This window comes from Streptomyces sp. WI03-4A (assembly GCF_033792105.1).
In the GTDB taxonomy this organism is placed as follows: Bacteria; Actinomycetota; Actinomycetes; order Streptomycetales; family Streptomycetaceae; genus Streptomyces; species Streptomyces collinus_A.
In genome coordinates this window covers 1-56,866 of the sequence record NZ_JARAUO010000021.1, presented here as the reverse complement: position 1 = coordinate 56,866, position 56,866 = coordinate 1, and the positions used below count along the sequence as shown (strand labels likewise).

Here is a 56,866-nt window from a genome sequence, read left to right as displayed (position 1 = left end):
GGGCCCAGCCCCCCGTACTCCTCCGGCACCGCCAGCGCGAACACCCCCGTGTCCGCGATTCGCCGCCACAGCGCGCGCCCGCGCGCGTGCTCACCGCGACTCCACTGCCGTACCACCGCCGGGGTGTCCGCCGCCGCCAGCATCGCGCGCAGCGAGTCGGCGAACGCGCGCTGCTCGGTGTCCAGGAGGAAACGCATCAGCGGCGTCCCTTCGGCAGGCCGAGCAGCCGCTCGGCGACGATGTCCCGCTGGATCTCGTTGGTGCCCGCGTAGATGGGCCCGGCCAGGGCGAAGACGTAGCCCTCCGCCCAGGCGGTGTCCGCCGACTCACCCCCGGCGCCGAGGAGATCGAGCGCCGTCTCGTGCAGCGCCAGGTCGTACTCGGACCAGAAGACCTTGTTCAGGCTGGACTCCGGGCCGAGCGAGGCGCCCTCCAGGAAGCGGCAGGCGGCCGCGTAGGTGAACAACTGGTAGGCGCGGGCGCCCACCAGGGCGTCCGCCACCCGGGCGCGTGCCTCCCGCGGGCGGCCGCCCGCCTGCCACAGCTCCCGCAGCCGGGCGGCCGAGGCCAGGAAGCGGCCGGGGGAGCGCAGGGTGAGGCCCCGCTCGTTGCCGGCCGTGGACATCGCGATCCGCCAGCCCTGGCCGGGCTCGCCGATCACGTCCTCGTCCGGCACGAAGACCTCGTCCAGGAACAGCTCCGCGAAGGCCGGCCTGCCGTCCAGGCGACCGATCGGGCGGACCGTGACGCCGGGGGCCCGCAGGTCGAACATCAGGTACGTCAGGCCCTGGTGCGGTCGCGCGGCGCCCGGGTCGCTGCGGAACAGGCCGAAGGCCCGGTCGGCGAAGGCGGCCCGCGACGACCACGTCTTCTGGCCGCTCAGCAGCCAGCCGCCGGCCGTGCGCACCGCCCTGGAGGTGAGTGAGGCCAGGTCGGAGCCGGCCTCCGGCTCGGACCAGGCCTGCGCCCAGACCACCTCGCCCGCGGCCATCGGCGCCAGTACCCGCGCCCGCTGCTCCGCCGTGCCGTGGTCGAACAGCGTCGGCGCGAGCAGGCTGATCCCGTTCTGGCCGACCCGGCCCGGCGCGCCCGCCGCCCAGTACTCCTCCTCGAACACCAGCCAGCGCAGCAGCCCGGCGCCCCGCCCGCCGTACTCCTCGGGCCAGGAGACCACCGACCAGCGGTCCGCGGCCAGTTCCGCCTCCCAGGCGCGGTGCGCCGCGAAACCCTCGGCCGTCTCCAGGGAGGGCAGTGGGGTGCGTGGCACGTGCGCCGCGAGCCAGGCACGGGCCTCGGCGCGGAACTCGTCGTCCGCCGGAGCGTGGGTCAGGTCCACGGCCGCCGTCACCGTCCTTCCCTAACAAGTGTTTGGTAGGTTAGCGTGGGCCCATGACAGGCGTCGAGAGTCCGGCGTACGAGCCCGGCCACGGACTGCTGAAGGGCCGCACCGCCGTCATCACGGCGGCGGCCGGCGCGGGGATCGGCGGGGCGACCGCGCGCCGCTTCCTGGAGGAGGGCGCCCGGGTGCTGATCAGCGACGCGCACCCGCGCCGGCTGAAGGAGCACGAGGCCCGTTTGGTCCGGGAGTTCCCCGGCGCGGTGACCGCGACACCCTGCGACGTCACCGACGAGGCCCAGGTCCGGGCACTGTTCGAGACGGCCGCACGCGACCACGGCACCCTCGACATCGTCGTCAACAACGCGGGCCTCGGCGGCACTTCGGACCTCGTCGACATGACCGACGAGCAGTGGTGCCGCGTCCTCGACGTCACCCTGGGCGGCACCTTCCGCTGCACCCGGGCGGCCCTGCGCGCCATGCGGGACACCGGCGGCGGGGTCATCGTCAACAACGCCTCCGTCGTCGGCTGGCGCGCCCAGGCCGGACAGGCCCACTACGCCGCCGCCAAGGCCGGGGTGATGGCCCTGACCCGGTGCGCGGCACTCGAGGCGGCCGCCTACGGGGTGCGCGTCAACGCGGTCGCACCCAGCCTCGCGATGCACCCGCACCTGGTGAAGGTCACGTCCGCCGAACTCCTCGAAGAGCTGACCGCCCGTGAGGCGTTCGGGCGGTACGCCGAACCCTGGGAGGTGGCCAACGTCATCGTGTTCCTCGCGTCCGGCTACTCCTCCTACCTCACCGGCGAGGTCGTCGCCGTCAGCAGCCAGCATCCCTGACGGCGGGCAGACCACAATGGGTCCGTGCCGACCAAGAAGAAGCCCCAGGTGACCGCCCCGAAGAAGCCCACGGCGGCCGCCGCCCAGGCGCGCCGCAGCGAACTGCTCGGCACCGCCGCCGAGGTCTTCGCCGAACAGGGCTACAACGCCACGACCGTCCGCGCCATCGCCGACCACGCCGGCATGCTCGCGGGCAGCCTCTACTACCACTTCGACTCCAAGGAGTCGATGCTGGAGGAGATCCTGCGCACCTTCCTCGACGAGCTGTGGGACGGCTACGACACCGTCCTGGCCTCCGGACTCGGCCCCCGCGAGACCCTGGAGGCCCTCGTCACCGAGTCCTTCCGGGAGATCGACCGGCACCGCGCCGCCGTCGCGATCTACCAGAAGGAGAGCCGGCAGCTCGCCGCCCAGGACCGCTTCGCCTTCCTCGCCGATTCCCAGCGCCGGTTCGAGAAGGCCTGGCTGTCCACCCTGGAACAGGGCGTGGCCCGGCGCGTCTTCCGCGCCGACCTGGACGTCCGGCTCACCTACCGGTTCGTCCGCGACACCGTGTGGGTCGCCGCCTCCTGGTACCGGCCCGGCGGACAGCACAGCCCGGAGGAGATCGCCCGGCAGTACCTGTCGATGGTGCTGGACGGGATCGCCGTACGCACCTGACACCGGGGTCCACCACCCCTTTCCTGTGAGGGAGTCGCCATGGCCGAGGCCTACATCGTCGAAGCGGTCCGCACACCCGTCGGACGGCGCGGGGGAGGGCTCGCCCGGGTCCACCCCGCCGACCTCGGCGCGCAGGTGCTGACGGCGCTCGTCCGGCGGACCGGCATCGACCCGGCCGCCGTGGACGACGTCGTCTTCGGCTGCCTGGACGCCGTCGGACCGCAGGCCGGGGACATCGCCCGCACCAGCTGGCTGGCCGCCGGCCTGCCCGAGGAGGTGCCGGGCGTGACCGTCGACCGGCAGTGCGGCTCCTCCCAGCAGGCCGTGCACTTCGCCGCGCAGGCCGTGCTCTCCGGCACCCAGGACCTGGTGGTCGCGGGCGGGGTGCAGAACATGTCCCAGATCCCCATCGCCTTCGCCTCCCGGCAGGCCGCCGAACCCCTCGGCCTGACCGACGGACCCTTCCTCGGCAGCACCGGCTGGCGCGCCCGCTACGGCGACCGGCCCGTCAACCAGTTCGCCGGCGCCGAGATGATCGCCGCCAAGTGGGGCATCAGCCGCGAGGACCAGGAGGAGTTCGCGCTGCGCTCGCACCGGCGGGCGGTGTGGGCCATCGACACGGGCCGCTTCGAGCGGGAGACCGTGCCCTGCGGCGAGGTCACCCTCGACGAGGGCCCGCGCCGCGACACCTCCCCGGAGAAGATGGCCGCCCTGAAACCCGTCCTCGACGGCGGCACCATCACCGCCGCCTGCTCCTCCCAGGTCTCCGACGGCGCGGCGGCCATGCTGCTCGCCTCCGAACGGGCGGTACGGGAACACGGGCTGCGCCCCCGCGCCCGCGTCCACCACCTCTCCGTACGCGGCGAGGACCCCATCCGCATGCTCTCCGCGCCCATACCGGCCACCGCGCACGCCCTGAAGAAGACCGGCCTGACCATCGACGCCCTCGACCTCGTGGAGATCAACGAGGCTTTCGCCCCCGTCGTCCTGGCCTGGCTGAAGGAGACCGGCGCCGACCCGGACAAGGTCAACGTCAACGGCGGCGCGATCGCTCTCGGCCACCCGCTCGGCGCCACCGGCGTCCGGCTGATGACCACCCTGCTCCACGAACTGGAGCGCACCGGCGGCCGCTTCGGGCTCCAGACCATGTGCGAGGGTGGCGGCCAGGCGAACGTGACGATCATCGAACGGCTGTGAGACCCCCCAGTCCCGTCAGCACCTCCCCGGCCTCCCGCATGATCCGCTCCACCAGCTCGGCGCACGACGGCAGGTCGTCGATCAGCCCGGCGACCTGCCCGGACGCCATCACCCCGAGATCCGTACGGCCCTCCACCATCGCCGACCTCAGCAGCATCGGCGTGTTCGCCGCGAGCAGCACCTGACTCCACGACAGCTCCTTGCCGTGCCGCAGGGCCAGCCCGTCCCGGACCATCTGCCGCCAGGTGAGCCCCGACAGCCGCCGGAACCCCGCCGCCCGCCGCACCGCGTGGCCCAGCGCCCGTATCCGGCCCGACCGCTCCAGCGCGTCCACCAGGTCCGTGCGCAGCATCCGGTGCGGCAGCCCGTCCACCGCCCTGGTGACCATGACGTCCCGGACGGCCGCCGCCAGGTACCGGGCCTTCACCGGGTCCGGCACCGTCGAGTCCGAGGTGAGCAGGAACCGGGTGCCCATGGCCACCCCCGCCGCCCCGTAGGCCAGCGCCGCGACCAGCCCCCGCCCGTCGAAGAAGCCGCCCGCCGCCACGACCGGTATCCGCACCGCGTCGACCACCTGCGGCAGCAGCACCGTCGTCGCCACCTCACCGGTGTGCCCGCCGCCCTCACCGCCCTGCACGATCACCGCGTCCGCGCCCCACGCCGCCACCTTCTCGGCGTGCCGCCGCGCCCCGACGGACGGGACGACCACCACCCCGGCCTCCTTGAGCCGGCTTATCAGCCCGGGGGAGGGGGCGAGGGCGAAGGAGGCCACCCGGACCCCCTCCTCCAGCATGATCCCCACCCGGTCCGCCGCGTCCGCCGCGTCCGCCCGCAGGTTCACCCCGAACGGGGCCCGCGTCCGCGACCGCACCTCCCGCACGGCGTCGCGGAGCTGGTCCAGCGTCATGGTCGCGGAGGCGAGGATGCCGAGAGCCCCCGCGTCCGCCGCCGCCGAGACCAGCCGCGGGCCGGCCACCCAGCCCATCCCGGTCTGCACGATCGGATGCCGGACCCCCACCAGCCGGGTCAGCGCGGTCTCCATCAGCCCCTCACCCCCGTACCGCGCCGGGCACCTCGCGCGCCCGCGCTCCGTCCGGATCCAGCACCCCACGGATCAGCCGCAGCTCCTCGGCCGTCGGCTCCCTGGTCCACGGCACCTCGTCCGGAACGGCGAGCGCGAATCCGGTCGCCTCCCGCACCTGCTCCACGTCCACCCCGGGGTGCAGCGAGGCCAGCCGCATCGACCGGTCCGGCGTGGCGAAATCGAAGACGCCGAGATCGGAGACGACCCGGGGGATCCGGTGGAAGCGGGCCGTGTCGCCCAGCGCGGCCGCCCGGTCGTACCCCACCCCGCACACCATGTCCGCCCGCTCCACGAACACCCGCCGGGACTGTCGGGGGATCCAGTAACTGGTCGGGTTGTTGAGTGTGTTGAGCGGCGCCCCGCGCACCCCGAGCAGCTGCCGCCGGGGCCGGGACCAGTCGCCGATGCAGGAGATGTTCTGGTTGCCGTACCGGTCGATCTGGCTCGCCCCCATCATCACGTGCCGGCGGCCGCCCGCCACCAGGGCCAGGTGCTGCCGGTAGGGCAGCCAGCCCTCCGGTGTGCCGTCCGGGCGGACCAGCAGCGCCTCCCCGTCGGTGAGCAGCAGGTCCGGAGCGAAGGTGAGCCTGGCCAGCCGCGCGCCCAGCGACGGGATCAGCCCCATCCCACTGGCCAGGACCTCCCCGTCGCCCCGCCACGCCTCGGCGCAGGCGATCACGCAGTACTCGGCTCGCGTGGCCCTCATCCGCGCCGCTCCTTCCGCCACCGCCGCACGGCTTCCCGGTACTCCTCCTCGTCCCCGCCCAGGAACCGCTCGGCGAACTCCGGCCAGGGTGTGGCCGCGTACGCCCGCTGGAACTCCTCGTCCCGGCCGTAGTCCGGCGCGCAGGAGGTGAAGTGCGCCCCGTTCGGCGCCTCGACCACACCGGTCACCGACAGCCGTCTCAGCAGCAGCGACTGCGGGGCCGCCGCCTCGGTCAGCTCGGCGGTGTCGACGATCCGCTCGCAGGACACGTACGCCTCGTCCGCCGCCTCGCAGAACAGGTCGTCGAAGTACGGGTCGGGGCCCAGGTACTGCCCGTTGCCCAGCCGGTCGGCGCGGTTGACGTGGACCAGGGCCGCGTCCATCCGCAGGGCGGGCATCGCCACCAGCGTCTCCCCGTCCTCGTACGGCGAAGTGACCGTGCGCAGAGCCGGGTTGACCCGCATGACGTCCGAGCCGAGGCCCGCCCGGACCGGCAGGAACGGCAGCCGGTGCGCGGCCGCGCGCAGCCCCGACAGCAGCATGCCCTCGTCCACCTCCGTCAGCTCGAAGGCCCCGCTCTCCCGCGCCGCCCGGTAGTGCGGTTCGAGCGGGACGGAGTCGAGGGTCACGAAGGCGGTGACCAGTCTGCGGATCCGGCCGGCCGCGGCCAGCAGGCCGACGTCCGGGCCGCCGCAGGACACCACCGTCAGATCCCCGATCCCGGCTCTCAGCAGGGCCCGGACCAGGGCCATGGGCTTGCGCCGCGAACCCCAGCCGCCTATGCCCAGGGTCATCCCGCTGGACAGCCGGGAGACCACCTCGTCGGCGGTCATCGTCTTGTCGCCCACCTACGCCCCCTCCTTCCCGAACGTGTCGCGCACCCGGTCGGCCAGCCCGCCCAGGTTCGCCTCGAACGTGAACCCCTGCTCGTAGCGGTAGCTGCGGCGCACGTCGACCGGGTCGATCCCGTTGATGGCGGCCTTCGCCATCCGCAGCAGCTCCCCGTCCTTCGCCGCGATCTCCCCGGCCAGCTCCAGCGCCGCCGCGCGCAGGCCGGGGCGCGGCACCACACGCCAGACGGAGCCGTGCGCGTGGAGCTCGGCGGCGCTCGCCGTGCGCGCCGTGTAGTACAGCGCCCGCATCAGGTGCTGCGGGACCAGCCGGGCCAGATGGGTCGCGGCCCCCAGCGCGCCCCGGTCCAGCTCCGGCAGCCCGAACGCGGCGTCGTCACTCGCCACGATCGCGTCCGCGTTGCCCACCAGGCCTATCCCGCCGCCCAGGCAGAACCCCTGCACCGCCGCCACCACCGGCGTCTCGCACTCGTACACCGCCGCGAAGGCCGCCGCACAGCCCCGGTTGGCGCCGATCAGCGCCTCGTGCCCGCGCGTCTGTATCTCCTTGATGTCCACGCCCGCGTTGAAACCGCGCCCCTCGGCGGCCAGTACCACGCACCGCGCCCCGGGGTCGCGGCCTGCCGCGCGCACGGCCTCGGCCAGGGCGAACCAGCCGCTCACCGGCAGCGCGTTCACCGGTGGGAAGTCGACGGTGACTACGGAAATCCCCTTTTCCGGGGCCGACAGGGAGACACCCATGGACGCATCAGCTACCTTCGCACTCAACGCCTTTCCACCAAACATTTGTTAGGTGTGAGGCTTCGAAGCTAGCAGTCGCCGCAGACGAGCGGGAGGGCCTGTGGAAAACTCCGGACACCCCCCGCCGGAGCCTAGGGACGACAAGCGGGACGGACGCGTCGTCGTGGTCACCGGCGGCACCCGGGGGGTGGGCGCGGGCATCGCCCGGGCCTTCGCCGCGACCGGCGCCCGGGTGCTGGCCTGCGCCCGGCGCCCACCCGAACAGGCGCTGGACGGGGTCGAGTTCGCTGCCCTCGACCTGCGCGACCCGCCCGCCGTCCGCGCGTTCTTCGCCGCCCTGCCCCGGCTCGACGTGCTGGTCAACAACGCGGGCGGCACCCCGTACCGACTGCTGACGGACGCCGACGCCGAACGGCACGCCCGGGTCATCGAGCTGAACCTCCTCACCCCGCTCACCGCCTCCCTCGCCGCCCACGAACAGCTCCGGCGCACCCGGGGCTGCGTCGTGATGGTCGGCAGCGTCAGCGGCGGCCGCCCCTCGCCCGGCTCGGCGGCCTACGGCGCGGCCAAGGCGGGACTGGAGAACCTGGCCGCCTCCATGGCCGTGGAGTGGGCGCCCGAGGTCCGGGTCAACACGCTGGTCGTCGGGATGGTCCGCACCGAGGCGGCCGCCCCGCACTACGGCGGCCCGGACGGCGTCGCCGCCGTCTCCCGCACCGTCCCGCTCGGCCGGCTCGCCACCCCCGCCGACGTGGCCGAGGCCGCCGTCTTCCTGGCCTCCGGCGCCGCCGCCTACATCAGCGGGGCGAGCCTGCTGGTGCACGGGGGCGGCGAGCGGCCCGCCTTCCTCGACGCAGCCGGGGCCGGCACCGGACACCACAGCGAAGGAGACACCCGATGAGCGGAACCTGCGCGGGACGCGTCGTCGTCGTCACCGGCGCCGGACGGGGGCTGGGCCGGGCACACGCCCTCGCCTTCGCCGCCGAGGGCGCCCGGGTCGTCGTCAACGACCTCGGCGTCGGACCGGACGGGACACCCGGCCCCGACAGCCCGGCGGCGGCCGTGGCCGCGGAGATCCGGAAGGCGGGCGGCGAGGCGGTCGCGCACGGCGGGGACGTCGCGACGGCCGAGGGGGCCGCCTCCCTGATCAGGACCGCCGTCGAGACGTACGGCCGGCTCGACACCCTCGTCAACAACGCGGGCTTCCTGCGCGACCGCATGCTCGTCAACCTCGACGAGGACGACTGGGACGCCGTGCTCCGCGTGCACCTCAAGGGGCACTTCCTGCCCCTCAGGCACGCCGCCGCGCACTGGCGGGCCGAGGCCCGGGCCGGCCGCCCGCCGGTGGCCCGGATCGTCAACACCAGCAGCGGAGCGGGCCTGCTGGGCTCGGTCGGGCAGGGCAACTACAGCGCCGCCAAGGCAGGGATCGTCGGCCTGACCCTCGTCGCGGCGGCCGAACTCGCCCGCTACGGCGTCCAGGTCAACGCCGTCGCCCCGGCCGCCCGCACCCGTATGACGGAACGCGTCTTCGCCGCGGCCATGGCCACACCAGCCACCGGCTTCGACGCCATGGCCCCCGAGAACGTCTCCCCGCTGGTCGTCTGGCTCGGCTCCGCCGCGAGCGCCGGGGTGACCGGCCGTGTCTTCGAGGCGGAGGGCGGCCGGATCACCGTGATGGAGGGCTGGCGCCCGGGCCCCTCGGCCGACACGGGAGCGCGCCGGACCCCGGCCGAGGCGGGCGACACCGCGCGGAAGCTGCTGGCGCGGGCCGAACCGCCGGGCGCGGTGTACGGCGCCCGGGACTGAGGCCCGCGAGACGCACGCCCCGGCTCGCGGCGCGACGCGGCCCGGGGTCCTTCGTCCGGACCAGGCGGGACCAGGCGGGACCAGGCGGGACCAGGCGGGATCAGGGCGGGCCGGGGCGGCAGGGGGGCCCGGGCGGGTCGGGGCGGGGCAGGCCGGATCAGGGCGCGGCCAGGGCGGCCCGCGAGTACGGCCCCATCCGGACGGCAGGCCCTAGGTGTCGCACTCCAGCACCGTCCGGCACAGCGCGCACCTCGCCCGGACCCGGCCCCGGACCGGCACCCTGATGCGCTGGTGGCAGGTCGGGCAGGGGAAGGAGACGCGAAGCCGGCCGGCCGGGTCGGGCGTGAAGGCGTAGGGCGCCGTCGGCGGCACCCCGGAGACATGGCGGCGGTCGTGGGCGTAGCGCCTGCGGCCCGCCCAGCCGGCGGCGGTCAGCGGCGGCTGCCGCCCGTCCTGCCGGGCCCGGTCCAGACCCCGGGCGTAGGCCGTGTAGGCCTGCGCACTGGTGAACCACACGGACGGGTCCTCGCCGAAGAACAGGGACCGCTTCGCCAGCACGTAGCCGAACTCCTCCGGCGTGAGGTAGCCGAGCTTCTGGGACGACACCCCGTCCTCGCGGTAGGCGTCCAGCAGCAGCCAGCCCGCACCCAGATAGGTCGCCACCGTGTCCGTCAGGATCTCGTTCTCCGCCGTGGTGGGGAACGCGAGGTCGAGGCGGTGCAGATAGACGTGCGTGACCTCGTGGGCCAGCGCGGCGCCGATGTCCCTGCGGTGGGTCCGGAAGCGGTCGTTCAGCTCGACGAAGTACTCCGGCCCCGCCGCCAGTTCGACATCGGCCGCGTGCGTCATCTCCCGGAAGCCGACGATCAGGCGGGCTTCCGGCAGCCGGAAGTGCCGGACGATCTCGCGGGCCACGCGCTGCGCCCCCAGGTGCAGGTCGTCCGTGTCGCAGAACGCCACGTCGGCGGGGGACACGCTGGCCGAGAACGCCTGGACGGTGTCGTACGACAACCGCCTGTACAGCGCGGTGATGGCGGCCCGCACCGTCTCCAGGTGCGGGTAGCCGTGCTCGACCGGTCCACCGTTCGCCACGTCCGACCCCCAGAGACGCCCGGAACTCCCTTCCACTCTAAGCGGGCGGCGGCGGATTCCCGCCGGGCGCGACGCGTCCGCTGACCACGTGCTGACCGCATGCTGACCGCCGGTGATCGTGAGCCGTCCGGCCCCTTAGGGTGGGCGCCCATGACCATCAGCAACACCGGAACCGGTGACGTCGACCCCGCGGTCCGCCAGGAACTCGAACGACTGCGCGACAGCATCGACAACATCGACGCGGCCGTCGTCCACATGCTCGCCGAGCGCTTCAAGTGCACCCAGCAGGTCGGCCGGCTCAAGGCGGTGCACCAGCTGCCCCCCGCCGACCCGGCCCGCGAGTCGCGCCAGATCGAGCGGCTGCGCCGCCTCGCCGAGAGCGCCAAGCTCGACCCGGCGTTCGCCGAGAAGTTCCTCAACTTCATCATCGCCGAGGTGATCCGGCACCACGAGTCCATCGCCGAGGACACCGCCAACGGGCAGCCCGGCGTCACCGGCTGATCCGGCAGGGCGGACCGCGGGGCGGACCGAGGGGCGGGCCGTGGGGCGGGCCGTGGGGCGGGATCAGGACAAAAGGCGTGTACCGATCCAGCCCTGTGCGCTGTCAGTTCCATCAGGCAGCATGGCTGCATGTCCGTCATCACGCGCGACGAAGCGCAGCTCCGAGCACAGTTCCTCGACGTCCACCGCTACACGGTCGAGCTCGACCTGACCACCGGGGACGAGACCTTCGACTCCCGCACCGTGATCAGGTTCACCGCGCGGACCGCCGGGGACACGTTCGTCGAGCTGAAGCCGACCGAGCTGCGCGGCGTCACGCTCGACGGACAGCCCCTCGACCCCGAGTCGCTGCACGAGGACCGGCTGCCCCTGCGCGGCCTCGCCGCCGGTGAGCACGAACTGCGTATCGACACGGCCATGCCCTACTCCCACACCGGTGAGGGCATGCACCGCTTCACCGACCCCACCGACGGCGAGACGTACGTCTACACCCAGATGTTCCTGGACGACGTCCAGCGCGTCTTCCCGGCCTTCGACCAGCCCGACCTGAAGGCCGTCTTCGAACTCACCGTCACCGCGCCCGAGGGATGGACCGTCCTCGCCAACGGCATCACCGAGCACCTCGGCGAGGGCCGCTGGCGGGCCGCCCCGACCCCGCTGATCTCCACCTACCTCGTCGCCGTCGCCGCCGGCCCCTGGCACTCCGTGCGCACCGAGCACCGCGGCCTGCCCTTCGGCCTGCACTGCCGCCGCTCCCTCGCGGCCCACCTCGACGCCGACACCGACGAACTCTTCGAGGTCACGCGCGCGTGCTTCGACCGCTACCACGAGAAGTTCGAGGAGCCCTACCCCTTCGACTCCTACGACCAGGCGTTCGTCCCCGAGTTCAACGCCGGCGCCATGGAGAACCCCGGCCTGGTCACCTTCCGCGACGAGTTCGTCTTCCGCTCCGCCGTCACCGACACCGAGCGGCAGACCCGCGCCATGGTCATCGCGCACGAGATGGCCCACATGTGGTTCGGCGACCTCGTCACCCTCCGGTGGTGGGACGACATCTGGCTGAACGAGTCCTTCGCCGAGTACATGGGCTACCAGACCACCGCCGAGGCCACCCGCTTCACCGACACCTGGATCGACTTCGGGGTCGCCCGCAAGTCCTGGGGCTACGACGCCGACCAGCGCCCGTCCACCCACCCGGTCGCCCCGGACCAGGTCCACGACTCCGCCTCCGCCCTGCTCAACTTCGACGGCATCTCCTACGCCAAGGGCGCCTCCGCGCTGCGCCAGCTCGTGGCCTGGCTCGGCGAGAAGGACTTCCTCGCCGGCATCAACATCCACTTCAAGCGGCACCGCTTCGCCAACGCCACCCTCGCCGACTTCATCGACTCCCTCGCCGCCGCCACCGAGCGCGACGTGCACGCCTGGGCCGAGGCCTGGCTGCGCACCACCGGCGTCGACACCCTCACCCCGGTGATCGAGTCCGTCGAGGGCACCTGCGTCCTGACCGTCGACCGCGCCGGCAGCCGCCCGCACCGCGTCACCGCCGGCCTGTACGACCGCGACCTCACCGACGAGGGCGGCCTCACCCTGCGCGAGCGCATCGGCCTCGACGTCCCGCAGACCGCCCCGCAGCCCATCGGCAAGCGGCCCGCGCTGCTCGTCCTCAACGACGGCGACCTGACCTACGCCAAGATCCGCTTCGACGCCGAGTCGTTCGAGACGCTCCGCACGGGCCTGTCCGGGCTGCCCGACCCGCTCACCCGCGCGGTGGTCTGGAACGCTCTCCGGGACGCCGTCCGCGACGGCGAACTCGGGCCCGCCGGCTACCTGGAGACGGCCCGCGCCCACCTCCCGCTGGAGACCGACCTGGCCCTCGTGCAGGGCGTCCTCGCCTTCGCCTCCGCCCACGTCGCCGACCGCTACCTGAAGCCCGAGGACCGCCCCGCGGCCCTCGCCACCCTCGGCTCCCTCTGCCGCGACCTGCTGCGCCGCACCGAGGACGGCGACAACCCCGGCCTGCGCCTGCTCGCCGTACGGCACTTCATCGACGTCGCCGCACACCCCGACACCATCGCCGCCTGGCTCGCCGACGGCACCGTGCCCGGCGGACCCGAGCTCGACCCCGAGCTGCGCTGGCGCATCCTCGGCCGGCTCGCCGTGCTCGGCGCCGTCGACGAGACCGCCATCGCCGCCGAGCTGGACCGCGACCCGTCCGCCGCCGGCCAGGAGGGCGCCGCCACCTGCCGCGCCGCCCTGCCCGACCCCGAGGCCAAGCGCGCCGCCTGGGAGGCCATGTTCGGCGGCGACAGCCTCTCCAACTACCTGTTCACGGCCACCGCACGCGGCTTCTGGCAGCCCGAGCAGGCCGACCTGGTCCGGGAGTACATCCCGCGCTACTACGAGGACGCGGTCGCGGTCGCCGCACGGCGCGGCCCCGCCATCGCGGCGGCGGCCGGCCGCTGGGCCTTCCCGCACCACGCCGTCGACGCCGAGAACCTCGCCCTCGGCGAGGCCTGCCTGCGCGAGGCCGACCTGAACGTCGCCCTGCGCCGCAAGCTCGTCGACGAACTGGACGACCTGTCCCGCGCCCTGCGCGTACGAGGGGAGTAGCCGACCCCGCCCCGGACCGCAAGCGAACCCAGCCCCGGCCGCCGCCGGCCCCGCCCGTCCGGACACTCCACCGGGCGGGGCGGGTGCGGGTGGACCCGGCCCCGGCGGATCGGCTCCGGGCGCGTCGACTGCGGGGCGGAGCGCCTCCCGGCGGATCGGCTCCGGGCCGGGCCGCGGGCGGGTCGCCCGGCCTCGCTCGGGCCGGCCCTGGCTTTCACCGAGTCGCCCGGCGTCGCCCCGGCCGGGGCTCCCGCTCACCCGTCCCGCAGGCGCAACTCCGCCCGCCGGACGCACCCTTCCCCCGGGCCAAGTCGGCGGTTGGCGGCCTCGGGAGGGGCGGGGGAGGGGGCGTGCAGGGTGAAGCCGAGGTGTCGCAGGAAGCGCTCGCCGCAGCGCCAGCCGGCCGGGACCGTCGCCGTCACCAGGGGCACCTCCCCGGCACGGGCCAGCAGGGACTCGGCCAGCGCACGGCCCAGGCCACGGCCCCGCGCCCAGGGCGCCAGCAGGAACAGGCCCACCGCCACCGCGCCCGGCTCCGGATGATTCCGGACGGCGTCCACCAGGCCCGCGACCGCTCCGTCCCGCTCCAGCACCAGCAGCACCTTGTCCTCGGGGCGAGCGCCCTCCGGCAGCGCGTAGAACAGGCTCTGCACGTCACCCGGCCCCGACGGCAGCCCCGTGGCCGCCAGGAACCAGTCCTCGCACTCCTCGAACAGGGTCAGCAGCGGCCCCTCGTCCGCGGGACCCGGTTCACGCACCGTCACCCGCTCACCGGGCACGTCGATCGTCCACCCGTCAGTCATCCGACCGACGGTAGTCGCAGCCCCGTGCCCGTTCCCACGTTCCAACGCGTTTTCCCCGTACGGCAGTACCCACTTCCGGGTGCCGATCGTTGAACTTTCCGGACGCCCGGCCACCTTCCGGTACAAGCTGGAACTCCCCGGACCGCACCGCCGTACCGCAGCCCCCACGCATCCCGCGGAGGACCCCCGCCACCCGCGCGCCGGGACCCCGGCCCAGCCACCGCCCCCGCGCCCCCGAGGAGAGCCCATGAGCATGCCGCCCCTCGCCTCAGGACCCGACGGCCCCGAGGCCCTGCGCCCCCTCCTGGACACCGTCCTCGACGCCCTCGCCGCCGGCGCCCGGGCCCGCGGCGGGCCGCTGCCGGCCGGAGGCCCCGACGCCGTCGCCGCGCGGGTCGCCGACGCCCTCGGGGACGCCCTGCCGGACGACGGCGACCCCGACGCCCTGCGCGCCCTCGTGCACGCCCTGGCCGAGGGCGCCGCCGACCCCGCGGACCCGCTGTGCGCGGCCCACCTGCACTGCCCGCCGCTCGCCGTCGCCACCGCCGCCGACCTCGCCGCCAGCACCCTCAACCCCTCCCTGGACTCCTGGGACCAGGCACCGGCCGCCTCCGCGCTGGAGGCCCGGGTCACCCACGCCCTCGCCCACCACGTCGGCCTCGCCGACGCCCTGGTCACCACCGGCGGCACCGAGTCCAACCAGCTCGCCCTGCTGCTCGCCCGCGAGGCCCACGGCGGCAGCGTCCGACTGGTCTGCGGGGCCAACGCCCACCACTCCCTGCCGCGCGCCGCCTGGCTGCTCGGCCTGCCCGACCCGGTCGTCGTCCCCGCCCCGGGCGGCACCCTCGACCCGGCCGCCCTCGACGCCGCCCTCACCACCCTCCCCGGCCCCAAGCTGGTCGCCGCCACCGCCGGCACCACCGACGCCGGGCTCATCGACCCGCTGCCCGAGATCGCCCGCCTGTGCGCCGCCCACGGCGCCCGCCTGCACATCGACGCCGCCTACGGCGCGGGCCTCGCCTTCAGCGACCGCCACCGGGGCAAGCTCGCCGGACTCGACGCCGCCCACACCGTCACCCTCGACCTGCACAAGCTCGGCTGGCAGCCGGCCGCCGCCGGCCTCCTGGCCGTGGCCCGGCCGGGCGAACTGGCCGTCCTCCACCAGCGCGCCGACTACCTGAACGCCGACGACGACACCGAGGCCGGCCTCCCCGACCTGCTCGGCCGCTCCCTGCGCACCACCCGCCGCCCGGACGTCCTCAAGACCGCCGTCACCCTGAAGACCCTGGGCCGCCGCGGCCTGGGCGCCCTCGTCGACCAGGTCTGCGCGCACGCCGAGGAGTTCGCGGACCTCGTCCGCGCCCACCCCGGCTTCGAACTGTACGACCGGCCCGTCATCAGCACCGTTCTCTTCCGGCCCGCGGCCGCGGAGGACGACGCCGTGGCCGCCGTGCGCCGCAGGCTGCTGCACGAGGGCCGGGCCGTCCTCGGCCGGGCCCGCCTCGACGGCCGCCTCTGGCTCAAGGCCACCCTCCTCAACCCCCACACCCGGCCGGACGAACTGGCCCAGCTACTGAAACTCGTGGAAGGAACAACCCCCGCATGACCACGCCCCCACGCCACGAGCCCGAGTCCCCCCGCGACATGGTCGGCATCGGCATCGGTCCCTGCAACCTCTCCCTCGCCGCGCTCGCCCACCCGCTCGCCGAACTCGACGCCGTCTTCTACGAACAGCGCCCCGGCTTCGCGTGGCACCCCGGCCTCCTCATCGAGGGCGCCACCGTCCAGGTGCCCTTTCTCGCCGACCTGGTCACCCTCGCCGACCCCACCAGCCCCTGGAGCTTCCTCAACTACCTCAGAACCCGCGAGCGGCTCTTCCCCTTCTACTTCGGCGAGCGGTTCCACATGCAGCGCGCCGAGTACGACGACTACTGCCGCTGGGTCTCGCGGCACCTGCCCGGACTGCGCTTCGGCCACCAGGTCGACGCCGTCCGCTGGAACCCGGAACGCGACGTCTTCGAGGTCGACTTCACCCAGCTCGACGCCGACGGCGAGGCCGAGGCGCTGGGCCGCACCTACACCCGCAACATCGTCCTCGGCGTCGGCACCGTCCCCTACGTGCCCGACCCGCTCAAGCCCCTGGTCGAGGCGCCCGGCGTCCCGGTCGTCCACGCCGCCGACTACCTCGACCACCGCGCCGCGCTCCTCGCCGCCGGACACGTCACCGTCGTCGGTTCCGGACAGTCGGGCGCCGAGATCTTCCTCGACCTGCTGCGCCACCGCCCCGCCGGCCGCGAGAGGCTGCACTGGATCGGCCGGACCGAGGCGTTCGCGCCGATGGAGTACTCCAAGCTCGGCCTGGAACACTTCACACCCGACCACACCCGCTACTTCCACGCGCTCGCCGAGCCCGTGCGCGACCGGCTGGTCGCCGCCCAGTGGCAGCTGCACAAGGGCGTCGACGCCGGTACCCTCGCCGCCATCCACGACGAGCTGTACCGGCGCACCCTGGACGGCGGCTGGCCGGACGCCGTCCTCACCCCCGGCGTCCGCGTCCGCACCGCGGGCCGCATCGCCGCCACCCGGGTCGAACTGCACCTGGAACACGTCCAGCAGGGCAGCCGCTCCCGGCTGGCCACCGACGCGGTCGTCCTCGCCACCGGCTACCGTGAGCGCCCGCTCGACCACATCCTCGCCGGGCTCGACCCCTACCTGCGCCGGGACAGCAGCGAACGGCCGCGCATCGACGAGGAGTTCCGGTTCGTCCTCGACCCCTCGGTGACCGGATCGCTCTACGCGCAGAACGCCGAGCTGCACACCCACGGCGTCGGCGCCCCCGACCTCGGCCTCGCCGCCTGGCGCAGCGCCTCCATCCTCAACTCCCTCACCGGCAAGGAGCCGTACCCGCTGCCGGCCAGGACGGCGTTCACCACGTTCGGGCTCGACGAGCCCGGCTCGCGGGTGCCGACGGCCCGTGAGGGCAAGCGGCTGACCCCGCTCGCCGACTGAGCTCCGGCAGCCGCGGCGGACACGCCGACGGCGCCGGTGGGAAGACCTCACCGGCGCCGTCGGTCACTCGTCCGCGTACTCCTAGAACACCGGCGTGCCGTCGCGCGTCAGCTTCCAGTCCACGGAGGCGAAGTCCTTCGGGTCCAGGACGCCCTTGGCGGTGACCCACTCCGCGATCCGGGTGCGGATCTCCGTCGACTCCGACCACAGCTCCTTGGCCGTGGCGACGTACGGGAACGCGCCGCCGCCGTTCGCGCGGTAGTTGTTGACCGCGAGGACGAACTGCTGGGCGTCGTCGAGGGCGGCACCGTTGTAGGTGAGGTTCTTGATCCGCGAACCGGCCGCCTGGGCGACGTCGATGTCGTACGCGAAGCCCGAGACGTAGTCGTAGTTGTAGTCCGGGCGGCCGCCGGCGTTCGTCAGCTTCTCGACGTCGACGGCGGTGCCGGCGGCCGTCTGGACGTAGTACTCCGCCGAGTACTCCAGGTACGCTCGCAGCTGGGCGCCCGTCATCAGCTTGGCGACCAGCGTGTTGTCGTACACGTAGAGGCCGGACAGGTCGCGGATGGTCACGTCGCCGGCCGGGATCTCCGAGGTGCGGGAGAACGGCGAGGCCTGCGCGACCACCGGCAGCGCGGCGTATTCGGTGCCCGCCAGGGCCGCCTTGACCACGTCCTCCTGGACCTTGGTGATCAGGTCGATGATCGGGGCGTCCTTGTAGCGGGCGTCGATCGTGGTCAGGGTGTCGGTGGCCCGGCCCACCACCTGGTTGACGTACGCGACGACCTTCGCGTGCTCGTCCTTCAGCAGCTTGGTGATCTTCGGGTCGTCGGCGACGGTCTTCGAGTCGCGCAGCGAGGCGGAGACCGACTCCACCGTCCAGCGGCCCTTGCTGAACACCAGCTCGATGTCGAAGAGGGTCAGCCGTTCGGCGTAGCACAGCGGCTCCGACAGCACGACCGTCTTCCCGGTGTGGTCGTTGGTGACCTTCAGCTCCGGGATCTCCAGGTGGGCGTGGCCGACCAGGATCGCGTCGATGCCGGGCACCTGCTTGGCCACGTTGACGGCCGCGTTCTCCACGTACGGCACCTGGTCGCCGTACGACGAGGTGCCCGAGGTGCCCGAGTGGGCGGAGACCACGACGACGTCCGCGCCGAGCGCCTTCAGCCTCGGCACCCACTTCGCTGCCTGCTCCTCCAGGCCCTCGAACTTCAGCTTGCCCTGGACGTAGGCCTTGTCCCAGATCGCGATACCCGGGTTGGTCAGACCGAGGACGCCGACCTTGACCGGCTTGGCGCCCGGCACGTGGAACGTCTTGACGTAGTAGGGCGGGAAGGCCGGCTTCAGCGTCTTGGCGTCCACCGCGTTGGCGCCGAGCAGCGGGAAGTCGAGCTGGTCCTCGAACTTGCGCAGGGTCTCGATGCCGTAGTTGAACTCGTGGTTGCCGAGCGCCGCGGCGTCGTACCCGATCGCGTTCATCGCCTGCGCCATCGGGTGCACCGGGCCGCCCTTGGCGGTGATCGGGTCGACCTTGGCGTAGTAGTACGTCAGCGGGGTGCCCTGGATGGTGTCGCCGGCGTCCAGCAGCAGGGTGTTGCAGCGGCCCTTCTCCTTGCGGACCTGCTCGACCAGGGTCGAGATCCGGGCCAGGCCCATGGCGTTGCCGGCCTTGTCGGAGTACTCCGCGTCCTTGAAGTAGTCCCAGTTGAAGACGTGGCCGTGCAGGTCGGTGGTGCCCATGACGGTGAGCGAGTGACGCTTCACGTGCTGGGCGGGACCCTTCGCCTCCGCCGCCTCGGCCGCCGGAGCCGCCGCCGCACCGGCGATCGCCACTCCCGCCCCGGTGACGGCGGACTTCTTCAGGAACTTCCGGCGGTTCAAGGGCATCTTTCGGTCTCCTCCGGGGATGGTCAATGACGCGCGTAGATTCTGACCCGGTCATGACGGACCGCAACAGGTCCGGAAGGTTTCGATCTGGTGACCGATTGCGTGAACTCCGGCCTGCGAAGCGGGAAGCGCGTGACAGAGTGGGACGTATGACCTCACCGCCGGCCGGCCCGTACGGCACCCCCGACGCCCCGCTGCTCGTGGTGCGCGGCGAGGCGGAGTTCGAGGTGGAGCCCGAGGTCGCCCGGATCGGCGTCACGGTCGGCGCGCGGGGCCGCGACCGCCGTGCCACGCTCGACGACCTCACCCGCCGCAACGCCACCGCCCTCGACCTGGTCAAGTCCTACGGGCGGGCGGTGGACCACGTGTCCACCGGCGCCTTCACCGTCGCCCCCGAACTCTCCGAGCACGGCCGGGGCGAACGGGTGCGCGGCTACCACGGCCAGGTGCACCTCGGCGCCGAGCTGACCGACTTCACCGCGCTCGCGGAACTCATCACCCGGCTGGCCGACTTGGAGCTGACCCGGGTCGACGGACCCTGGTGGTCCCTGCGCCCCGGCTCGCCGGTGCACGCCGAGGCCCGGCGGCGGGCGGTCGCCGAGGCGTTGCGGCGGGCCCGTGAGTACGCCGAGGCCCTGGGCACCTCGGTCGACGCGCTGATCGAGCTGGACGACAGCGGCGCCGAGGGCGACCACCCGGCCCGCGCCTCCTTCGAAGGCGGGACCCGCCGGTTCGCCCGGGCGGCCGCGGACGAGCCCACCGGACCGCTGGACCTCGAACCGCAGCGGCTGCGCGTCGCCGCCCGGATCACCGCGCGCTTCACGATGCGGCCCCCGCGGCTCTGAACCGGCCGGACATCACCCACTGGAACGGACGCGAAATCGCTCACCGATTCGCCCACCGATTCGCTCATCGATTCGCCCACTGGATCACCCAGGGGATCATCCGCCGAACGTGCCCGCCGAATTCGCTCATAGGAGCGGGCCATCGCACAATTCAACACTTGTCAATAACCCTTTACCCAACGGTTGTTGAGTGGTCACGTAGCCCGGATTCTCTACCGGCCGGTAAGCCCTAGGCTCGAAACATGCGCCGAGCAAAGATCGTTTGTACTCTGGGCCCCGCCACCGACACGTACGACCAGATCAAGGCACTGGTCGAGGCCGGAATGGACGTCGCCCGATTCAACCTCAGCCACGGCACGCACGCCGAGCACGAGGAGCGTTACCGGCGGGTGCGGAAGGCGGCCGACGAAACCGGCCGCAGCGTCGGAATCCTCGCCGACCTTCAAGGTCCGAAGATCCGGCTGGGCCGCTTCGCCGAGGGCCCGGTACTCCTTGAACGCGGCGACTCCTTCACCATCACCGTGGAGGAGGGCGTCGAGGGCGACCGCCACCGCTGCGGCACCACCTACGCGGGCCTCGCCGGTGACGTCACCCCCGGTGAGCGGGTCCTCGTGGACGACGGCAAGGTCTGCCTGGAGGTCACCGCGGTCGACGGACCGCGCGTCCGCACCCGGGTGGTCGAGGGCGGGGTGATCTCCGATCACAAGGGCCTCAACCTCCCCGGCGTGGCCGTCTCCGTGCCCGCCCTCTCCAAGAAGGACGAGGACGACCTGCGCTGGGCACTGCGCACCGGCTTCGACGTCGTCGCCCTCTCCTTCGTGCGCAGCGGCAGGGACGCCGACGACGTGCACCGCATCATGGCGGAGGAGGGCCGCCGGCTCCCGGTCGTCGCCAAGGTGGAGAAGCCGCAGGCCGTCGAGAACATCGACGACATCGTGGCCGCCTTCGACGGGATCATGGTCGCCCGCGGCGACCTCGGCGTGGAGATGCCGCTGGAGCAGGTCCCGATCGTGCAGAAGCGCGCCGTCAAGCTGGCCCGGCGCAACGCCAAGCCGGTCATCGTGGCCACCCAGATGCTCGACTCGATGATCGACAACGCCCGCCCGACCCGCGCCGAGGCCTCGGACGTCGCCAACGCGGTCATCGACGGCACGGACGCGGTGATGCTCTCCGGCGAGACCAGCGTCGGCAAGCACCCGATCGAGACGGTGCGGACCATGGCGAAGATCATCGAGGCGGCCGAGGAGGATATCCTCGCCAAGGGCCTGCCGCCGCTGACCGAGCGGAACAAGCCGCGCACCCAGGGCGGCGCGGTCGCCCGGGCCGCAGCCGAGATGGGCGACTTCCTCGGCGCCCGGTTCCTGGTCGCCTTCACCCAGTCGGGAGACACCGCCCGCCGGCTGTCCCGCTACCGCTCGCCGATCCCGCTGCTGGCCTTCACGCCGGAGCAGGCCACCCGTTCCCAGCTCAGTCTGACCTGGGGTGCGGAGACCTTCCTCGGCCCGCCGGTCGGCTCCACGGACGCCATGGTCGACCAGGTGGACGAACTGCTGATGAAGTACGGCCGCTGCCAGAAGGGTGACGTCGTGGTCATCACGGCGGGCTCCCCGCCCGGTGTCTCCGGCGCGACCAACATGGTCCGGGTGCACCACATCGGCGAGGACGACAGCCCTCGGTGAACACGCGAAGGGCCCCTCGTCCGAGAGGGGCCCGCCGATATGCTGACCTTGGAAGCGAAGGAAAAGTGCCCCGGGTCGGACTCGAACCGACACTGTACGGGTTTTGAATCCGTTGCCTGCTGCCAATTGGGCTACCGGGGCTCGCAGAATCAAAGGTTTCCCCCGACCCTCCGCGCGTCCACCATACCGTAGCTAGGTAGGCTCTTGTCAGCAGTGCACCTGCCCTGAACGAGGAGCCCCCGTGACCGCCGAGTCGCCCCAGCCCGTAGACGCGCCCGACGACGACAAGTCGCACGTGCCTCCGCTGACGACCCGAGTCGTCATCGCCGAGGACGAGGCCCTGATCCGGCTCGACCTCAAAGAGATGCTCGAGGAGGAGGGCTACACCGTCGTCGGCGAGGCCGGGGACGGCGAGCAGGCCGTGGAGCTGGCCCGTGAGCACCGCCCCGACCTGGTGATCCTCGACGTGAAGATGCCCAAGCTCGACGGCATCTCGGCGGCGGAGAAGATCGCCGAGGAGTCCATCGCGCCTGTCCTGATGCTCACCGCCTTCTCGCAGCGCGACCTCGTCGAGCGCGCCCGGGACGCCGGCGCCATGGCCTACCTGGTGAAGCCGTTCAGCAAGAGCGACGTCGTGCCGGCCATCGAGATGGCCGTCTCCCGCTTCACCGAGCTGAAGCAGCTGGAGCAGGAGGTCGCCGACCTCACCCAGCGGCTGGAGACCCGCAAGCTGGTCGACCGCGCGAAGTCGGTGCTGCAGACCGAGTACGGCCTGACCGAGCCGGCCGCCTTCCGCTGGATCCAGAAGACCTCCATGGACCGCCGTATGTCGATGCAGCAGGTCGCCGAGGCGGTCATCGCGGACAGCGAGGAGAAGAAGGCCGCCAAGGGCTGACCGCCCCCGGCCGCCCGCCACCGGCACGACGAGGCCCGCGCCCCGGAGAAGGGGGCGCGGGCCTCGTCGTGGTCCCGGCCGGTCCGGCGGAGGTCAGTCCTCGCCGAGGTAGGCCTTGCGCACGGACTCGTCGTGCAGCAGGTCGCGGCCGGTGCCGGAGAGGACGATGTTGCCGACCTCCATGACATGGCCCTGGTCGGCGAGCGAGAGCGCGGCCTGGGCGTTCTGCTCGACCAGCAGGATCGTCGTGCCCTGCGACTTCAGCTCGGCGATGGTCGCCATGATCTTCTGCATCATGATCGGCGACAGCCCCATCGAGGGCTCGTCCAGCATCAGCAGCTTGGGCTGGGACATCAGCGCCCGGCCCATCGCCAGCATCTGCTGCTCACCGCCGGAGAGGGTGCCGGCGGCCTGCTTCCTGCGCTCCCCGAGGATGGGGAAGAGGTCGTAGGCGCGCTGGATGTCCTTCTCGATGCCCGGCTTGTCGCTGCGCAGGAACGCGCCGAGGCGCAGGTTGTCCTCGATGGTCATGCGCGGGAAGATGTGCCGCCCCTCGGGGGAGTGGGCGAGCCCCAGCGACACCACCTGGTGCGCGGGGATCTTCTTCAGCGACCTGCCGTTGAACCGGATCTGGCCGCCGACCGGCTTGAGCAGACCGGAGAGCGTGCGCAGGGTGGTCGTCTTGCCGGCGCCGTTGGTGCCGATGAGGGTGACCACCTGGCCGGCCTCGACCTTGAAGGAGATGCCTTTGACGGCCTCGATCTTGCCGTAGGCGACCCGCAGGTCCTCTACTTCGAGCAGTGCGGTCATCGGTCGTTCTCCTTGCCGGGCGCGGCGTCCGTCGTGGTGTCGGCGTCCGTCGTGGTGTCGGTGTCCGCCGCGGCCCCGGCCTGCGCCTCGGCCGCCTCGACCTCGGCGGCCTCCTCGTCGCCGGGAGCCTCCTCGAAGGGCTCGCCGAGGTAGGCGGCGACGACCCGCTCGTCGCCCTGGACGGTCGCGCTGTCGCCCTCGATCAGCTTCTCGCCCTGCACGAGCACGGCCACCCGGTCGCACAGGTTCATGATGAAGCGCATGTCGTGCTCGATGACGAGGACGGCGATGCCCATGTCCCGGATGGCGAAGACCAGTTCCTCGGTGGCCCGGGTCTCCTGCGGGTTCATGCCGGCCGTCGGCTCGTCGAGGAGCAGCAGACCGGGCTCGCTGGCCAGCGCGCGGGCGATCTCCAGCTTGCGCTGCTCGCCGTAGGGGAGGTTGCGGGCCAGGTGCTCGGCCTTCTTCTCCAGACCCACGAACGCCAGCAGCTCCATGGCCCGCTCGCGGGAGGCCTTCTCCGCGCGGTGGAAGCCCGGACCGCGCAGCAGCGCGGACCACAGGCCCTCCTTGGTGCGGGTGTGCCGGCCGACGAGCACGTTCTCCAGGACCGTCATGTTGGCGAACAGCCGGATGTTCTGGAAGGTGCGGGCGATGCCGGCCGCGGTGACCTTGAAGGACTTCGGCGGCAGGACCTCGCCCTTGTAGCGGACCTCGCCCTCGGTGGGCACGTACAGACCCGTCAGGCAGTTGAAGAAGGTGGTCTTGCCGGCGCCGTTGGGGCCGATCAGACCGACGATCTCGCCGCTGTTGACGGTGAGGTCGACGCCCCGCACGGCGGTCAGGCCGCCGAAGCGCATCGTGACGCCGCGGGCGTCGAGCACGACCTCGCCGGGGGCGGACGCGCCGGGTGCGGCGTCCTGGGTGGTGGTGTCGGTGGTCATGGTGTTCAGGCCCCTGCCTTGCTGAGGACGGCGGGCGCTTCGGTCTCTTCGTGGAATTCGAGCTGGCGGCGCCGGTTGGGGATGAGGCCCTCGGGGCGGAAGCGCATCAGCAGGACGAGCGCGACACCGAAGGCGAACAGCTGGTAGTCGCCCAGGAACTGGAGCTTGGCCGGGATCAGGTACAGCAGCGAGGCGCCGACCAGCGGGCCGGAGATGGTGCCCATGCCGCCGAGCACCACCGCGGCCAGCAGGAACGCCGAGTTGGGCGGCACCACGTGGGCGAACTGGTACTGCTCCGGGGTCACCGTGTAGGTGACGTGGGCCTGGACGGAACCGGCGAGGCCGGCCATGCAGGCGCCCAGGGCGAAGGCGATGAGCTTGACCCGGAAGCCGTTGATGCCCATGGCGAGCGCCGCCGTCTCGTCCTCGCGGATGGCGATCCAGGCGCGGCCGATGCGGGAGTCGCTGCTGCGCCGGAACACCACCACGACGATGAGCGTGATGAGCAGCATCAGCAGGAAGTAGTTCGCGAACCGGCCGACGGTGGCGCCGAACAGCTGGTGCTCCTGGCCGAAGTCGAAGCCGAGGATGTTCAGGTTCGGGATCGAGGAGATGCCGTTGGAGCCGTTGGTGACGTCCGGGCCCGAGGTGCCGTCCATGTTGAGGACGGTGATACGGAAGATCTCACCGAAGCCGAGCGTCACGATGGCGAGGTAGTCGCCGCGCAGCCGCAGGGTCGGGGCGCCGATCAGGACGCCGAACACCATGGCGACGGCGGCACCGCACAGCGCCGAGGCCCAGAACGGCATGTTGACGTGCAGCGGCGAGGACGTCGAGCCGGAGACCAGGGCCGCGGTGTAGGCGCCGACACCGAGGAAGGCGACGTAACCGAGGTCGAGCAGGCCGGCGAGGCCGACGACGATGTTCAGGCCGAGCGCGACGGTGGCGAAGATCAGGATGTAGACGCCGATCGTCGCGTACTGGTCGTCGGACTGGGTGAAGGGGAAGGCGGCCGCGGCGAGGAAGGCGCCGGTCATGGTGATGTTGCGGTGCCGCGCGGTGATCGCCGAGACCCGGGCCACGAGCCCGGCCTTGGCGAGCGCGCCGAAGCCGAAACCGGCGGTGATCAGGAAGCCGATGAACAGCTCGTCGTACTCGGTGCCGATGCCGTAGGTGAAGACCAGCAGGCCGAGCGCCATGGCCGCGACGATGACGAGGATCTCGGCGTACGCGGGCAGCTTCCGGGCCGGGGCCGGGGCCTCGGCGGCGAAGGCCGACTTGAAGGTGCTCCAGTCCTGGCGGCGGGCGTGCCGGAACTTCTCCCAGGAGGAGTCGTCGGGGTCGATCGGGTCCGGGGCCGGCCGCTCGAACGGCAGGGCCAGGGCCCCGATCAGGGCGGCCAGCGTGGCGACGGCGACGACGTAGCCGCCGGGCTCCAGGTTCACCGCACCGCCGAGCTTCGTGCTGATGGCGATGACGGTGTACCAGGCGGTGGCGAAGGTGCCGAGCGCGGCCGTCTTCACGGCGCTGTCGGCGCTGCCGGGGGTGAGCCAGCCGAGGCCCTTGACGCCGTAGGAGGCGAGGCCGAACAGGGTGGTGAGGACGCCGCCGATCAGGACGAGGACCTGCAGGCCGCCCGGGTAGCCGTAGACGGTGAGGTCGCCGGGGAACTCGGAGGTCCAGGTCCAGGCGAGGAAGGTGGAGACGATCGTCAGGGCGCCGCCGCCGGTGGCGAGGGCCCGGCCGAACGCGGTGGGCAGGCCGATGAGGCCGGTCCGCGCGGCCGCGGGAGCGCTCGCGGTCTCCGGGGTCTCCGGGGTCTCGGATGCGGTGGTCTGTGTGGTCATCGGTGTCACGCCCTGTCCGCGACGCGCTCGCCGAGCAGGCCCTGTGGCCTGAACAGCAGAACGAGGATGAGGAGTACGAACGCCCAGACGTCTGCCCAGGACTGGCTGCCGAACTTGTCCATGCCGGGGATGTCCGCGATGTAGGCGGTGGAGAGGGCCTCGGCGACACCGAGGACGAGGCCGCCGAGCATGGCGCCGTAGATGTTGCCGATACCGCCGAGGACGGCCGCGGTGAACGCCTTCAGACCGAGGATGAAGCCCATGCGGAAGTCGATCTGACCATACTTCAGGCCGTAGGCCACCGAACCGACGGCGGCGAAGGCGGCACCCAGGGCGAACGCGATCACGATGATGCGGTCGGTGTTGACGCCCATCAGCTTCGCGGTGTCCGGGTCCTGCGCGGTGGCCTGCATGCCGCGGCCGGTGCGGGTCCGCATCACGAAGTAGGCGAGGATCGCCATGCTGATCGGTGCCGCGGCGACCAGGAAGACATCACCGGTCTGGATGGTGACATTGCCGATCTCGAAGGGGCCGCCCGGGATGCTCGGGAAGGTACGGGCGGACTTGGCGCCCGGGTACCAGGCCCACACCGCCTGCTGCAGGGCCAGCGAGAGGCCGATGGCGGTGATGAGCGGCGCGAGGCGCGGGGCGGTGCGCAGCGGGCGGTAGGCGAACCGTTCCGCCCCGACGGCGACCGTCACGGCGACGAGGACGGCCCCGACGAGCATCAGCGGCAGGGCCACCCACATGGAGGTGCCGTCGGGAAGGATGTACGCGTAGACCGTGAGCGCGCCGAACGCGCCGGTCATGAATATCTCGCCGTGGGCGAAGTTGATGAGCTGGACAATGCCATAGACCATCGTGTAGCCGATGGCGACCAGCCCGTACATGGATCCTAGTAGCAGGCCGTTGACCAGCTGCTGCGGCAGTTCGTGCACCGCATGTCCTCCGAGACGTTCGGAAAGTTCGACGGATGAAGCCGGATGCGAGTCCGCGCGGGGCGCCAGTGGAACAGCGCCCCGCGCGGCTCAGGTGGTGCGGGTGTGTGTGGGTCAGCTGCCGTTGTAGGTGCCGGACTCCACGGCCTTCCACGCACCGCCCGTGACGGAGTACACGGTCAGCTGCTTGTTGGTCGCGTCACCGTACTCGTCGAAGGAGACCTTGCCGGTCACACCGTCGAAGGAGACGCTCTGCATCGCGGCGGTCACCTTCGCGCGGGCGTCGGACGGCAGCTTGCCGCCGTTGTCGTCGACGACCTTCTTCACGGCCTCGATGATCGACCACGCCGAGTCGTAGGAGTAGCCGCCGTACGCCGCGTACGCCTCCTTGTAGCCCCCCGCCTTGTAGTTGTCGACGAACTCCTTGGCGGAGTCGAGCGTCTCCACCGGCGCGCCGACCGAGGTCGCCAGGTCACCGGTGCCGGAGGCGCCGGCCAGCTTGATGAAGTCGTCGGCGTAGATGCCGTCGCCGCCGACCAGCGGGATCTTGGCGCCGGCGGCCTTGATCTGCTTGCTCAGCGGACCGGCCTGCGGGTACTCGCCACCGTAGTAGACGACCTGCGCACCGGAGTTCTTCACCTTGGTGGCGACCGCGGAGAAGTCCTTGGTGTCGGGGTTGATGTGCTCGGTGCCGACGATCTTGCCGCCGAGCTTCTTGAACTCGTCGGTGAACGTCCCGGCCAGGCCGGCGCCGTAGGTCTTCTTGTCGTCGATGACGAAGGCCTTGGTCTTCTTGGCCTTGTTGAAGACGTACTGGGCGGCGAACGGGCCCTGGATGGCGTCCGTGGTCGCGGTACGGAAGTACGACTTGTACTGGCGCGTCTTCGACTTCCGCCAGTCCGGGCCCTGGGTCAGGTCCGGGCTGGTGTTCGCCGGGGAGACCTCGACCAGCTTGGCGTCGTCGAAGACCTTCTGCATCGACTGGGCCACGGAGGAGTTCAGCGGGCCGACGACGCCGAGAACGTCCTTCTCGCCGACGAAGCCGGTGGCGTTCGTCTGGCCGGAGGAGGGCTGCGCCTGGTCGTCCTTCGCCTCGATCTTGAAGGTGACGCCCTTGACGTAGTTCTTCTTGTTGGCCTGCTTGGTCGCCAGGTCAACGGAGTTCCTGATACCCAGGCCGAGCGCGGACAGGTCGCCGGTCAGCGGGGCGTCGACGCCGATGACGACGGTGGTGCCACCGTTGCCGGAGTCCGAGCCCTTGTCGCCGCTGTCGCGCGAGCCGCAGGCGGTGAGGGTGAGCGCTCCCGCCGCCAGGGCGGCGGTGATGGCGATGAGCGAACGTTGACGCACGATCAGTCCTTTCCCCAGAACGGCCGCTTCCCCGTGGAGGCGGTCGAGCCGCTGCGCCAGGCCGAAGAGGGAATCCAGCGGCGCGGTGACTGGCCGTGACTCTAGGCGCGTGTGGGGAACGTAAGGAGGGTCTGACCGATGCTGTGACGCTCTTGTTATGACACGAGGTAATGCAGAGCGGTACGCCGTGGGGAGAACGCCGGAATTCAAGCCGATTCGCCCCGTCCGCATGCTGAGAACCCGCAGGACGGTCCGTGATCCGTTCAGGTGTCTCAGCGGTTTTGGTGATTACCTGAGGCTGTTGCTGCAGGCGACTTTCAGGCCCTTGGAGAGGTGCTGCGCGTACCGCGGGCCGAGGATGAAACTCTGATTCTGTATTGCGCGCGTATTACGCAGAGTTACTTCAAGGAAAGGCAGTCCGGCGTCCTTCGGTACTTTTCCGCATTCCGTCACATCCATGGTTATGGTGATCTTGCGGGGAGAGCCCGCCTTTGTCCGGAACGGGGTGCGCGGCTCGGTCGTCAGCCGGAGTCCGGCGTAGGGCTGGCCCACCCGGCTGACGGTGATGGGCGGTCCGGCGTCCACGGTCAGCAGCACGTCGAAGCGGAATCCGCGGCCCTGCTCCCCGGCCCCGGCGGTCCCGCCCCGCAGGTAAGAGAGCGTCATCGTCTGTGCCGGGTAAGGAACTTGGGGCGGCGGCGGGTGCGGCGGGCGCGTCGCGTAGAGGTAGCCGCCGCCCGCGACGGCGATCACCGCCGCCGCGGCGGCGAGGGCGGCGCGACGGTGGCGGGCGTACAGGGCCGCGAGCGGTGGGCGCCGTCGTCCGGCGGCCTCCCACTCCACCGCGTCCCACGCGCGCGTGCCCTCGCCGGGCTCCAGGGGTCCCGTGCCACTCATCGCCAGGGCCCTCCGCTCGGAACGCCGTGCCGGTACCGGTCGGCGCACGCCGTACGCGCCTGCCGGTCGATCAACTCGTCGGCCGCGTCCACCCCTTGGCGCCGCTCGGCCGCTCGCGCCGCGTCCACGACGGCCCGCAGGATCTCGTACTGGCCGTTGGACAGTCCCATCGACTGGTAGTCCCCGTAGGTGCCGCTGTCGAGCACCTTCCGTGACCAGCGGGCGACGATCTCGGCGCACAGCTCGGCGTCGGACGACGGCGAGGGGGCGGACAGCTCGGCGTCGGACGACGGCGAGGACATGGCCGGGACCGAGCCGTGCGCCGCGTGGCCGCCGCAGCCGGCCGTCAACAGCGTCGCGGACAGTGCCGGTCCGAGCGCCAGGAGCCTCGCCCCCCGCCAGGGGCCTGCGAGCCGTCGGCTTCTGAGCCGTCGACTTCCGAGCCGTCCCATGTGCCGAAGCTAAGCGGCGGGACGGCCCGGGGCAACGGCCGGGCGGGGCCCCATTTACGCCACGGCCGGCCCGGTGTCCGCGAAGGTGTCCGAAACGCTCAGTCGCCGGCCGGGCGGACGGGGGCCTCGTCGCCGGGCCGGACGTCGCGCAGCAGGCAGGTCAGCCGGGCGCTGCACACCCGGCGGCCCTCCTCGTCGCTGATCACGATCTCGTACGTCGCCGTCGACCGGCCCCGGTGCACGGGCGTGGCCACGCCGGTGACCAGGCCCGAGCGGACCCCGCGGTGGTGGGTGCAGTTCAGGTCCACGCCGACCGCGATCTTCGTGCTCCCGCCGTGCAGCATCGCGCCGACCGAGCCCAGGGTCTCCGCCAGCACCGCGGAGGCGCCCCCGTGCAGCAGCCCGTACGGCTGGGTGTTGCCCTCGACCGGCATGGTGCCCACGACCCGCTCCGCCGAGGCCTCCACGATCTGGACGCCCATCCGCGTGCCGAGGTGACCCGCCGAGAACAGCGCGGGCAGGTCCACACCGAGCGCGGCGTACTCGTCGAGGACCTCCTGCGGGAATGTCACCTGCTGCTGCTCACCCATGGGCCCGGCTCCGTTCGTCTTGCGCCTGTCTGCTGGCTGAGCAAACGCTCAGTCGGTCGCCGATTGTTCCAGACGGGTCTTGGCGGGGCTCGCCAGGTGCAGCTCCGGCACCTCCGTCATCTCCTCGACGGCCCGTTCCGCGGCCTGCGCCGCCGGCCGCTCCAGGCGGACCACGACGGACTTGCTCGCCGGGGTGTTGCTGGTGTCGGCGGTGGCGTCCAGCGGCACCAGAACGTTGGTCTCCGGGTAGTACGCCGCCGCGCAGCCCCGGGCCGTCGGGTAGTGCACCACGCGGAAACCGGGCGCCCGCCGCTCCACGCGGTCCTTCCACTCGCTCACCAGATCCACGTACGACCCGTCGGCGACCCCGAGCGCCCGCGCGTCCTCGGGGTGCACCAGCACCACCCGGCGGCCACCGGTGATGCCCCGGTAGCGGTCGTCCAGGCCGTAGATCGTGGTGTTGTACTGGTCGTGCGAGCGCAGCGTCTGCAGCAGCAGCCGGCCCTCGGGCAGCTCCGGGCACTCCACCGGCGCCGCCGTGAAGTTCGCCTTGCCGGTCGCCGTCGGGAAGCGGCGCTCGTCGCGCGGCGCGTGCGGCAGCGCGAAACCGCCGGGCCGCGCCACGCGCGCGTTGAAGTCCTCGAAACCGGGGACCACGCGCGCGATGCGGTCGCGGATCGCCGCGTAGTCCTTCTCGAACTCCGCCCACGGCACCTTGCTGTCCGCGCCGAGCACCCGGCGCGCCAGCCGGGACACGATCGCCGGCTCCGACAGCAGCCGGGGGCTCGCCGGGGCGAGCCGGCCGCGCGAGGCGTGCACCATGCCCATGGAGTCCTCGACGGTCACGAACTGCTCGCCACCGTCCTGCTCATCGCGCTCGGTCCGGCCCAGCGTCGGCAGGATCAGGGCGCGCGCGCCCGTCACCACGTGCGAGCGGTTCAGCTTCGTCGACACGTGCACGGTCAGCCGCGCACGCCGCATGGCCGCCTCGGTGACGTCCGTGTCGGGGGAGGCGGAGACGAAGTTGCCGCCCATGGCGAAGAAGACCTTCGCCTCGCCGTCCCGCAGCGCGCGGATCGCCCGTACGACGTCGAAACCGTGCTCGCGCGGCGGCGCGAACCCGAACTCCTTCTCCAGCGCGTCCAGGAAGGCCGGCGCGGGCCGCTCGAAGATGCCCATCGTGCGGTCGCCCTGCACGTTGGAATGGCCGCGCACCGGGCACACGCCCGCGCCCGGGCGGCCGATGTTCCCGCGCAGCAGCAGGAAGTTGACCACTTCCCGGATGGTCGGGACGGCGTGCTTGTGCTGGGTGAGGCCCATGGCCCAGCAGACGATGGTCCGCTCCGAGGCGAGCACCATGCCGAGAGCCCGCTCGATCTCCGCGCGCGTGAGGCCCGTGGCCGCGAGCGTCTCGTCCCAGTCGGCGGCGCGTGCGGCCTCGGCGAACTCCTCGAAGCCGTGGGTGTGCTCGCGCACGAACTCCTCGTCGACCGCGCCGTCCGTCTCCAGCACCAGCTTGTTCAGCAGCCGGAACAGTGCCTGGTCACCGCCGATGCGGATCTGCAGGAACAGGTCGGTGAGGGCGGCGCCCTTCAGCATGCCCTTCGCCGTCTGCGGGTTCTTGAACCGCTCCAGGCCGGCCTCGGGCAGCGGGTTGACGCTGATGATCTTCGCGCCGTTGGCCTTGGCCTCCTCCAGCGCCGACAGCATGCGCGGGTGGTTCGTCCCGGGGTTCTGCCCGGCGACGATGATCAGGTCGGCCCGGTGGAGGTCCTCCAGCAGGACGCTGCCCTTGCCGACGCCGATCGTCTCGGAGAGCGCGGACCCGGACGACTCGTGGCACATGTTCGAGCAGTCGGGAAGGTTGTTCGTGCCGAGCTCGCGCGCGAACAGCTGGTACAGGAACGCGGCCTCGTTGCTGGTACGGCCCGAGGTGTAGAACACGGCCTCGTCGGGGGAGCCGAGGGCGGTGATCTCCTCGGCGATGATGTCGAAGGCGCGCTCCCAGCTGACCGGCTCGTAGTGGTCCCCGCCCTCGGGCAGGTGCATGGGGTGGGTGAGCCGGCCCTGCTGCCCCAGCCAGTAGCCGCTCCTGGTGGCGAGGTCGGCCACGGAGTGCGCGGCGAAGAACTCCGGGGTGACCCGGCGCAGGGTGGCCTCCTCGGCCACCGCCTTGGCGCCGTTCTCGCAGAACTCCGCCTTGTGCCGGTGCTCCGGCTCCGGCCAGGCGCAGCCGGGGCAGTCGAAACCGTCCTTCTGGTTCACGCGCAGCAGCGTCAGCGCCGTGCGCCGCACCCCCATCTGCTGCCTGGCCATGCGCAGGGTGTGCCCGACGGCGGGGAGCCCGGCCGCCGCGTGCTGCGGCTCCGCTACCTGCGGCGCGTCCTGAACCGGATCACCCTTGGGCGGCTTCGTCGCCATCGCACGGTCCCCTTCGACTGCGTGTGGAAGTACCCGCCGATCCTCCCACGGGCCACCGACGGCCAAGCGCCCCGGTCCGGGCCGGTGCCGGGACCGGTCCGGCGGCCGTGCGGGGATCGGTCCGGGGCCGCGCGGCGACCGGTACGGCGGCCGGCCCGGCGTCCGGCGCGGGAGCGGATGCGGGTGCGAACCGGGGGAGCGGCCCGGCCCGGGGCCCGTCCCGCGTCCCGCGCCGCGGGCGGCCGGTCCGGGCCGCCCCGGATCCGGCTGTCAGTGCGCCGTGGCAGGATCGGGGGCGTGGCAGACACAGCATCGAAGAAGACCGACAAGACCTCCGGCGGCGCCCGTCCACGGCTGATGCTCATGGACGGGCACTCGCTGGCCTACCGCGCGTTCTTCGCGCTGCCCGCGGAGAACTTCACGACCGCGACGGGCCAGCCGACGAACGCCATCTACGGCTTCGCGTCGATGCTGGCCAACACCCTGCGTGACGAGGCGCCCACGCACTTCGCGGTCGCCTTCGACGTCTCCCGCAAGACCTGGCGCTCCGAGCGGTTCACCGAGTACAAGGCGAACCGCTCCAAGACCCCCGACGAGTTCAGGGGCCAGGTCGAGCTGATCGGCGAGCTCCTCGACGCGATGCACGCCCCCCGGTTCGCCGTCGAGGGCTTCGAGGCGGACGACATCATCGCCACCCTCGCCACCCAGGCCGAGGCCGAGGGCTTCGACGTCCTGATCGTCACCGGCGACCGCGACTCCTTCCAGCTCGTCACCGAGCACACCACCGTGCTCTACCCGACGAAGGGCGTCTCGGAGCTGACCCGCTTCACGCCGGAGAAGGTTCTCGAGAAGTACGGATTGACGCCCGCCCAGTACCCGGACTTCGCCGCCCTGCGCGGCGACCCGTCCGACAACCTCCCCGGAATCCCCGGCGTCGGCGAGAAGACCGCGGCGAAGTGGATCAACCAGTTCGGCTCGTTCGCCGAACTCGTCGAGCGCGTCGAGGAGGTCAAGGGCAAGGCCGGGCAGAACCTCCGCGACCACCTGGAGGCCGTCAAGCTCAACCGCGTCCTGACCGAGCTGGAGCGCGAGGTGGAGCTGGAGCGGACGGTCCCCGACCTGGAGCGCGCCCCGTACGACCGCAAGGCCGTGGCCCTGGTCCTGGACACCCTGGAGATCCGCAACCCGTCGCTGCGCGAGCGTCTCTTCGCCGTCGACCCGGGCGCCGAGGAGGCCGAGGTCACCCCGATCGCCGCGGACGGCGTGGAGATCGACGGCGCGATCCTCGGCACCGGCGAGCTGGCCCCCTGGCTGGCCGAGCACGGCACCGGCACGCTCGGCGTCGCCACGGTCGACACCTGGGCGCTGGGCACCGGCTCGGTCGCCGAGGTCGCGCTCGCCGCCACCGGGGGAGCGGCCGCCTGGTTCGACCCCGCCGAGCTGGACGAGGCCGACGAGAACGCGTTCGCCGCCTGGCTGGCCGACGCGGAGCGCACCAAGGTGTTCCACAACCTCAAGGGCGCCATCCGCGTCTTCGCCGAGCACGGCTGGGCCATCGAGGGCGTGCGCATGGACACCGCGCTCGCCGCCTACCTGGTGAAGCCGGGCCGCCGCTCCTTCGACCTCGACGCGCTGTCCCTGGAGTACCTGCACCGCGAACTGGCGCCCGCCGCGGCTGCCGACGGCCAGCTCGCCTTCGGCGCGGACGACGGCGCCGAGGCCGAGGCGCTGATGATCCAGGCCCGCGCCGTCCTCGACCTCGGCGAGGCCTTCGAGACCCGCCTCGGCGAGGTCGGCGCCGCGGACCTCATGCGTGACATGGAGCTGCCCACCTCGGCGCTGCTCGCCCGCATGGAGCGCCACGGCATCGCGGCCGACCACAGCCACCTGGAAGCCATGGAGCAGACGTTCGCGGGCGCCGTGCAGCAGGCCGTGAAGGAGGCGCACGCTGCCGCCGGGCACGAGTTCAACCTGGGCTCGCCCAAGCAGCTCCAGGAGGTCCTCTTCGGCGAGCTGGCCCTGCCCCGCACCAAGAAGACCAAGACCGGCTACACCACCGACGCCGACGCCCTGGCGTGGCTCGCCACCCAGACCGACAACGAGCTGCCGGTGATCATGCTCCGCCACCGTGAGCAGGCGAAGCTGCGGGTCACGGTCGAGGGCCTGATCAAGACGATCGCCGGCGACGGCCGTATCCACACCACGTTCAACCAGACGGTGGCCGCGACCGGCCGGCTGTCGTCCACGGACCCGAACCTGCAGAACATCCCGGTCCGCACCGACGAGGGCCGGGCGATCCGCCGCGGCTTCGTGGTCGGCGAGGGCTTCGAGTCCCTGATGACCGCCGACTACAGCCAGATCGAGCTGCGCGTGATGGCCCACCTCTCCGAGGACGAGGGCCTGATCGAGGCGTTCACCTCCGGCGAGGACCTGCACACCACGGTCGCCTCCCAGGTCTTCTCGGTCGAGCGGGACGCCGTCGACGCGGAGATGCGCCGCAAGATCAAGGCGATGTCCTACGGCCTGGCGTACGGCCTGTCCGCCTTCGGCCTCTCCCAGCAGCTGAACATCGAGGCGGGCGAGGCGCGCGCCCTGATGGACACCTACTTCGAGCGTTTCGGCGGCGTACGGGACTACCTGCGCCGGGCGGTCGACGAGGCGCGCGCGACCGGGTACACGGCGACGCTGTTCGGCCGTCGCCGCTACCTCCCCGACCTGAACAGCGACAACCGGCAGCGCCGTGAGGCGGCCGAGCGGATGGCCCTCAACGCGCCCATCCAGGGCACGGCGGCCGACATCGTCAAGATCGCCATGCTGCACGTCGACCGGGCCCTGCGCGAGGCGGACCTCAAGTCCCGCATGCTCCTCCAGGTCCACGACGAAATCGTGCTGGAGATCGCCCCCGGCGAGCGCGAGGCCACCGAGGAGATCGTCCGCCGCGAGATGGCGAACGCGGTCTCCCTGAGGGCCCCGCTCGACGTCTCGGTGGGCGTCGGCCGCGACTGGGAATCGGCCGCGCACTAGCCTCCGGCGGTCCAGCGAAGGGGGTGCCGCCCGGCGTCTGCCGGGCGGCACCCCCCGCTCGCTCGAGGCAGACGCCGGCCTCCTCCCCGCGGTCGGCTGCGGACACCGGTGAGCCCCGCTGCCTCGGCGCCCGCCCGCCCGCACGCCACGCGGCCCACCGTGGCCCCTGGGCCTGCTTCCCCGGGCCCCGCCTCATCCGGAAGCCCAGCCCGCGCCCAGTCCTGGGACACGGCGCCTGCGCGCCCCGGTGCAGCTCACCTAGCCCCGCCCGATCCGCGCTCCGGTGGACGGCTCCCGCAGGGCCCGTCCACGCCGAACCCCCGGAGGGGGGTTTCACTCACGTGGCCCCCGTCAGAACGCATCTCCCGGCTCTCAGCCGCAACACTGCGGGCATGGGTATACGCACGCTTCACCGTCTGACGGCCGAAGGCCCCCCGGCCCGGGTGCACAGCACCTCGGCCCCGGCCGCGCCCGTCTCGCCGGTCCCGGCCCTCGCGGCCGGCGCAAGCACCGCCCGCATCCCCGCCGACCCGGCCGCGACCCTGCGCAGAGCCGTGGCGGACCTCCGGCGCCGACCGGCCGCCGGCACCCGCCTGGCGCCCGTCTGGCGCGCCCGGGCCGACCTGGCCCGCGCCTACCTCGCGCTGCTGCTCACCCTGGTCCCCAGAGCCCGCCCACGGCGCACCCTCACCGTCTTCGTCGCCACGCTCAACGAGCCGCCGACCGGTCCCGGCGGGCGGAGGCCGGCACACCGGGACCGTCCGGGCGCGGGACCGGACGCCACCACCTGACCCCGGCGGCGTACCCGAGCACTCCGAGCAGCAGTCCGGTGCCCGCGCCGAAGCACAGCGTGGGCACCAGGTCCCAGGCGTTCGCGGACGGGCCCCAGTAGTCCCACCAGCGCGCCGCCCGCTGCACCGCCCCCACGAGCGCGCCGCCCCCGATCACGGCCCCGGCCCACCAGCGGTCCCGGCCGGACAGCACCGGCAGCACCGACGGCCCATCGGCCGGCGCCCGCCGCAGTGCCCGTACCAGGAACAGGGCGATCACCACGGCGGCGAACGCGGACGTGCCGTACTGCAGCCAGCTGTAGAGCGGCATCCCCGCCATGCTGCGCGCCAGACCCGGCACCAGCCGCGAGCCCCACCGGTCGTGGTGCGTGAACGCGTCCCACACGACATGGGTCAGCGCGCCGAGCGCCGCGGAGACGTACCACCGCAGCAGGACGACGAGCCGTACCCGCGCGCGGGGCGCACCGCAGCGCAGCAGGGCGGCCGGCGGCCCCTGCCGGCGCCGGGGCAGCAGGGCCACCAGCGGCTCCCGCACGAACAGCCACAACGCCACCAGCGTCCAGGCGACGACCACGTCCACACCGGCCACCCCGGCGAAGGAGTGGGTGACCGTCCCGAACTCCATGCCGCCCGGCACGGCACTCGCGGCGTAGAAGGGCAGGTCGGGCGCGAAGGACCCCGCGACGAGCACCGAGGGCACCAGCCGGCCCCGGCCGCCGCCGTCCCGGCGGACGGCGGGCAGCACGGCGGCCGCGTGGCTGAGCGTGAACGGCAACGGGACCCCCTGGGACGGCCGCCGGCGTACGGCGCCGGCACCGGTGATCGTCTGCCGTCCAGTATGCGTGAGCCCCCGTCGCCGCCCCCGAGGCCAACGGGAGTTGGCCAACCGGTGAAACTCGGGCACGAACGGGTGCCCGTGCCAAGCAAGTTGTCGTAGGGTCACCTGGGTCGCCCTGCGGAAACACAGGGTCGAACGCACATCGCACGGATGGAAAGGCGGCTCAGGGGCAACCACAGCACCGGGTCAACCGTCACACCAGAGCGAGGCAGTCGGACGGAGACGGACGCGCAGGCGTTCACGGGAGGGTTCACTCTATGGCGGCGCATTTCGGCAGGCGGCTGCGCAAGGGAGCGGCGACCACCGCAGTGGCGGCGGCGGCGGTCGCGGCACTGTCCGCGTCCCAGGCCCCGGGAGCCACCGGCGCGGACCAGGACAGACCCACCGCCGCCGGCTCCAGCACCCCCGCCCCCGACCCGACCACCGACGGCAACGCCACCGGCAACTCGCCGTACTACACGGACCTGCCGCCCCTCAAGAGCCCCAACCCCAGCCCGTCGCCCACCATCGGCACCCCCGTGGCCCGGGGTGAGGCCGAGGCCGGCATCCCCGCCACGGTCCTCGACGCCTACCGCAAGGCCGAGACCGAGCTGCGCTCCACCAAGCCCGGCTGCAACCTGCCCTGGCAACTCCTCGCCGCCATCGGCAAGGTGGAGTCGGGCCAGGCCCGCGGCGGCCGCGTCGACGCCGACGGCACCACCATCGGCCGGATCCTCGGCCCGCAGCTCGACGGCAACGGCTTCGCGCTCATCAAGGACACCGACCACGGCGCCTACGACGGCAACGGCCACTACGACCAGGCCGTCGGCCCGATGCAGTTCATCCCGTCCACCTGGGCCTGGGCCGGCCGCGACGGCAACGGCGACGGCAAGGCGGACCCCAACAACGTCTACGACGCCGCGCTCACCGCGGGCCACTACCTGTGCCGCAACGACTGGGACATGTCCACCGAGGGCGGCCTGCACAGCGCGATCCTCAGCTACAACAACTCCCAGGACTACCTCGACCTGGTCCTGAACTGGATGGACTACTACCGCAAGGGCAGCCACTCCGTCCCCGACGGCACCGGCGGCGTGCCCTCGCACCGCAGCGACGACCACACCGGGCAGCACACCGGCACCCCGACGCCCGCCGAGCCGCCGCGGACCAAGCCGCACCACAAGCCCGACAAGCCGCAGAAGCCCGGCACCCCCGGCGGCCCCGCGAGCCCCGACCCCACGCCGCCCAGCCCGCCCAGCCCGCCCGTCCCGCCGAAGCCGCCCACGCCCTCCGACACCGTCGACCACCTGAGCGACGCCGGCACCGGCAAGCTCACCGCGCGGGCCGGGGACGACTTCGCCCGGCGGATCAGCACCCGCGCCGAGACCAGGACCGGGACGGCCGTCGGCAAGGTCCGGATCCGCTTCACCATCACCGGCGACACCGACGCCACCTTCGCCGGCGGCGAGACGGTCGCCACCGTCGCCACCGACGCCAAGGGCGTGGCGGTCGCACCCGCCCTCCAGGCCGGCGAGAAGACGGGCGACTTCACCGTCACCACCGCCGTCGTCGGCCACCGGGCCAAGGGCGTCGACTACACCGCCACCGTCACCGCCCGCACCGCCGACACCCTCGCCCGCACCAGCGACACCCCGCTGACCTGCACCCCCGGCGGCGAGTTCGCCGACCAGGTCCAGGTGAAGGCGACCTACAAGGGCGCCGTCGCGGACCAGGTCGCCGCCACCGCCACCCTCATCAAGTCGGAGGACGACCCCACCGAGAACGACAAGGGCCCCTCCTTCAAGGACGCCGACGGCAAGCCGGTGCGCACCCTCACCGGCCTCAAGACCGACGACAAGGGTCTGCTCACGCTGCCCAAGCTGTACGCGGACGACACCACCGGCACCTTCCTGCTCCGCATCACCACCACCGGCGGCGCCACCCTCACCGTCGAACTGAAGGTCGCCGCGGCCGACGCATCGGAGAGCCCCTCGCCGAGCCCGTCCGCCACCTCCTGACCACACCGCACGGCACCAGCGACCCGCACACCCACAGGGCGCCCGCTCCGCACCCGCGGACCGGGCGCCCTGCGGGTGCGCGACGGTGTTCGGCGTCCCTCGCTCTTCGTCGTCCCTCGTTGACGGTCGTCCTCACGCGCGCGTGGCTGACGTGTTCTCCGGTCACCCGCGCGGGGACGACGTGTTCTCTTCTCACGCCCGCGTTGCTACCGTGCCCGACCTGACGACCCATCAGCACCAGACCGTCGGGAGGCCCCGCATGCGCGCCCTGCTCGCCGCCGCGACCGGCCTCGCCCTCGCCGTCGCCGTCGTCCTCGCCCTGACCGCCCTCGGCACACCGGCGGCCCGCACATCCCCCAAGCCGCTGCTGACCACCGTGCCCGCACACCCGTAGCAGCGACCCGCCAGGAGGGAGCCGCAATGCGCCGCAAGGCAAGCCTCGTCCTGCTCGCCTGCGCCGTGTTCTGCGCGGCGCTCGCCCCCCTGCTGCGCTGGTACGCCTTCCCGCGCCTGGCCCGCATCCCCGCCGGCCAGTACCAGGACATGGTCCTCGAGGCCAGGGACGCCACCCTCCTCGACTACGGCACCATGCGCGCCGAAAAGGTCCCGAAGGTCACCATCGTGCAGACCCTCAAAGGCAACGTCGAAGCCGCCGAGAACATCGAGAGGACCGCCGGCCGGCCCGTCGTCGTCTGGGACAGCCTCTCCTACGTCCAGGGACCCGACGGCAACATGGTCTCCCGGATCCCCGAACGCTACGTCTTCGACGCCCACTCCCAGGACCCCGTCCACGCCACCGGCGAAAGCGTCGACGGCGACCCCGTCACCCGCCACGGCATCGAGTTCAAGTGGCCCTTCCTCACCCAGAAGAGGGACTACGAGTACTTCGACGCACAGACCCGCACCACCAGCCCCATCCACTACCGGGGCACCCGCACCTTCCGCGGCCTGCACGTCTACTACTTCGAGCAGACCATCCCCTGGACCAAGGTCCCCATGCCCAAGACCATGCCGGTCAAAGGCATCACCCCCGCATCCGTCGCCAGGACCGGCACCACCCGCTGGTACACCACCGTCCGCAGGTTCTGGGTCGAACCCGTCACCGGAGCACCCGTCTACGGCGAGGAGCTCCACCGGGAGGAACTGCGCGGCGGCACCCTCCTCGGCGACCGCGCCAAGGTCACCGCCTTCGCCGGCCACGTGAAGATGCGCGAGGACTACATCGAGCACACGGTCGCCCTCGTCCAGCACAACCGCACCCTCGTCCTCACCCTCACCTCCTACCTGCCCTGGGGATCCCTCACCCTCGGCCTGCTGCTCCTCGCGCTCTCCCTCTGCCTGGAGGCACGCTCCCGCCGGCCCCAGGACCCGGAGGCCACCGAGACGCCCGCACCCGAGCCGGCCAGCGCCTGAGCCGGTCAGCGCCTGAGCGGGTCAGCGCCTGAGCCGCGAGTTCGTGAACCGCGTGGGCTCGGCGGTCGCCGGGTCCTCGGGCCACGGATGCTTCGGATAACGCCCGCGCAGCTCCGCCCGCACCCCCTTGTAGCCGTCCGCCCAGAAGGACGCCAGATCGGCCGTGACCGCCGCCGGCCGGCCCGCGGGCGACAGCAGATGCACGAGCAACGGCACGCCCGCCACCACCGGCGTCCGGCTCAGCCCGAACATCTCCTGCAGCTTCACCGCGAGCACCGGCCGCTCCGGATCCCCGTAGTCGACCCGAATCCGCGACCCGCTCGGCACGGTGATCCGCTCCGGCGCCAGCTCGTCCAGCCGAGCCGCCTCACCGCTCGTCCAGGGCAGCAGCCGCTCCAGCGCCCGACCGGCGTCGATCCGGGCGAGATCCGCCCGCCGCCCGGCCCGGCCCAGCTCCGGCTCCAGCCACTCGTCCACGCGCGCGTGCAGCGCGGCGTCCGACACGTCCGGCCACGGCTCCCCCAGACGCGCCCGCAGGAACGCCAGCCGCTGCCGCAGCACCCGGGCCTCCGCAGACCACCGCAACAGCCCAGGCCCCTCCAGCCGCAGCCCCTCGACCAGAGCCGCACGCACCAGCCCGCCATCGGCGTCCTTCAGCGGCCGCACGGACAGCTCGATCGCCCCCAGCCGCTCCACCCGCCGCGCCACCACGTCCCCGTCCGCCCAGCGCACCTCCTCGCGCTCGTCGAGGAACGCCCCGGCGGCCGCCCGCGCCACCCCCTCCGGCACCGCGGCCCCGAGCCGCACCCGCGCGTGCCCCTTGCCACCCGGCCGGTCCGCCACCGCGACGACGATCCACGCGGACCCGCGCAACGCCGACCCCTCGGACACCTCGGCCCGCGTCCCGGACGCCATCAGATACGAGCCGCCGTCGAGCCTCGCCACCCGCTCGGGAAACGCCAGAGCGGACACCAGCCCGACCAGCCCCTCCTCACCGACGGCACCCGCGGACGCGCCGGCGAGCCCGGCACCGGCCACCTCCGTCCCCGCCCCGGCGGCCCCTCCCGGCCGGCCATCCGGGCCGGCCCCGGGCGCGGACCGCGCCGACACGCCCCGCAGCCGCCGCACCTCCGCCGCCCACCGCCCCGCATAGCCGTCACCCCCCTGCCGGGCCCGCCGCAGCGCACCGGCGAGATCGTCCCCGTACTCCCGCGGCACCTCCTCCGACAGCAGCGCGACGACCGGCGCACCCGCGGCCCCCGTGTCCAGCAGCGCCCGCCCCAGCCGCGGATGCACACCCAGCCGGGCCAGCCGTTCACCCACCCGCGTGGCCCGCCCGGCCGAGTCCACCGCACCCACCGCCGCCAGCACCGACCGCGCCGCCGCCATCGCCCCGCCCGGCGGCGGATCGAGCAACGCCAGCCCGGAGGCCTCCGGATCACCCCAGCAGGCCGTCTGGAGCGCGAACGCCGTCAGGTCGGCCACCTTGATCTCCGGCGCCGGGAACGCCGGCAGCCGCACGTCCTCCGCCTCCGCCCAGCACCGGTACACCACCCCCGGCGCCAGCCGCCCTGCCCGCCCCGCCCGCTGCCGCCCCGCCGCCCGCGACGCCCGCACCGTCGCCAGACCGCTCAACCCGCGCGCGTGATCCACCCGCGGCTCCCGCGCCAGACCCGAGTCGACCACCACCCGCACCCCCGGCACCGTCAGCGACGACTCCGCCACCGACGTCGCCAGCACCACCCGCCGCCGCTCCCCGGCCGTCAGCACCGCGTCCTGCACGGCGGCCGGCGCCCGCCCGTGCACCTGGAGCACCTCCACCGCCCCCAGATCCCCCAGCTGCCCCGCCACCCGCCCGATCTCCCCGACACCGGGCAGGAAACACAGCACGTCACCCTCCCGCTCGGCCAGCGCCCGCCGCACCAGCGACGCCACGTGCCCCAGCAGCGCCGGATCGACCCACATGCCGTGCGGCGGCCGCACCGGACGGGCCGGCGGCGCCCACACCACCTCCACCGGATGCGAGACACCCTCGGCCGCCACCACCGGCGCACCCCCGAGCAGCCGCGCCCAGCCCTCCGCGTCCGTCGTCGCCGACGCCGCCACCAGCCGCAGCTCCGGCCGCAGCGTCTGCCGCACGTCCCACAGGAACGCGGCCACCGTGTCCGCGTCCAGGTGGCGCTCGTGACACTCGTCCAGGACGACCACGTCCACACCGGCCAGCTCCTGGTCACGCTGCAGCCGCTGCAGCAGCACACCGGTCGTCACGACCTCCACGCGCGTGTGCCGCCCCACCACCCGCTCGCCGCGCACCGTGAAGCCCACGCTCTCCCCGGGCCGCTCACCCAGCAGCCAGGCCATCCGCCGCGCCGCGGCCCGCGCCGCGATCCGCCGCGGCTCGGCCACCACGACCCGCCGCGCGGGACCGCCGCCGACCAGTCCCGCCAGCACCAGCGGCACCAGCGTCGTCTTGCCCGTACCCGGCGGCGCCACGAGCACGGCCGTGCCGTCCCCCTCCAGGGCGTCGCTCAGCGCGGGCAGGGCGGAACGGACGGGCAGCGCGTCCAGGGCGTCGTCACGGATCACGCCCCCAGTGTCGTACGACGACACGAACGCCCCGCACGCGCGCGTGCGGGGCGTTCACAAGACCGTTCCCCGGGCCGCTCACGACAGGGCCCGGACCGGAGAGCGCTCAGTCGCGCTCGCAGACGAAGATCGCCGTCCCCGGCAGCAGGTTCCCGCGCAGCGGCGACCAGCCGCCCCACTCCGCGGTGTTCCAGGCCGGCCACTCCGGCTCCACCAGGTCCACCAGCCGGAAACCCGACGCCACGACGTCCCGCACCCGGTCGCCGAGCGTCCTGTGGTGCTCCACGTACACCGCACGGCCTTCGTCGTCCTGCTCCACGTAGGGCGTGCGGTCGAAGTAGGACGACGACACCGACAGCCCCTCGGGACCCGGCTCGTCCGGGAACGCCCAGCGGATCGGATGCGTCACCGAGAACACGAACCGGCCGCCCGGCCGCAGCACCCGCCGCACCTCCCGCAGCACCAGCCGCGGATCGGCCACGAACGGCAGCGCCCCGTACGCGGAGCACGCCAGGTCGAAGGAGCCGTCCGCGAACGGCAGCGCCCCGGCGTCGGCACAGACCAGCGGAAACGATACGCCGATGCGCAGCGCGTGCTGGAGCTGGCGGTGCGAGACGTCCAGCGCCACCGGCCGCGCCCCCTGGGCGGCCAGCCAGCGCGCGCACTGCGCCGCGCCTGCGCCGATCTCCAGGACGTCCCTGCCCTTCAGGTCCTCCGGCGGGCCGAGCAGCTCGGCCTCCACCTCGTCCAGGCCCTCCGGGCCCCACACGAAACGGTCGTCACCGAGGAACGTCCCGTGTTCGACCTGGTACTCGTCGGCGTTCCGGTCCCACCAGCCACGGTTGGCGCGGGCGCTCTCCGCGACCCCGGCGTCACGGCGGGTCGCTTCCGGCTCGAACCCCTCGGGCTCGTGCGGTTCCGGCTCTTGGATGATCGGCTCCCTCGTCGTACCCTTCCGTCCAACCCGCCGGGCGAAGGCGTGTCTCGGAAGGGGTCCCACAGGCCTGTCCGGCCTCCTGGGACGATTCTTGTGCCGGAATTGCGGCGATCCGCCCCGGGTGTGCGCCTTCGCGCATTGACCCTGTCCGGCTGCCCCCGTATGCTACAAGTTGCGCTGCGGGCCTGCGCACCTCAGACGTAGCAGGCTGCGCTCGCATCTGTATGTATGTCCCCTCGGTTGTCGAGGCGCCACCGGGCACCCGGTGTCCTTATTGGTGGCGCTTCCTTGGCTGTCCGGCTTCTGCAGAGCGAAACGGGCTCCCGGCGTAAGCAGTACCTACGACTTCAATGTCCGTACCGGAGCCCTTTCCCACATGACGAGCAGCACCGAGACCACCGCCACCACCCCGCAGGTTGCGGTCAACGACATCGGTAACGAGGAAGCCTTCCTCGCCGCGATCGACGAGACGATCAAGTACTTCAACGACGGCGACATCGTCGACGGCGTCATCGTGAAGGTCGACCGGGACGAGGTCCTGCTCGACATCGGTTACAAGACCGAAGGTGTCATCCCGAGCCGCGAACTCTCGATCAAGCACGACGTCGACCCCAACGAGGTCGTTGCCGTCGGCGACGAGATCGAGGCCCTGGTCCTCCAGAAGGAGGACAAGGAAGGCCGCCTGATCCTCTCGAAGAAGCGCGCCCAGTACGAGCGTGCCTGGGGCACCATCGAGAAGATCAAGGAAGAGGACGGCATCGTCACCGGCACCGTCATCGAGGTCGTCAAGGGTGGTCTCATCCTCGACATCGGCCTCCGTGGCTTCCTGCCGGCTTCCCTCGTCGAGATGCGCCGTGTCCGCGACCTCCAGCCCTACGTGGGCAAGGAGCTCGAGGCCAAGATCATCGAGCTGGACAAGAACCGCAACAACGTGGTCCTGTCCCGCCGCGCCTGGCTGGAGCAGACCCAGTCCGAGGTCCGCCAGACGTTCCTCACGACCCTCCAGAAGGGTCAGGTCCGCTCCGGCGTCGTCTCCTCGATCGTCAACTTCGGTGCCTTCGTGGACCTGGGTGGCGTCGACGGTCTGGTGCACGTCTCCGAGCTCTCCTGGAAGCACATCGACCACCCCTCCGAGGTTGTCGAGGTCGGCCAGGAAGTCACCGTCGAGGTTCTCGACGTCGACATGGACCGCGAGCGCGTCTCCCTGTCGCTGAAGGCGACCCAGGAAGACCCGTGGCAGCAGTTCGCCCGTACGCACCAGATCGGTCAGGTCGTCCCGGGTAAGGTCACGAAGCTCGTTCCGTTCGGTGCGTTCGTCCGCGTGGACGAGGGCATCGAGGGTCTGGTCCACATCTCCGAGCTGGCCGAGCGCCACGTGGAGATCCCGGAGCAGGTCGTCCAGGTCAACGACGAGATCTTCGTCAAGGTCATCGACATCGACCTCGAGCGTCGTCGCATCAGCCTCTCGCTGAAGCAGGCCAACGAGTCCTTCGGTGCCGACCCGGCCTCGGTCGAGTTCGACCCGACCCTGTACGGCATGGCCGCGTCCTACGACGACCAGGGCAACTACATCTACCCCGAGGGCTTCGACCCCGAGACCAACGACTGGCTCGAGGGCTACGAGAAGCAGCGCGAGGAGTGGGAGCGCCAGTACGCCGAGGCGCAGACCCGCTTCGAGCAGCACCAGCAGCAGGTCATCAAGTCCCGCGAGGCCGACGCTGCCGCTGCCGCCGAGGGTGGCGAGGCTGCCGCTCCGGCCGCTTCGGGTGGCGGCTCGTACTCCTCCGAGGGTGCGGACACCTCCGGTGCCCTTGCCTCGGACGAGGCGCTGGCCGCGCTGCGCGAGAAGCTGGCCGGCGGCCAGAGCTGATCGCTGCCGCTGAGGCTTAGCAGGTAGACAGCTGCTGAGGGGCCGTACCTTCCGGGGTACGGCCCCTCAGGGCTTTCCGGGCTCCGCCACCCCTTCGACGGTCAGGGAGTCACCGGGATGTTGGTGAGGCCCTTGCCGCCGGTCACCGTGTTGCTGCTGTAGACCGTCGTCCGGCAGCTCGCGCCGGCGTTGGTGACGTCGATCGCCAGCCGGGTGGGGCCCTCGGCACCCGTCAATGTCGATTTGTTTCCTTTGAAGACCGTGCCGCAGCCCCAGCCGGACTGCTGCGTGTGGGTCTGGTAGCCGTCGTTCGTGGTGTTCGTGCCGGTGTTGTCCTGCACCAGGACGTCATCGCCCTTCACGTCCACCCAGGAGTCGTCGTAGTTCGCGCCGGTCAGCCCGCTGCCGTCGAACGTGTTCCCGACGATCCGCGCGCCGGTCGTCCCCTCCTTGATGTCGACGTTCTCGCCGCCCACGTCCGGGCCGATCCTGTTGCCCAGGATCTGGATGCGGTCGCTCCGGTCGGACAACGTGTTCGCGGTCCCCACGTACACGCCCTCGCCCATGCCGCGGCCGTCGTTCCCGGTGTCGTAGATCGTCGAGTTCCTGATCACGCCGTCCGTGCTGGAGTTGCGGAAATGCACGCCCTCCATGGTGAGCCCGTGCACGGTCACGCCGTCCACCACCACACCCGCGGCCGAGTCGATCATGATGCCCTTCTGGCCGCCGGTCACGGTCAGCCCACTGACCGTCCAGTAGGACGCGCCGTCCAGGTGCAGGCCGTAGCCGCCGCCCGCCCGCAGAACGGCCCCCGGAGAGCCCGTGAGGGTGATGCGGGCCGCGGCGGTGGCCGGAGTGACCGCCTTGAAGTTGCCGGTGTACGTACCGTCCGCCAGATGGATCATGTCGCCGGGCCTCGCGCCGGCGAGCGCGGTCTTGAGCTGGGCGGCGGTGCCCACCTCGACGGTCTGGGCGGCGGCGGCCGGGCCCGCGCAGAGCAGCGGGCCCCCGGTGAGGGCGAGCGTGGCGAGCAGGGAGGTGAGCGGCGTACGCGTGCGCATGGGGGTGCCTTCCTGTCGTACGGACCTGCCGCATAGTGCGATCTCATACATGAACGACAGGCGTGGATGTGAACGCCAGTTCTGGTGAAGGTGCGGACCAGTTGACGGAGCGTCAAGGCACCCGGCACGACATGCCTGATCAGCGACCCGCACCGGGAATGCCCCCGGCCCGGGGCGCGTTGTCGATGAAGGACACGAGGAGGAGCGGTCACAGTGCTTGATCCGCAGGGTTTGTACGCATGGGAGCCGAAGGGGCTGGCCGTCGTCGACATGGCGCTCGCCCAGGAGTCGGCCGGCCTTGTCATGCTCTACCACTTCGACGGATACATCGACGCGGGGGAGACCGGCGACCAGATCGTCGAACGCCTCCTCGACTCACTGCCCCACCAGGTCGTGGCACGCTTCGACCACGACCGGCTCGTCGACTACCGCGCCCGCCGCCCGCTGCTGACCTTCAAGCGGGACCGCTGGACCGAGTACGAGGTGCCCGCCATCGAGGTCCGCCTCGTCCAGGACGCCACCGGCGCCCCCTTCCTCCTGCTGTCCGGACCCGAACCGGACGTCGAGTGGGAGCGGTTCGCCGGCGCCGTCCAGCAGATCGTCGAGCGACTCGGCGTCCGCCTCTCGGTGAACTTCCACGGCATCCCCATGGGCGTCCCGCACACCCGGCCCGTCGGCCTCACCCCGCACGGCAACCGCACCGACCTGGTCCCCGGCCACCGCAGCCCCTTCGAGGAGGCCCAGGTGCCCGGCAGCGCCGCGTCGCTGCTGGAATACCGGCTCCTGGAAGCCGGGCACGACGTCCTCGGCGTCGCCGCCCACGTCCCGCACTACATCGCCCGCTCCGCCTACCCCGACGCGGCACTGACCGTCCTCGAGGCCGTCACCGCCGCCACCGGCCTGGTCCTGCCCGGGGTCGCCCACGCCCTGCGCACCGACGCGCACCGCACCCAGACCGAGATCGACCGGCAGATCCAGGAAGGCGACGAGGAACTGACCGCACTCGTCCAGGGCCTCGAGCACCAGTACGACGCCGCGGCGGGCGCCGAAAGCCGCGGAAACATGCTCGCCGAACCGGTCGACATCCCCTCCGCCGACGAGATCGGCCGCGAGTTCGAACGCTTCCTGGCCGAACGGGAAGGCGACAACTAGCCGTCCCGGCGACGTGTGAGGGGCGGCGGTCGGGGCTTCCCGGCGGCGCGCTAGGGGCAGGGTCCGAGGGCTTCCCGGCGGCGCGCTAGGGGCGGGGTCCGAGGGCTTCCCGGCGGCGCGCGAAGGGCGGCGGTCGGGGCTTCTCGAAGGGCGAAGGGCGATAGCCAGGGCTTCCCGGCGGAGCGACGACCAGCACCGGGTTTCGCGCCGGCGGTGAGAGCGACACCCGGGGGCTCGCCGTCACCGGCAGGGCCTAAGCTTCCGCACATGCTGAAAGTGGGCCTGACCGGCGGCATCGGCGCCGGCAAGAGCGAGGTGTCACGGCTGCTCGTCGAGCACGGAGCCGTACTCATCGACGCCGACCGCATCGCACGCGAGGTCGTGGCGCCCGGAACACCCGGGCTCGCAGCCGTCGTGGAAGCCTTCGGCTCGGACGTCCTCACCCCCGACGGAAGCCTCGACCGGCCCGGACTCGGCTCCATCGTCTTCGCCGACCCCCAGAAACTCGCCACCCTCAACGCGATCGTCCACCCCCTGGTCGGCACCCGCTCGCGCGAACTCGAGGACGCCGCGGCAGACGACGCCGTCGTGATCCACGACGTGCCCCTCCTCACCGAGAACGGCCTCGCCCCCCTGTACGACCTCGTGATCGTCGTCGACACCAGCCCCGAGACCCAGCTCGACCGCCTCGTGCGGCAACGCGGCATGACCGAACACGACGCCCGCGCGCGCATGGCCGCCCAGGCCACCCGCGAACAACGCCGCGAGATCGCCGACATCGTGATCGACAACGACGTCCCCCTCGACACGCTGCGCAAGCGCGTCGCGGAAGTCTGGGACGACCTCGCGCACCGCGCCCGGGAACAGCGACCGCCCTCCGGCGGTACCGCCCCCGCCGACGGCCCGGACCCCGCCTAGGCGACACCCCCGGCGCCGCCGAGGCGCGGAATACCCGTACTCCTCCGGGCGTTGAACCGCTTCAGCAAGGGAAGGATCTCAGCCGTGCCCGAGACCAGCGGTTCCACCGGACGTACCCCGGAGACGCACGTCATCGACTTCCGCGCCGCCGAGCAACTGCTCAACGCACGGGACCCCAGGGGCGCGGTGAAACTGCTCGACGGGGTCATCGCAGCCCACCCGGAGAACACCGCGGCCCGCCTCCTGCGTGCCCGCGCCTTCTTCGCGGCCGCCCAACTCCGCCCCGCCGAACTCGAGTTCACCATCGTGCTCGAACGGGAACCGGACAACGCCTTCGCCCACTTCGCGCTCGCCCGCACCTATGAACGCCAGGGCCGTCCCGACCAGGCCAAGCGCCACTTCCGGCTCGCCGCCGCACTCGACCCGAACCCGGACTACCTCAGGGCCGCCCGCTTCGACGACTGACGGTCACCAGGCGTCCCCGCCCGCCCGCGCTCACGGATGCCGGGGCCATCGAGGACCCTGCCGTGGCGGACCACCGTCCGGCGGACTGTACGGCGGCACGTCCGGACCCGGCTGGTAGTGCGGACCCTGCCGCATGTGCCGCAGGATCACGGCCATGTCCACCGTGACCACCAGCCACAACACCCCGCACGCGAGCGCCCAGCCCGGACGCCCGACCAGCGCGAACACCGCCGTACCGAACACGGCCCAGACGAATCCCCACACGCTCAGCCACAACCGCGCCCGCAGAGCACTGCGCGCGGTCACCGGCTCACTGCCCGTACGCATCGGATCACCACTCCTCCTTGCAACGTACTCTCCGTCCTCCCCGAGCGGAACGCCCGCCGGCGACGCACACGACGGCCAGGGATGATCACGGCAGACAGCAGAGACGGGGAGGCAGGGGGGCAGGGGGCAGGGGGCAGGGGGCAGAGAAGCCGGAGGAGGACGGGGGAGACGGGAAGACGGGAGAGAAGGGGGAACACTCCAACGGGTGAACCCGCGCCGCCCGGGAACGCTCGCTCCACCCCCACCCGTTCTCCGGGCATGACCACCCCCATGCGAGAAGGACACGAAGGAACAGGACCCGGCGCCATCACCCCCGACGGCTGCGCCGTCGACCTCTACACACGACTCCCCGTCGGCGACGAACCGGACATCATCACCGGCGCCGTGCCCCCCGGAGCGCACATCCTCGAACTCGGCTGCGGAGTAGGCCGGATCACCCACCCCCTTCAGCAACGCGGCTTCACCGTCACGGCGGTGGACGAGTCCGCCGACATGCTCACCCACGTCCGAGGAGCGCGCACCATATGCGTCCCCATCGAGCGACTGGACCTCGGCGAGAAGTTCGACGTCGTGATGCTCGCCTCCTTCCTCGTGCACGCCGGGGACACAGAGGTCCGCCGCGGCCTGCTGCGCACCTGCGCCCGCCACGTGGCGCAGGACGGCTGCGTGCTCATCCAGCGGGAAGGCCCGGACTACCACACCAACGTGCCCCGAGAGCGGGTCGACCCGAGCGGCTTCACCGTGCGCATCGTCTCGGCGGAACCGGTCGCAGACGGAGTGAACGCGGTACGCGCGGAGTACCGGTTCCCCGACGCGGTGTGGACCCAGACGTTCCTCGCCCGCCCCCTGACCAGAGAGCAGTTCGAAGAGGCTCTGGCAGAAGCGGGGCTGAAGGTGGACACCTACCTGACCCCGGACGGCACATGGGTCCGGGCGGTACCAGCGCCATAGCGGAGCCGATGAGGGAGGCGACGAAAGAGCCGACGAGCGAGTCGGCGGGAGAGTCGACAGGCGATGAGTTCCCGGCCCCACACCGGTCTACCTCGATGACAGCAAGCAGGACCGCTCGACTCAGGAGACCTCCATGTCCCAGACCACCGCCCCCGCAGCGACCGCCACCCCGCGCACTTCCGCCACCGCCCGCACCCGCGCGGCCCGCATCGCCCTGCGCACGGTGCAGGTGCTGCTCGCCCTCTTCTACGGGATCGCGAGCGCACTGCCCAAGCTGACAGCGCACCCGTCGGCCGCCGAGTCCTTCGACAAGATGGGCTGGGGAAGCGCGGGGATGTACACCATCGGCGCACTCGAACTCGTCGGCGCCGTCGCCCTGTTGGTGCCCGCGCTGCAGGCGGTGGCGGCCATGGCGCTCAGCGCGCTCATGGTCGGCGCGTTCATCGTCCAGCTCGCCGTCTTCGACGGCCAGTACGCGGCGACCCCGCTCATCCTGATCGTGCCGCTCGCACTCATCGCCTGGACCCGCCGATCCCACAACACCGACCTGCTGCGACTGCTGCGGGGCGCGGGGCGAACGGCTTGAGCGGGGTGCGGGTGCCGCCGGGGTGATGGACCGTCGTGAGGAAGGGCAGGGAGAGGGAGGGGAGGGTGGGGGAGGGGCCCCGGAGGTGAGGCAGGCTCAGCGTCCCCGAGGCCGTCCACCTGCTCCGCCGGCCCCACCGGCTCTCCCCGCCCCACCGGTGCTTCCGGACCTTCCGGCGCCGCCGAAACCGGTGGGTCCCTGGGGGGCGCCCGTTCCCGGTCCGCCGAGTCCGCCGAGTCCCCGGAGTCGTTCCAGTTCGCGGCGGTCCCGCTTGGTGGGGCGACCGGCGCCGCGGTCGCGGATACCGGCGGGGGCCACGGCATCGCGGGGCGGCGGCGGAGGCGAGTTGTCGATGTAGCACTGGACGGCCACCGGGGCACCGACGCGCTTGCGGATCAGGCGCTTGACGATCACGACCCGTTCGCGGCCCTCGTGCCGGAGCCGCACCTCGTCGCCGACGCGCACGGAGTAGGCGGGCTTCACCCGCTCGCCGTTGACGTGGACGTGGCCGCCACGGCAGGCGGTGGCTCCCAGGGAGCGGGTCTTGATCAGGCGCACGGCCCAGATCCAGCTGTCGATCCGCACGGTCTCGCCCGTACCGGGCCCCGCGGCCTCGGCGGCGGCCACCGCGGCGGCGGTCTTCGGGTCGAGCGGCCCGCCCTCGGCGGCCTCGGAGCGCTCGGTCTCCTCGGCGGGGGCCGCTTCACCCGGTCCGCCGGTGTCACCGTGCACGTTCTCGTCCGCGTCCTCGGAAGCCATGTCCCGACCTTAACCCGCCGGACCGGGCGACCCGGAGACGATTTTTCCGGGCCCAGAGCCCGTCGAGCGGCTCAGGTGCGGCTTGCCACTGTCGAGGCGACCTCACCGCCCCCCCCCCGACAGCCAGTCGGTCCTCGCGCCCTGCCGGGGTCCTCGGCGGGGCCGGGCATACGGTGGCGGTATGGACGACAGCAGCGGGCTAGCTCGGCTCGACCGGCGCGTCGCGGGGTGCCGGGCCTGTCCCCGACTGGTGGAGTGGCGGGAGGAAGTGGCCCGCACCAAGCGGGCGGCGTTCGCCGACTGGACGTACTGGGGACGGCCGGTACCCGGGTTCGGCCCGGCCGACGCCCGCCTCGTGATCGTCGGGCTGGCGCCCGCGGCGCACGGCGGCAACCGCACGGGCCGTATGTTCACCGGCGACCGTTCGGGAGACGTGCTCTACCAGGCGCTGTACGACCTGAGCCTGGCCTCGCAGCCCACCTCCGAGCGCATCGACGACGGGCTCGAGTTGTACGGCGTCCGGATCACCGCGCCCGTCCACTGCGCCCCGCCGGCCAACAAGCCCACCCCGGCCGAGCGGGACACCTGCCGCCCCTGGCTGGTGCAGGAGCTGAAACTGCTGCGTCCCACGGTCAGGGCGGCGGTGGTGCTCGGCGCCTTCGGCTGGCAGGCGGCACTGCCCGCCTTCAACGAGGCGGGCTGGCCCGTGCCCCGCCCCCGCCCCGCCTTCGCCCACGGCGCCCGGGTCACCTTGAACGGCTCGGCCACCCCCGAAGGCTCTGACGGCCCCGACAGCGACAGTCCTGACGGCCCAGACGGCCCGGCAAGGTCTGGCGGCTCAGACGGCCCGGACGACCCGGGCAGACTGGACGTCTTCGGCTGCTTCCACGTGAGCCAGCGCAACACCTTCACGGGCCGGCTCACCCCCGCGATGCTCCGTGAGGTGCTGCGTACGGCGGCCGACGCGGCCGGGCTGCCCTGACTCCGAAGGATCCCGCAGGACTTCCCTCTCAGGGCCGCCACACGTACCGCACGTCCGGCTCCCGCTCCTCGTTGGCGCTGCCGTCCGTGTGCTCGACGGCGACGAATCCGTGCCGCTCGTAGAAGCGGTGGGCGGCCTTGTTGACCTGGAAGGTCCACAGCGTGAGGCCCCGCGGGCTGCGCTCCTTGGCGAGGGTGACGAACCGGTCGCCGATGCCGTGCCCCCGCCAGTCAGGGGCGAGGTAGAGCTGGGACAGCTCCTCACCGTTCAGGACCATCACGCCGACGATCCCGCCGTCCTCCCCGGGCGCCTCGGCGACCCAGGTCTCCCGCAGCGGCACCACGACCTCCCGGAAATGCCCCCGTACGTCGTCGTCGGTGCGGGGCCGGACGACCGTGGGCAGCGCGGCGGAGAAGGAGCGCAGCCAGACGTCGGCGGCGGCTGGGGCGTCCGCCGGCACCGCCCGGCGCAGGACGACCGCGGCCGACGTCGGGTCCTGCCGTTCCTCCGGCACCACGGCCGTCGCCGTGATCTCCACCAGCTGCCCCGTGTACCCGAGGCAGGCGACACCGAGCAGAGTGGACGAGTGGGGACCCCGGCTCAGCCCCGACGCCTCCACGACCTCCCACACCGCGGACAGCACCGCGGTCTCACTGCTGACGACGTACACGTCCGTCGTCAGCACGTGCTCCAAGTCGCTTCCCACCGCCCGCAGTTGCTCGCGGAGGTTGGCTATGACCCGCTCGGCCTGCCGCACCGGATCCCCGGCTCCGACGATGTCCCCCTTCTCGTCGAGCGGCACGGCCCCCGCGAGGAAGGCGAGCTTCGTGCCGGCCTCGACGACGGAGGCGTGGGAGTAGGTGGGCGGTGGGAACAGGGCGGGAGTGGTCACGCGACGGATCATGGCGGCTCCTGGGCTGGCCGGTGCACAACCTCCCGATCATCTGCGCCCCGCCCCTGGCTCCGCACCCGAATTTCCGGTCGTGCCGCCTCCCCGCGTGCCGCCGCGGCCCTCGCCGACACCTCCCGACGTCTGCGCCGTAGACCGGCACTCGCCGCGCCGGACCGCCGGACCGCGGCCGCCGCGACAACCCTGAAGCCCGGGCTCTGCTCGGCCGCCTCGACCCGTTCGACGCGGTAGAGCCGGGTCGACGGGGCCGACACCGAGTACGGGTTGGCGCGCAGCAGATCGGGCTCGCCCAGCAGTTGTCGTACCAGCCCGGCGGTCCAGCCCCGGGCGCGCAGCCCCGCCAGGGACACATGGTCGCGGCGCCCCGTCGCTCCGCCGTGCGGTCCGGGCTCCGCTCGGCCTGCCGCATCCTCCCGGTCCGTCACCATGACCTCCCCCGTCGTGACATTGAGTGACGACTTCATTGATAACGCGCCCCACTGACAATCGGCTCGCCCCGCACCCCTCCACCGCCCTAGGCTCGCCGAACTCGGACGCACGCGAGTGCGCTCAGCCGGCACGCCCCCACCATCCAGCCCCACCCCACCCCACGCCCGACGCGCCGCCCCCCTCCTGCATGACTCCGCCCTCACCCCGGAGCCCACCCGTGCCCACGCTCCCGAACTCCGATGACGACTCCGCTCACGAAACCGATCAGAGCGTCGATCACGACGCCGACGCCGACTTCCTCTCCGCCACCGCCGACCGCCTGGCCGCCCTCCCCGCAGTCGAGGCGGTCGCCCTGGGCGGCTCCCGGGCCCAGGGCACCCACACCGCGGGCAGTGACTGGGACCTGGCCGTCTACTACCGTGGCGCCTTCGACCCGGCCGACCTGCGTTCCGTCGGCTGGGAGGGTGAGGTGTCGGAGATCGGCGGCTGGGGCGGCGGTGTGTTCAACGGCGGGGCCTGGCTGACCATCGACGGACGCAAGGTCGACGTGCACTACCGGGACCTGGACGTGGTCGAACACGAGCTGGCGGAGGCGAAGGCGGGACGGTTCCGGGTGGAGCCCCTGCTGTTCCATCTCGCGGGGATTCCCAGCTACCTGGTCGTGGCCGAGCTGGCCGTCAACCAGGTGCTGCGCGGCGAGCTGCCCCGCCCGGAGGGGTACCCGGCCGAGCTTCGCCGGACCGCCTCGGAGCGCTGGGCCGGCACCGCCCGGGCGACCCTGGCCTACGCCAAGGCCAACCACGCCCCGCGGGGCCGTCTCACCGAGGTGGCCGGCGCGCTGGCCACCGCCGCCGTGCAAGCCGGCCACGCGGTGCTGGCGGCGCGCGGCGAGTGGGTGACGAACGAGAAACGGCTGCTGGAGCGGGCCGGACTGCGCCGGATCGACGAGGTGATGGCCGCGCTGCGACCGGACCCGGCAACGCCGGCCGACGCGATCGAGGCGGCGGAGCGCATCATCGACCGAGCGACCCGGCCGTGACGCGGGAGCGTCATCGCCCCACGCCCCGATTGCGTTCATGAAGAACCCGTCCTCCCCGCCACCTTTCACCTCCCCGCAACACGACCACCCCGTTCGCGTGTGGGACGTGATCTACCGTGGAAGTCGCACACCACAGCCCGGCCACCGTCGTCCGAAGGCACATCCCGCCCTCGTACGAACAGGAGCCCCGTGTCGCGCCGCGCCGCACTGTCCCCGCCGCCCTGGCTCACCCACGCCCTGCGCACCCAGCGCGGGCCCGTCCCGTGGAGCGCGGTGGCGCGGGGCGCGCTCGCCGCCGGGCCGCTCCTGCTCGCCGGTGTCCTCGGCGGCCGTACCGCGATGGGTGTCCTGGCCGCCATCGCCGCGATGCTCGTCGGCATCAACGACCGGCCCGGCAGCCGGCGGGCCTCCGTCAGGCGGCTCGGGGTGCCCGCCCTTGCCGGGGCCCTCGGGCTGCTCGTGGGGACGTACGGCGGGCAGTGGCTGCCCGCCGTACCGCTGACCCTGCTGCTGACCGCGCTCGGGCTCGTCGCCGGCGCCGTCAGCGCGGTCGGGCCCGTCGCCTCCGCGGCGGGCACCCAGTTGCTGGTGACGGCAGCCGTGGGCGCCGGGATGCCGGCGGCGCAGAGCGGCTGGCAGCGGGCCCTCGCCTTCCTCGCCGGCGCGGGCTGGCTGCTCCTGCTGCGGCTCGCGCTGCCCACCCCCGGGTCGCTCACCGGGGACTTCCGGTTCGACGGTGAGCGCGAGGCGGTCGCCGACGTCTACGACGCCGTCGCCGCCCTGCTCGACGCCGTGGGCGGCGAGGGTGCCAGCACCCGCCGGGCCGCGCTCACCGCCGCACTCGACCACGCGCAGGACGCCCTCGCCGGGCCACGGCTGCGCCGGCAGGCGAGCTCGGCGGCCGAGCGCCGGCTGCACGCCCAGTACGCCGCCGCCCTGCCGCTCGCCGCCGCCGTCGACGGCGCCTACGACACCGAGCACGCGCGCGTGCGCGGCCGTCTGCAGTCCGGGGCCGTGCTCGCCGGGGATGCGCTCAAA

Annotated in this window: 49 protein-coding genes, 1 tRNA gene and 3 pseudogenes (1 of these 53 cut by a window edge); 26 read left to right on the top strand and 27 right to left on the bottom strand. The window is 72.6% G+C overall.

Translation table 11 applies throughout. From position 1 onward, the window contains the following. Together PV343_RS21650 and PV343_RS21645 are read right to left on the bottom strand one after the other, a co-directional pair. Positions 1–197: the beginning of an acyl-CoA dehydrogenase family protein gene (locus tag PV343_RS21650; protein ID WP_319148609.1), read on the bottom strand. It extends 760 nt beyond the left edge of the window; only the first 197 of its 957 coding nucleotides appear in the window; its start codon is at positions 195–197; its stop codon lies off the left edge, out of view. Continuing rightward, on the bottom strand, positions 197–1,336 hold the full coding sequence (locus tag PV343_RS21645) for an acyl-CoA dehydrogenase family protein (protein WP_319148677.1): 1,140 nt from the start codon (positions 1,334–1,336) through the stop codon (positions 197–199). Before PV343_RS21645 ends, PV343_RS21650 begins: the two co-directional genes overlap by 1 nt. A 53-nt stretch (positions 1,337–1,389) precedes the next feature. On the opposite strand from PV343_RS21645, the gene PV343_RS21640 reads away from it, so the two are divergent. Genes PV343_RS21640 through PV343_RS21630 form a run of 3 tightly spaced genes read left to right on the top strand, consistent with a single transcriptional unit; the run spans position 1,390 to position 4,032 of the window. Beyond that, positions 1,390–2,175: an SDR family oxidoreductase gene (locus tag PV343_RS21640; protein WP_319148608.1), complete on the top strand. Its 786-nt coding sequence runs from the start codon at positions 1,390–1,392 to the stop codon at positions 2,173–2,175. A gap of 24 nt (positions 2,176–2,199) precedes the next feature. Next, positions 2,200–2,835: a TetR/AcrR family transcriptional regulator gene (locus tag PV343_RS21635; protein WP_319148607.1), complete on the top strand. Its 636-nt coding sequence runs from the start codon at positions 2,200–2,202 to the stop codon at positions 2,833–2,835. Positions 2,836–2,874: 39 nt separating this feature from the next. Further along, positions 2,875–4,032 (top strand): acetyl-CoA C-acetyltransferase, encoded by a 1,158-nt coding sequence (locus tag PV343_RS21630; protein ID WP_319148606.1) that lies wholly within the window; start codon positions 2,875–2,877, stop codon positions 4,030–4,032. Here PV343_RS21630 and PV343_RS21625 read toward each other — a convergent pair. The 4 genes from PV343_RS21625 to PV343_RS21610 are packed head-to-tail and all read right to left on the bottom strand — an operon-like array spanning position 4,016 to position 7,414. Further along, positions 4,016–5,074 carry a nitronate monooxygenase gene (locus tag PV343_RS21625; RefSeq protein ID WP_319148605.1) on the bottom strand — a complete coding sequence of 353 codons (1,059 nt, stop codon included), beginning with the start codon at positions 5,072–5,074 and terminating at the stop codon, positions 4,016–4,018. The genes PV343_RS21630 and PV343_RS21625 overlap by 17 nt on opposite strands. A 7-nt stretch (positions 5,075–5,081) precedes the next feature. Next, positions 5,082–5,822 carry a CoA-transferase subunit beta gene (locus PV343_RS21620; protein WP_319148604.1) on the bottom strand — a complete coding sequence of 247 codons (741 nt, stop codon included), beginning with the start codon at positions 5,820–5,822 and terminating at the stop codon, positions 5,082–5,084. Further along, the gene (locus PV343_RS21615; protein WP_319148603.1) at positions 5,819–6,670 is read right to left on the bottom strand and encodes a CoA transferase subunit A; all 852 of its coding nucleotides are present in this window, start codon (positions 6,668–6,670) and stop codon (positions 5,819–5,821) included. Before PV343_RS21615 ends, PV343_RS21620 begins: the two co-directional genes overlap by 4 nt. Further along, positions 6,671–7,414, bottom strand: coding sequence for an enoyl-CoA hydratase family protein (locus tag PV343_RS21610; protein ID WP_319148602.1), 744 nt, complete (start codon positions 7,412–7,414; stop codon positions 6,671–6,673). A gap of 100 nt (positions 7,415–7,514) precedes the next feature. On the opposite strand from PV343_RS21610, the gene PV343_RS21605 reads away from it, so the two are divergent. Together PV343_RS21605 and PV343_RS21600 are read left to right on the top strand one after the other, a co-directional pair. Next, positions 7,515–8,315, top strand: a complete 801-nt coding sequence (locus tag PV343_RS21605; RefSeq protein WP_319148601.1) for an SDR family oxidoreductase — start codon at positions 7,515–7,517, stop codon at positions 8,313–8,315. Further along, the gene (locus tag PV343_RS21600) at positions 8,312–9,223 is read left to right on the top strand and encodes an SDR family oxidoreductase (protein ID WP_319148600.1); all 912 of its coding nucleotides are present in this window, start codon (positions 8,312–8,314) and stop codon (positions 9,221–9,223) included. The genes PV343_RS21605 and PV343_RS21600 overlap by 4 nt, the downstream gene beginning before the upstream one ends. A 210-nt stretch (positions 9,224–9,433) precedes the next feature. Here the strand turns inward: PV343_RS21600 and PV343_RS21595 are convergent, their stop codons facing one another. Beyond that, positions 9,434–10,315 (bottom strand): hypothetical protein, encoded by an 882-nt coding sequence (locus PV343_RS21595; RefSeq protein WP_319148599.1) that lies wholly within the window; start codon positions 10,313–10,315, stop codon positions 9,434–9,436. Between the two features lie 150 nt (positions 10,316–10,465). On the opposite strand from PV343_RS21595, the gene PV343_RS21590 reads away from it, so the two are divergent. Both PV343_RS21590 and pepN read left to right on the top strand, forming a co-directional pair. Then, a complete protein-coding gene (locus PV343_RS21590; protein ID WP_319148598.1) occupies positions 10,466–10,816 on the top strand; it encodes a chorismate mutase in 351 nt (116 codons plus the stop codon). A gap of 129 nt (positions 10,817–10,945) precedes the next feature. Beyond that, positions 10,946–13,426: an aminopeptidase N gene (pepN, locus tag PV343_RS21585; RefSeq protein WP_319148597.1), complete on the top strand. Its 2,481-nt coding sequence runs from the start codon at positions 10,946–10,948 to the stop codon at positions 13,424–13,426. Between the two features lie 254 nt (positions 13,427–13,680). Here pepN and PV343_RS21580 read toward each other — a convergent pair whose 3' ends face one another. Beyond that, positions 13,681–14,229 carry a GNAT family N-acetyltransferase gene (locus PV343_RS21580; RefSeq protein WP_319148596.1) on the bottom strand — a complete coding sequence of 183 codons (549 nt, stop codon included), beginning with the start codon at positions 14,227–14,229 and terminating at the stop codon, positions 13,681–13,683. A gap of 247 nt (positions 14,230–14,476) precedes the next feature. Here PV343_RS21580 and PV343_RS21575 point away from each other — a divergent pair, with 247 nt between their 5' ends. Together PV343_RS21575 and PV343_RS21570 are read left to right on the top strand one after the other, a co-directional pair. Next, complete coding sequence (locus PV343_RS21575) at positions 14,477–15,835, top strand: pyridoxal phosphate-dependent decarboxylase family protein (RefSeq protein WP_319148595.1); 1,359 nt, start codon at positions 14,477–14,479, stop codon at positions 15,833–15,835. Continuing rightward, positions 15,832–17,238 (top strand): lysine N(6)-hydroxylase/L-ornithine N(5)-oxygenase family protein, encoded by a 1,407-nt coding sequence (locus PV343_RS21570; protein ID WP_319148593.1) that lies wholly within the window; start codon positions 15,832–15,834, stop codon positions 17,236–17,238. The genes PV343_RS21575 and PV343_RS21570 overlap by 4 nt, the downstream gene beginning before the upstream one ends. Before the next feature lie 81 nt (positions 17,239–17,319). Here PV343_RS21570 and PV343_RS21565 read toward each other — a convergent pair whose 3' ends face one another. Continuing rightward, positions 17,320–19,125 (bottom strand): bifunctional metallophosphatase/5'-nucleotidase, encoded by a 1,806-nt coding sequence (locus PV343_RS21565; RefSeq protein ID WP_319148592.1) that lies wholly within the window; start codon positions 19,123–19,125, stop codon positions 17,320–17,322. 149 nt (positions 19,126–19,274) lie between these two features. On the opposite strand from PV343_RS21565, the gene PV343_RS21560 reads away from it, so the two are divergent. Further along, a complete protein-coding gene (locus tag PV343_RS21560; RefSeq protein ID WP_319148591.1) occupies positions 19,275–19,970 on the top strand; it encodes an SIMPL domain-containing protein in 696 nt (231 codons plus the stop codon). Positions 19,971–20,212: 242 nt separating this feature from the next. Beyond that, positions 20,213–21,649: a pyruvate kinase gene (gene pyk / locus PV343_RS21555; RefSeq protein WP_319148590.1), complete on the top strand. Its 1,437-nt coding sequence runs from the start codon at positions 20,213–20,215 to the stop codon at positions 21,647–21,649. Between the two features lie 66 nt (positions 21,650–21,715). Here pyk and PV343_RS21550 read toward each other — a convergent pair. Continuing rightward, positions 21,716–21,790 (bottom strand) — tRNA-Leu (locus tag PV343_RS21550). 100 nt (positions 21,791–21,890) lie between these two features. Between PV343_RS21550 and PV343_RS21545 the strand changes: the two genes are divergently transcribed. Further along, the gene (locus PV343_RS21545; RefSeq protein ID WP_133922193.1) at positions 21,891–22,544 is read left to right on the top strand and encodes an ANTAR domain-containing response regulator; all 654 of its coding nucleotides are present in this window, start codon (positions 21,891–21,893) and stop codon (positions 22,542–22,544) included. 93 nt (positions 22,545–22,637) lie between these two features. Here the strand turns inward: PV343_RS21545 and PV343_RS21540 are convergent, their stop codons facing one another. From PV343_RS21540 to PV343_RS21500, 9 genes and pseudogenes are all read right to left on the bottom strand, one after another. Beyond that, complete coding sequence (locus PV343_RS21540) at positions 22,638–23,354, bottom strand: ABC transporter ATP-binding protein (RefSeq protein WP_133922194.1); 717 nt, start codon at positions 23,352–23,354, stop codon at positions 22,638–22,640. Next, positions 23,351–24,298 (bottom strand): ABC transporter ATP-binding protein, encoded by a 948-nt coding sequence (locus PV343_RS21535; RefSeq protein WP_319148589.1) that lies wholly within the window; start codon positions 24,296–24,298, stop codon positions 23,351–23,353. Before PV343_RS21535 ends, PV343_RS21540 begins: the two co-directional genes overlap by 4 nt. A 5-nt stretch (positions 24,299–24,303) precedes the next feature. After that, the gene (locus PV343_RS21530) at positions 24,304–26,145 is read right to left on the bottom strand and encodes a branched-chain amino acid ABC transporter permease (RefSeq protein ID WP_319148588.1); all 1,842 of its coding nucleotides are present in this window, start codon (positions 26,143–26,145) and stop codon (positions 24,304–24,306) included. Positions 26,146–26,150: 5 nt separating this feature from the next. Further along, positions 26,151–27,083: a branched-chain amino acid ABC transporter permease gene (locus PV343_RS21525; protein ID WP_319148587.1), complete on the bottom strand. Its 933-nt coding sequence runs from the start codon at positions 27,081–27,083 to the stop codon at positions 26,151–26,153. Between the two features lie 114 nt (positions 27,084–27,197). Continuing rightward, positions 27,198–28,433: a branched-chain amino acid ABC transporter substrate-binding protein gene (locus tag PV343_RS21520; RefSeq protein WP_319148586.1), complete on the bottom strand. Its 1,236-nt coding sequence runs from the start codon at positions 28,431–28,433 to the stop codon at positions 27,198–27,200. Between the two features lie 288 nt (positions 28,434–28,721). After that, positions 28,722–29,330 carry a Tat pathway signal sequence domain protein gene (locus PV343_RS21515; RefSeq protein WP_319148585.1) on the bottom strand — a complete coding sequence of 203 codons (609 nt, stop codon included), beginning with the start codon at positions 29,328–29,330 and terminating at the stop codon, positions 28,722–28,724. Beyond that, complete coding sequence (locus tag PV343_RS21510) at positions 29,327–29,782, bottom strand: hypothetical protein (protein WP_387954016.1); 456 nt, start codon at positions 29,780–29,782, stop codon at positions 29,327–29,329. Before PV343_RS21510 ends, PV343_RS21515 begins: the two co-directional genes overlap by 4 nt. 98 nt (positions 29,783–29,880) lie before the next feature. After that, positions 29,881–30,372, bottom strand: a complete 492-nt coding sequence (locus PV343_RS21505; RefSeq protein ID WP_319148584.1) for a PaaI family thioesterase — start codon at positions 30,370–30,372, stop codon at positions 29,881–29,883. 150 nt (positions 30,373–30,522) lie between these two features. Next, positions 30,523–32,793, bottom strand: a pseudogene (locus PV343_RS21500) (FdhF/YdeP family oxidoreductase); the annotation flags it as partial. Positions 32,794–33,090: 297 nt separating this feature from the next. On the opposite strand from PV343_RS21500, the gene polA reads away from it, so the two are divergent. Together polA and PV343_RS21490 are read left to right on the top strand one after the other, a co-directional pair. Further along, positions 33,091–35,817: a DNA polymerase I gene (polA, locus tag PV343_RS21495; protein ID WP_319148583.1), complete on the top strand. Its 2,727-nt coding sequence runs from the start codon at positions 33,091–33,093 to the stop codon at positions 35,815–35,817. A 392-nt stretch (positions 35,818–36,209) separates the two neighbouring features. After that, a complete protein-coding gene (locus PV343_RS21490) occupies positions 36,210–36,608 on the top strand; it encodes a hypothetical protein (protein ID WP_319148582.1) in 399 nt (132 codons plus the stop codon). On the opposite strand, the gene PV343_RS21485 is transcribed toward PV343_RS21490, so the two are convergent. Next, positions 36,526–37,383, bottom strand: a complete 858-nt coding sequence (locus PV343_RS21485; RefSeq protein ID WP_319148581.1) for a DUF4184 family protein — start codon at positions 37,381–37,383, stop codon at positions 36,526–36,528. The genes PV343_RS21490 and PV343_RS21485 overlap by 83 nt on opposite strands. Before the next feature lie 320 nt (positions 37,384–37,703). On the opposite strand from PV343_RS21485, the gene PV343_RS21480 reads away from it, so the two are divergent. The 3 genes from PV343_RS21480 to PV343_RS21470 all read left to right on the top strand — a co-directional run bounded on the left by PV343_RS21480 (position 37,704) and on the right by PV343_RS21470 (position 40,856). Next, positions 37,704–39,443, top strand: coding sequence for a lytic transglycosylase domain-containing protein (locus tag PV343_RS21480; protein WP_319148580.1), 1,740 nt, complete (start codon positions 37,704–37,706; stop codon positions 39,441–39,443). Positions 39,444–39,702: 259 nt separating this feature from the next. Further along, the gene (locus PV343_RS21475; RefSeq protein ID WP_319148579.1) at positions 39,703–39,837 is read left to right on the top strand and encodes an SPW_0924 family protein; all 135 of its coding nucleotides are present in this window, start codon (positions 39,703–39,705) and stop codon (positions 39,835–39,837) included. A gap of 26 nt (positions 39,838–39,863) precedes the next feature. Next, positions 39,864–40,856 carry a DUF3068 domain-containing protein gene (locus tag PV343_RS21470; protein ID WP_319148578.1) on the top strand — a complete coding sequence of 331 codons (993 nt, stop codon included), beginning with the start codon at positions 39,864–39,866 and terminating at the stop codon, positions 40,854–40,856. 21 nt (positions 40,857–40,877) lie between these two features. Here the strand turns inward: PV343_RS21470 and hrpB are convergent, their stop codons facing one another. Both hrpB and PV343_RS21460 read right to left on the bottom strand, forming a co-directional pair. Then, positions 40,878–43,442, bottom strand: a complete 2,565-nt coding sequence (hrpB, locus tag PV343_RS21465; RefSeq protein WP_319148577.1) for an ATP-dependent helicase HrpB — start codon at positions 43,440–43,442, stop codon at positions 40,878–40,880. A 106-nt stretch (positions 43,443–43,548) separates the two neighbouring features. Beyond that, positions 43,549–44,442, bottom strand: coding sequence for a class I SAM-dependent methyltransferase (locus PV343_RS21460; protein ID WP_415923505.1), 894 nt, complete (start codon positions 44,440–44,442; stop codon positions 43,549–43,551). 313 nt (positions 44,443–44,755) lie between these two features. On the opposite strand from PV343_RS21460, the gene rpsA reads away from it, so the two are divergent. After that, positions 44,756–46,249, top strand: coding sequence for a 30S ribosomal protein S1 (gene rpsA / locus PV343_RS21455; RefSeq protein ID WP_067015219.1), 1,494 nt, complete (start codon positions 44,756–44,758; stop codon positions 46,247–46,249). Between the two features lie 101 nt (positions 46,250–46,350). Here the strand turns inward: rpsA and PV343_RS21450 are convergent, their stop codons facing one another. Continuing rightward, on the bottom strand, positions 46,351–47,310 hold the full coding sequence (locus PV343_RS21450) for a right-handed parallel beta-helix repeat-containing protein (protein ID WP_319148576.1): 960 nt from the start codon (positions 47,308–47,310) through the stop codon (positions 46,351–46,353). Between the two features lie 213 nt (positions 47,311–47,523). Between PV343_RS21450 and PV343_RS21445 the strand changes: the two genes are divergently transcribed. The 3 genes from PV343_RS21445 to PV343_RS21435 all read left to right on the top strand — a co-directional run bounded on the left by PV343_RS21445 (position 47,524) and on the right by PV343_RS21435 (position 49,845). Next, positions 47,524–48,462, top strand: a complete 939-nt coding sequence (locus tag PV343_RS21445; RefSeq protein ID WP_020939375.1) for a PAC2 family protein — start codon at positions 47,524–47,526, stop codon at positions 48,460–48,462. Between the two features lie 267 nt (positions 48,463–48,729). Then, positions 48,730–49,380 (top strand): dephospho-CoA kinase, encoded by a 651-nt coding sequence (gene coaE, locus PV343_RS21440; protein WP_319148575.1) that lies wholly within the window; start codon positions 48,730–48,732, stop codon positions 49,378–49,380. 84 nt (positions 49,381–49,464) lie between these two features. Beyond that, entirely contained in the window at positions 49,465–49,845 is a 381-nt protein-coding gene (locus tag PV343_RS21435; protein ID WP_319148574.1) for a tetratricopeptide repeat protein, read from the top strand. Positions 49,846–49,875: 30 nt separating this feature from the next. Here PV343_RS21435 and PV343_RS21430 read toward each other — a convergent pair whose 3' ends face one another. Then, the gene (locus tag PV343_RS21430; RefSeq protein WP_319148573.1) at positions 49,876–50,172 is read right to left on the bottom strand and encodes a DUF6343 family protein; all 297 of its coding nucleotides are present in this window, start codon (positions 50,170–50,172) and stop codon (positions 49,876–49,878) included. 270 nt (positions 50,173–50,442) lie between these two features. Between PV343_RS21430 and PV343_RS21425 the strand changes: the two genes are divergently transcribed. Together PV343_RS21425 and PV343_RS21420 are read left to right on the top strand one after the other, a co-directional pair. Further along, on the top strand, positions 50,443–51,123 hold the full coding sequence (locus PV343_RS21425; protein ID WP_319148572.1) for a class I SAM-dependent methyltransferase: 681 nt from the start codon (positions 50,443–50,445) through the stop codon (positions 51,121–51,123). A gap of 133 nt (positions 51,124–51,256) precedes the next feature. Beyond that, a complete protein-coding gene (locus PV343_RS21420) occupies positions 51,257–51,709 on the top strand; it encodes a DoxX family protein (protein ID WP_319148570.1) in 453 nt (150 codons plus the stop codon). A gap of 96 nt (positions 51,710–51,805) precedes the next feature. Here PV343_RS21420 and PV343_RS21415 read toward each other — a convergent pair whose 3' ends face one another. Further along, the gene (locus PV343_RS21415) at positions 51,806–52,468 is read right to left on the bottom strand and encodes an RNA-binding S4 domain-containing protein (protein WP_319148569.1); all 663 of its coding nucleotides are present in this window, start codon (positions 52,466–52,468) and stop codon (positions 51,806–51,808) included. Between the two features lie 181 nt (positions 52,469–52,649). On the opposite strand from PV343_RS21415, the gene PV343_RS21410 reads away from it, so the two are divergent. Beyond that, positions 52,650–53,450: a uracil-DNA glycosylase gene (locus PV343_RS21410; RefSeq protein WP_319148568.1), complete on the top strand. Its 801-nt coding sequence runs from the start codon at positions 52,650–52,652 to the stop codon at positions 53,448–53,450. Between the two features lie 28 nt (positions 53,451–53,478). Here the strand turns inward: PV343_RS21410 and PV343_RS21405 are convergent, their stop codons facing one another. Further along, positions 53,479–53,964, bottom strand: a complete 486-nt coding sequence (locus PV343_RS21405) for a GNAT family N-acetyltransferase (protein ID WP_319148674.1) — start codon at positions 53,962–53,964, stop codon at positions 53,479–53,481. 57 nt (positions 53,965–54,021) lie between these two features. Beyond that, positions 54,022–54,354: pseudogene (locus PV343_RS21400) on the bottom strand (RidA family protein); the annotation flags it as partial. A 754-nt stretch (positions 54,355–55,108) separates the two neighbouring features. Between PV343_RS21400 and PV343_RS21395 the strand changes: the two are divergent. Both PV343_RS21395 and PV343_RS21390 read left to right on the top strand, forming a co-directional pair. Beyond that, complete coding sequence (locus PV343_RS21395; RefSeq protein WP_319148673.1) at positions 55,109–55,828, top strand: nucleotidyltransferase domain-containing protein; 720 nt, start codon at positions 55,109–55,111, stop codon at positions 55,826–55,828. Positions 55,829–56,017: 189 nt separating this feature from the next. Continuing rightward, a pseudogene (locus PV343_RS21390) lies at positions 56,018–56,866 on the top strand (FUSC family protein); the annotation flags it as partial.

Excerpts from the sequence above, each read along its gene's own strand:
- PV343_RS21575 (WP_319148595.1), top strand. The coding sequence starts at position 14,477 with ATGAGCATGCCGCCCCTCGCCTCAGGACCCGACGGCCCCGAGGCCCTG.
- PV343_RS21425 (WP_319148572.1), top strand. The coding sequence starts at position 50,443 with ATGCGAGAAGGACACGAAGGAACAGGACCCGGCGCCATCACCCCCGAC.
- coaE (WP_319148575.1), top strand. The coding sequence starts at position 48,730 with ATGCTGAAAGTGGGCCTGACCGGCGGCATCGGCGCCGGCAAGAGCGAG.
- PV343_RS21475 (WP_319148579.1), top strand. The coding sequence starts at position 39,703 with ATGCGCGCCCTGCTCGCCGCCGCGACCGGCCTCGCCCTCGCCGTCGCC.
- pepN (WP_319148597.1), top strand. The coding sequence starts at position 10,946 with ATGTCCGTCATCACGCGCGACGAAGCGCAGCTCCGAGCACAGTTCCTC.
- PV343_RS21480 (WP_319148580.1), top strand. The coding sequence starts at position 37,704 with ATGGCGGCGCATTTCGGCAGGCGGCTGCGCAAGGGAGCGGCGACCACC.
- PV343_RS21625 (WP_319148605.1), bottom strand. The coding sequence starts at position 5,074 with ATGGAGACCGCGCTGACCCGGCTGGTGGGGGTCCGGCATCCGATCGTG.
- PV343_RS21420 (WP_319148570.1), top strand. The coding sequence starts at position 51,257 with ATGTCCCAGACCACCGCCCCCGCAGCGACCGCCACCCCGCGCACTTCC.
- PV343_RS21580 (WP_319148596.1), bottom strand. The coding sequence starts at position 14,229 with ATGACTGACGGGTGGACGATCGACGTGCCCGGTGAGCGGGTGACGGTG.
- PV343_RS21450 (WP_319148576.1), bottom strand. The coding sequence starts at position 47,310 with ATGCGCACGCGTACGCCGCTCACCTCCCTGCTCGCCACGCTCGCCCTC.
- rpsA (WP_067015219.1), top strand. The coding sequence starts at position 44,756 with ATGACGAGCAGCACCGAGACCACCGCCACCACCCCGCAGGTTGCGGTC.
- PV343_RS21570 (WP_319148593.1), top strand. The coding sequence starts at position 15,832 with ATGACCACGCCCCCACGCCACGAGCCCGAGTCCCCCCGCGACATGGTC.
- PV343_RS21410 (WP_319148568.1), top strand. The coding sequence starts at position 52,650 with ATGGACGACAGCAGCGGGCTAGCTCGGCTCGACCGGCGCGTCGCGGGG.
- PV343_RS21560 (WP_319148591.1), top strand. The coding sequence starts at position 19,275 with ATGACCTCACCGCCGGCCGGCCCGTACGGCACCCCCGACGCCCCGCTG.
- PV343_RS21505 (WP_319148584.1), bottom strand. The coding sequence starts at position 30,372 with ATGGGTGAGCAGCAGCAGGTGACATTCCCGCAGGAGGTCCTCGACGAG.
- PV343_RS21600 (WP_319148600.1), top strand. The coding sequence starts at position 8,312 with ATGAGCGGAACCTGCGCGGGACGCGTCGTCGTCGTCACCGGCGCCGGA.
- PV343_RS21415 (WP_319148569.1), bottom strand. The coding sequence starts at position 52,468 with ATGGCTTCCGAGGACGCGGACGAGAACGTGCACGGTGACACCGGCGGA.
- pyk (WP_319148590.1), top strand. The coding sequence starts at position 20,213 with ATGCGCCGAGCAAAGATCGTTTGTACTCTGGGCCCCGCCACCGACACG.
- PV343_RS21490 (WP_319148582.1), top strand. The coding sequence starts at position 36,210 with ATGGGTATACGCACGCTTCACCGTCTGACGGCCGAAGGCCCCCCGGCC.
- PV343_RS21590 (WP_319148598.1), top strand. The coding sequence starts at position 10,466 with ATGACCATCAGCAACACCGGAACCGGTGACGTCGACCCCGCGGTCCGC.
- PV343_RS21630 (WP_319148606.1), top strand. The coding sequence starts at position 2,875 with ATGGCCGAGGCCTACATCGTCGAAGCGGTCCGCACACCCGTCGGACGG.
- PV343_RS21470 (WP_319148578.1), top strand. The coding sequence starts at position 39,864 with ATGCGCCGCAAGGCAAGCCTCGTCCTGCTCGCCTGCGCCGTGTTCTGC.
- PV343_RS21535 (WP_319148589.1), bottom strand. The coding sequence starts at position 24,298 with ATGACCACCGACACCACCACCCAGGACGCCGCACCCGGCGCGTCCGCC.
- PV343_RS21640 (WP_319148608.1), top strand. The coding sequence starts at position 1,390 with ATGACAGGCGTCGAGAGTCCGGCGTACGAGCCCGGCCACGGACTGCTG.
- PV343_RS21430 (WP_319148573.1), bottom strand. The coding sequence starts at position 50,172 with ATGCGTACGGGCAGTGAGCCGGTGACCGCGCGCAGTGCTCTGCGGGCG.
- PV343_RS21610 (WP_319148602.1), bottom strand. The coding sequence starts at position 7,414 with ATGGGTGTCTCCCTGTCGGCCCCGGAAAAGGGGATTTCCGTAGTCACC.
- PV343_RS21515 (WP_319148585.1), bottom strand. The coding sequence starts at position 29,330 with ATGAGTGGCACGGGACCCCTGGAGCCCGGCGAGGGCACGCGCGCGTGG.
- PV343_RS21510 (WP_387954016.1), bottom strand. The coding sequence starts at position 29,782 with ATGGGACGGCTCGGAAGTCGACGGCTCAGAAGCCGACGGCTCGCAGGC.
- PV343_RS21565 (WP_319148592.1), bottom strand. The coding sequence starts at position 19,125 with ATGCCCTTGAACCGCCGGAAGTTCCTGAAGAAGTCCGCCGTCACCGGG.
- PV343_RS21540 (WP_133922194.1), bottom strand. The coding sequence starts at position 23,354 with ATGACCGCACTGCTCGAAGTAGAGGACCTGCGGGTCGCCTACGGCAAG.
- PV343_RS21530 (WP_319148588.1), bottom strand. The coding sequence starts at position 26,145 with ATGACCACACAGACCACCGCATCCGAGACCCCGGAGACCCCGGAGACC.
- PV343_RS21620 (WP_319148604.1), bottom strand. The coding sequence starts at position 5,822 with ATGAGGGCCACGCGAGCCGAGTACTGCGTGATCGCCTGCGCCGAGGCG.